This is a genomic window from Brevibacillus sp. MER 51 (genome assembly GCF_023714195.1).
In the GTDB taxonomy this organism is placed as follows: domain Bacteria; phylum Bacillota; class Bacilli; order Brevibacillales; family Brevibacillaceae; genus Brevibacillus.
The window spans coordinates 1-44,805 of sequence record NZ_JAMAUS010000027.1 but is presented as its reverse complement, the minus strand read 5'-3'; the positions used below and the strand labels follow the sequence as shown (position 1 = coordinate 44,805).

Below are 44,805 nucleotides of genomic sequence, written 5' to 3'. Positions count from 1 at the left end.
TCTTCTTGATCAAGTAGGATCGGAGTACCCAGTGGGTGCAACCAAATATGGAGCTGTGGTGAAGTTGGAGTTCACGCCGGTCTGTCACACCGGAGGTCGCGGGTTCGAGTCCCGTCAGCTCCGCCATTTCTAATCAAATGAAATTGGCGCGTAAAGCATGGATATAAGGCTCGGTAGCTCAGTCGGTAGAGCAGAGGACTGAAAATCCTCGTGTCGGCGGTTCGATTCCGTCCCGAGCCACCTTTATAGGGGCATAGTTTAACGGTAGAACGAAGGTCTCCAAAACCTTTGGTGTGGGTTCGATTCCTACTGCCCCTGCCATTTTTCAAGAAAATAGTAGTAATCATGGCGGTCGTGGCGAAGGGGTTAACGCACCGGATTGTGGCTCCGGCACTCGTGGGTTCAAGTCCCATCGATCGCCCCATAAATTCATAGTTGGGGATTACTTATTGGGGTATAGCCAAGCGGTAAGGCAACGGACTTTGACTCCGTCATTCCTAGGTTCAAATCCTAGTACCCCAGCCATTAAAATGCGGACGTAGCTCAATTGGTAGAGCGTCGCCTTGCCAAGGCGAAGGTCGAGGGTTCGAGACCCTTCGTCCGCTCCATTTCTCAAATTGTTTTACCTTATATCATGGAGGCATAGCCAAGTGGTAAGGCACGGGTCTGCAAAACCCTCACCCCCGGTTCAAATCCGGGTGCCTCCTCCAAAATATTTGCCGGTGTGGCGGAATGGCAGACGCGCGCGACTCAAAATCGTGAGGGAAACCGTGGGGGTTCAAGTCCCTTCACCGGCACCATACATTTACAAGCTAACCCTGAATGTCAAGATTTCTTGATGATTGGGGTTTTTTTCTGCTTTGATATGAGCATAGTGTAGAGGGGAAATAGACAACTTGTGTAAGTAACAGGTCGAGGTGGTTGAGGTGTTTTATAAGCTACAAGACAAGCCGCCAATGGGGATTACGACGCTATCCGTATTACAATGGATGATCGTAACTGTTTCCAGCAGTGTGGCGGTACCATTAATGATTGGAGATATGTACGGCTTGCAGGCTGATGAAATTGGAAAGCTGATGCAGCAGACCATGTTTTACATCGGACTCGCGTCACTACTGCAAGTATGGATTGGACACCGCTATCCGATGATTGAAGGTCCGGCTGGACTATGGTGGGGGATCTTTATCATTTTGGCTCAGCTCGGAACGAGCATGGGTCTTCATCCACAAGAAATTGGTCAATCCTTTCAAGTAGGTATGATATTAGCTGGTCTACTCTTTTTCATTTTTGGCTTATTAGGCTGGATTGGCAAATTACAGAAGTGGTTTACGCCGTTGGTTTCAGGTACGTATATGATTTTGCTTGCTGTTTCTTTGTGTAGTAACATTCTCACGGGCATGCTTGGTATTGGTTTTCAGCATTCAAAAGAGGTACAGCCGGGAGTAGCACTTGTGTCCATAGGGATTGTAGCTCTTGTTGTCTTCATTATGCGGACGAAGCGATTCTCCAGTTTTGCCGTTTTGTTTGGCATGGTTGGAGGCTGGATCGTGTACGCGCTTCTTGGATGGACAGAACCAGTTCGACCTACTGAACAATTGCTTTCATGGCCTTCTATTTTCTTTTGGGGACCTCCACGTTGGGATTGGGGCGTTGTATTAACGAGTATGCTGACAGGATTCGTTCTGTTGACAAACCTCATGACGAGTTTGGCGGTCATGGGAAAAGCGACAGATACACTGCCTACTGAAAAGCAGTACAATCGCGGTGGTATTTTTACAGGGGTATCTCATTTCCTGTCAGGCTTGAGCGGTGTGGTAGGTATGATTCCACTTTCCTTGGCCGCAGCGGTTATTCAAACCACAAAAATGGCTTCGCGCCTGCCATTTGTGATAGCAATGCTAGGGATGATGCTGATTGGGCTGATTCCCACTGTTGCCCATTTTTTGGCGGCTTTGCCTACTCCAGTGGCATATGCGGCGATGTTCATTTCCTATACGCAACTGCTGGGCTTCGGGTTGAAGGATTACGTGAATGTGAAGATGGACGAACGTACGATTATTGTTGGGGGTAGCTCGCTATTGGTCGGGATCGGAGTCATGTTCGTACCGGCTGTAGCTTGGCAGAAACTCCCGGCATTAGCAAGCTTCTTGTTCGGCAATGGCTTATTGCTCGGAGTTATTGTGTGTCTGGTCCTCGAACATATCGTTTTTAGAAAAAAGGAAGAAGATAGCGTAAAAAAAGACGGCCAGGCTGCATGACGGGCCGTCTTTTTTCTTAGGCAGTAACAATAGAGGAGTGAGTCAGCTCGCCGCCGTTGATTTCCGTAAACATGCGACCAACTGAACCTACAATTTCTTCTTTTTTAGATTGTTCCATTTTTTCATGGAAAAAGATGACTTGGAGGAGCGGGCTGCTTTGTTCCGTTACGCATGAGCGCTTGGAGTCGACAATGGGACTCCCAAATGCGCCGTTACCATCAGCGAGCAGCAATTTCCCTTCCATGTTGACTTCTCGTCCATTTAATCCTTCATAGACATCATCGGCGTGGCCAAGACGACAAGTGATATCACCCGTTAGATGATTAACGTCATAAATCCCAAAAGGAAGTGCGTGCAAAACAGAGAAAAAATTATTAACATCAACAGCGCTATTAATCCAGAAAAAAGGATTTCCCTGCAGCAGTCGACGCAGCAATGCTTCGGAGGAAGGGCGGTACCTAGACGGATCAATGCCAACTTGCTTAAAGCAAGCTCTCCACTCGCGGACGCCTTCGATTTCTGTCAGCTTTGCGGTGTCATGATCGAGCCGCAAGCTCTCCACATAATAATTGATACGTCCCTGCAGCATTTTGGGGGAGTCACTGACGGAAGCGTTGCTGTATTGTAAAATGCCGAGAGAAAATTGCGGCAAACGCTCGGACACGGAAGAATCTAGCTGAACTTTCATCAATAGACACTCCTTATTAATTCTATTTTTGGTAGTATAACAAAAAAATTTTGTGGAAGCGACTAAGCTTCGATACAATAGAAGAGAACAGAGGAGGGAACCCCTGACGATGACATTGCGTGAGGTTGATATTTATACAGACGGAGCATGTTCCGGCAATCCAGGACCAGGTGGTTGGGGAGCTGTACTGATGTATGGCCAACACATCAAGGAAATGTCCGGTGCCGAACCACATACAACGAATAACAGAATGGAGCTGTTGGCGGCCATCAAGGCGCTCTCTACATTGAAGGAGCCTTGTAAGGTGACGCTGTACAGTGATAGTGCATACTTAGTCAACTGTTTCAAGCAAGGCTGGTATAAAGGCTGGCTGAAAAACGGCTGGAAAAACAGCAAAGGCCAGCAGGTGGAAAATCAGGACTTATGGAAAGAACTGTTGCAATTGATGGACACCCACAAGGTAGAGTATGTAAAAGTCAAAGGACACGCCGACAACAAATGGAACAACCGCTGCGACGAATTGGCGACAGGAGCGATTAAACAACTGTGAACGACTTGCTGTACTGGGAGCAGACAAAGCAGTCCATCATTGACTATGCCAAGGAAATCGGAATCGATAAGATCGGGTTTGCCAGTGCCGATCCATTTACGACCTTAAAAGAACGACTTCTTGTACATCGGGAAAAGGGTTATGAATCTGGATTTGAAGAGTCTGATTTAGAAAAGAGGACGAATCCGGAACTGTTGTTGGACGGGGCACGTTCGCTGATTTCGATAGCACTGGCCTATCCATCCAAGCTCAAAAATCCACCAAAGTCAGAGCCTGGTGCGTATCGGGGAATCTTATGCCGTGCAGCATGGGGAACCGATTATCATCACGTTCTGCGCGACAAGCTGGACAAGCTGACGCGATTCATTATGGAGCTCGAGCCAGGGGCTCGGATCGAATCCATGGTAGACACGGGAGCATTGTCCGATCGTGCGGTAGCCGAGCGGGCCGGGATTGGGTTTGTAGGTAAAAACTGCGCCATCATTACGCCGGAGTTCGGATCATGGGTGTACTTGGGGGAGCTGGTAACGAATCTTCCGTTGCCAAGCGACCAACCAATCGAAGAAGGCTGTGGCGACTGCAATATATGTGTAGACGCTTGTCCGACCGGAGCCTTGATTCAGGGGGGGCAGCTTGACGCACAGCGATGTGTAGCTTATTTGACACAGGTGAAAGACTTTATTCCAGATGAATTCCGCGGAAAAATCGGGAATCGGCTGTACGGTTGCGACACTTGTCAGACGGTATGTCCTAAGAATCGGCGCATTGACAACGACCATCATGCTGAATTTCAGCCTGACCCGGAGATTGCCAAGCCTTTGTTGATTCCTCTGCTTCAGATGAGCAATAAGGAGTTCAAGGAGAAGTTTGGACTATCCTCTTCATCTTGGAGAGGCAAAAAACCTATTCAACGTAATGCAATACTAGCGCTTGCACATTTCAAGGATCGGACAGCTATTCCTCATTTGGAGCGTCTATTGTTCGAAGACCCTCGTCCAGTCATCCGGGGAACTGCTGCATGGGCGCTTGGAAAAATCGGGGGAGAGCAGGCACAAGAAGCACTCATTACCGCAAAAGCAAAAGAGGCGTCACCAGAAGTGGTGGAAGAGATAGAAAAAGGCATGAGCATGATTCGTGCACAGGGTTAGTTTGAACAAGAGAGGGAGGACGTTAAATGGCAAAGGAATTAGGCTATACCATGATGGATTCACCGATTGGACCATTGCTCTTGGCTTCAACAGAAGAAGGGCTGTGCTACATTCAGTTTGCCAATGAACAAGACGGATTGGCGCCGCTTGTGCGCTGGTGCAAAAAAACGTTCTTAGGGATTACCCCAACGCGTAACGATGCGATCAATGAGTCTGCAAAAATACAGCTAGAAGAGTATTTTGCAGGCAAGCGTAAGTCGTTTGATGTTCGAACCGTATTGTACGGAACTCCCTTTCAAAAGGCTGTATGGAATGAGCTATCGAACATTCCCTATGGAGAAACTCGTTCTTACAAAGATATTGCCTTGGCGATTGGAGCGGCGAAAGCTGTTCGGGCCATTGGCGGTGCGAACAATCGCAATCCGATTCCTGTCATTATACCGTGCCATCGCGTCATTGGCTCGAATGGTGCCTTGGTCGGGTACGGCGGTGGCTTATCCATTAAAGAATATTTGCTGTCACTAGAAGAAGGACCACTTTTTGCTCACGCTTCTTCCTAATAAGCTGTCTGCTTGCTCGGACAGCTTTTCTTTTTCTTCTGAATGCTCCACGAGCGACATATTCTTCATTGAGATGAACAGTTCATGGGCTTTGTCGCAGTCTGGAGGCGGAAAGGAGGAGGGGAAAGTGGAGTGGCGTGAATTTGTTCAGCAATACTTTCAAGCAGTTCACCAGTCATCTATGGACGGAAAGTATGAGCGGCTGCTGCCTTTTTATTGCGCAGGAGAGGCAGGTGTGCAGGAAGAATGGGATCGACTGAAACGGGAGAAGCGGAGAGCTGAGGAGCGGGGAGCTAAATTATTGGCTGTCCAGGGACAAGTAACGCCTATGTACTGGGTAGACACTGATGCCACCATGGAAATAACGGTTCAATGGCAAGAAAATAAAACGCTGGGGATCAAGCAAACCAAGTATACAGAGGTAAACAAAAGGCTGTTCCAGCTCCAGTTGCTCAAAACGAATGAAAAGTGGTCGATCATCGGGGCAAGGGAGTCGAATGGTGATCAAAAATTGGTGGACGAGGAAGAGGAGGAGCCTGTCATCGTTGTGTCAGGCGTCGAGGATGCCATTGACCAACCTATGCTGGTTGTGCATGGAGCGGGAGGCTACAACGCTGCAAATGCAGTCGCGTATGCGGAACGTTACTGGAATACGACCAATCCGATATATCCTCGTTTTACGGATGACTGCACGAATTTTATCTCGCAATGTTTACATGCTGGTGGAATCCCTATGCTGATGTCGAAAGAGATGGGCAAGGGCTGGTGGATTCGTACGGGAAAAGGCGCCTCTTGGAGCTATAGCTGGACGGTGGCCCATAGCTTGTATTTACTCTTGAAATCGGGCGGACCACCTATGCGGGCGGTTACGAAAAGCTCCGCGGCGGAATTGGTACCAGGTGATATCATTTGTTATGATTTTAACGGGGATGGGCGTTTTCAGCACAATACGATTGTGGTCGCAAAAGACGCGAATCAAATGCCGCTAGTGAATGCCCATACGACAGATAGCAGCATGCGTTATTGGGCATATGAGGATTCCACAGCCTATACGCCCAAAATGCGCTATGCCTTCTTTCATATAAGAGGAGTCTAATTACCGCTTGCGATAAAGAGCTCTTCGCATAAAAGAGATGCTGCGAATCACCCAAATCATTGCTGCGAAAACGAGCATGTCTGAAAAGGTATGCGGTTCTCCTTTGATGGATTGGGTGTAAATCAAGCCATGGAACAAGACGATGACAAAAAGCCATGGATTGGCGAGATGAAGCCTTTTCCAACTGGAGCCACCCAGCCATTTTTCTGCGCGTGCAGAAGATGTCAGCAACAGGGCTAGTAGAATGAAAAAGGCAAGCAACCCAAGGTAGTTCGCAACGCCTGTAAGGGTCCAGTTGGGAGATGGCCACATGGTTGGATCAGAGGAAGCGAAAAAGAACAGACCCAGCCAGCCATCAGCCTTTTCGGAACGGTTTTCTTGAATGATCATTAGGCGAGGCTCATTTTCAAAAAGGACGAGCACAAGAATGACGTGCAGAAGTCCAGTTAGCCCAGCCCATATCCCGATATCTCGACGGATGGACGAGCTGATAGTCAACCAGCCAGCAGGGAGCAAGGACTGGAGTGGGCCAATCAATAAGGTGCAGCCAATCAAAATAAATGAGAGATAGCCGAGAAGCATGCTCCATGTTTCTAGGACGGGAAACGAAGAAAAATCAACCCACATCCAACTGGCACCTAACAGGATCAAACTCAGGATGCTCACATGTGCGATAAGGCGTCGCCAAAATGAAATGGGTGTCCCCATCTAATCATCACTCCTTTGATAGCCAAAGTTTTCTGATTAGATGCAGCAGGCACTCCATTTGTTACAGAAGCTGGGCACGGTGGTATAATAGGTCGTGTACAGGTACCAAGTTCGCAAATTACAAGGAGATTTTCAGATATGCCGTTACATATTGTTTTGCATGAGCCGCTCATCCCTGCTAATACGGGAAATATCGCCCGATCATGTGCAGCGACAGGAGCGCATCTGCATTTGATTCACCCACTCGGATTTTCAACGGACGATCGTTACCTGAAGCGGGCTGGTCTCGATTATTGGCATGCGGTTAACGTTCACCATCATGAGAGCTTTGAGCACTTTGCTGCGGCACAAGGAGAAGGTGTAGGTACTTTTTACTTTGTGGAGACCTGGGGGGAAAAGCTGTATACGGACGTTTCTTTTCGGGATGGCGACTACATTATCTTGGGCAAGGAGACGACGGGTTTGCCGGAAGAGCTGACAGAAAAATATCGGGAGCAGACTATTCGTATCCCGATGAGTGGTGCGACCCGTTCTGTGAACCTGTCCAATTGTGCAGCTATTGTCTTGTTTGAGGGACTTCGCCAGTTAGGTTTTCCAGCGTTATCGTAAGGCATTTGGGAGGGAGAGATCCATTATGACTGTGAATACCATCCTGTTTGATTTGGACGGTACGTTATTAGAGATGCAGACAGAACCCTTTGTCAAAAGTTACTTGGTTGAAGTAGGTCGTCATGTCGGAGATAAGTACGATACCGAAAAGCTGTTGGCGCTGGTTTGGGATGCGACCAAAGCAATGATCATGAACCAAGAGCCTGACAAGACGAATGAGCAAGTTTTTATCGAACATTTTACGGAACATAGTGAGTGGGATCGGGAGGAAATATGGCCACTGTTTGATTCGTTTTATCGGGATGTGTTTCCGACACTTTCTCACCTGACATATCCTTCGCCATGGGCAAAGCAGATTGTTGCTGCCGCCAAAGAGCAAGGGTTTCGGGTTGCAGTAGCGACGAATCCGGTTTTCCCGCGGGATGCGATTCACCATCGCCTCGCTTGGATCGGGATGTCCCCGGATGATTTCGAGCTGGTCACTGTCTACGAGGAATCGCATTTCACGAAGCCGAATCATGGTTATTACAAGGAGATTTGCCAAAAGCTTGGGGTTGAGCCGACAGACTGTATCATGGTCGGGAATCACATGCAGGAGGACATGGTCGCATCCAAGCTGGGAATGAAAACGTTTCTGGTAACCAATTGGATGGAAGACCGTGGTGAGCCTCAGTATCAGGTTGATCAGCGGGGATCATTAGAAGAGCTGTTTACGGCGATTTCTGAAAAAAGCGGTGTGTTTGCAGGTTAAGAAATGACTATGAAAGTATAAGCGAGAAGCAGGTTGTCCGTTTGAAAAAATGGCCAAGCCTGCTTTTTCACATACTTATCCCAAAATCATCAGGTAGGCTAGGTGTGTACGACTACGTTTTACATCATAAAGGAGGAAATCTTGCATGAAAAAACTTGTTTCGTCTCTAGTAATGGCTACCTTGCTGTTTAGTGGTATCTCTGTTGTGGCTGCGGCGGATACAGCAGCGGATTCTACAGTTACGCACTCGAAAGCGGAGAAAAAGGAAGAAAACAGAGCAAAGCTGAACGCGAAGGCTGTCAAGTGGGGCGTCGAAACCACGGATCAAACAAATAAGGAAGTAAAAGCTGCGATTCAAGAAGCAAAAGCAGCAAAGAAGGCAGAAAACGCTGAGAAAAAAGCAGCAAAAAAAGCGGCAAAAGAAGTGAAGAAGCAAGAACGACTCGCCAAGCTAAACGATAAGGCTGTAAAGCTGGGCGTTGACACAGCAGGTAAAACAGCGAAAGAAGTAAAAGCGGCTATAAAAGAAGCAAAAGTAGCAAAAAAAGCAGAAAATGCTGAGAAAAAGGCAGCAAAACAAGTGAAGAAGCAAGAACAGCTCGCAAATCTGAAAGAAAAGGCTGCCAAGTGGGGCGTTGACACAGCAGGCAAGAGCACAAAAGAAATCAAGGCAGAAATCGAAGCGAAGAAAGCAGAAAAGAAAGAGAATAAGAAATAACAAGAAAACAAAAAAAGCAGGTTGCCACAGTAGGCGGCCTGCTTTTTTCCCTGGATGATTCTTACATGTTCCAGGTTTTGTCCTCGTTGTAGCCAGCTGTCAGAATGAAAAACAGAAAAGCTCCGAAGACCAATGCCACGATAAATGTACCCACGTTTGACAGCTCCTTTCGTAAACAAACTACTCCCATTATAGCGTAGCCTGCCCACTTTGCAAACGAATTAAAGCTGTTGCGCCCTTACGTAAGTGACAATTTTCGATGATCATTCACGAGTTTCAAGAAGGCACTAATCGCAATGGGCACACTCAGTATTTCTCCTGTATCAAGTTCCATTCCTGTCACTGCTTGGTAAATAAATACCGAAAGAATCACCAAGGTTGCGATGCCGGTCAAATAAAGTCCTTTTTTCACTTGAATGCGTTCTGTTTGGATGTCCATATTCGTTCCTCCTGATATTTTTAAGCCAATCCGTATTGGCTTTCCGTGTATGTTGCTTATGATTGTATTTTACAGGGGAGTAGGGATTACAAACCATCGAATCAGATTACAGCTACGCTTGTTAAACCTTACAATTCCGTAATCTTCCAAGCCATAAGAAAGCAGTCTGCCTTAATTTTTATGGGAAGATTGCTGAAACTTGTGTTGATGTCGCGCATACACATATGTAAAGGCTGTAAGAGCCTGTTGGCAACCGGAGAAAACGGCTTGCACGTGAATGCGTGACCGCAGGCGGACATATACATGAGAGTACATTGTCGTTGGGAAGAGAGAGGGGCTTAAGAGGGAGGAGTGTCGAACATGGACATTTTAAAACGGATCGCTGAGCACCGGGCCCGCGAAGAAAACTTGATGTGGAGAGGAACATTCGCCGAATATTTGGAATTGGTACGTAAAAATCCGCAAATTGCCCAGACTGCGCACTCACGCGTCTACAACATGATTAAAAGTGCGGGGGTTGAAGAGAACGAGGACGGTTCACGTTCGTATCAATTTTTTAGTCGCGAAATTTTCGGATTGGACCGTTCAGTAGAGCGCCTAGTGGAGGAATATTTCCACTCGGCTGCACGTCGTCTGGATGTCCGTAAGCGCATCTTGCTCTTGATGGGACCTGTCAGTGGCGGTAAGTCTACGCTCGTGACGATGCTCAAGCGAGGACTGGAAGAGTATTCACGGACGGAAGCCGGAGCGATCTATGCACTTGATGGCTGCCCCATGCACGAAGAACCACTTCATCTCATCCCGCACGAGCTGCGTCCAGAGGTAGAAGAAGAGCTGGGAATCAAGATTGAAGGAGAACTGACACCCTATAACCGGATGAGGTTGGAGACCGAATATGGAGGGTGCATTGAGGATTTCCCTGTTCGACGGATTTTGTTTTCCGAAGCCAATCGGGTGGGGATCGGTACATTTAGCCCTTCCGATCCAAAGTCACAGGATATTGCCGATTTGACGGGAAGCATCGACTTCTCGACGATTACGAAGTACGGCTCTGAGTCCGACCCCCGTGCTTATCGATTTGATGGTGAGCTGAACAAAGCCAATCGTGGATTGATGGAGTTTCAGGAAATGTTGAAATGCGACGAGAAATTTTTGTGGCATCTCCTGTCGCTGACACAGGAAGGAAACTTCAAGGCAGGTCGTTTTGCCCTCATTTCTGCAGATGAGCTGATTGTTGCGCATACGAACGAATCGGAGTACAAGGCTTTTATTTCAAATAAGAAAAATGAGGCATTGCAATCTCGGATTATCGTCATGCCGATGCCGTATAATCTGCGTGTCAGTGACGAAGAAAAAATATACGCGAAATTAATCAAGCAATCCGACTTGGGGCATGTGCATATTGCACCGCATGCGCTCCGGTCAGCAGCAGTCTTTTCCATTATGACCCGCCTGAAGGAATCGAAAAAGCAAGGGGCCGATCTGCTGAAAAAGATGCGGTTATATGATGGCGAATCGGTGGAAGGCTTCAAGGGAGCCGATCTGGAAGAGCTGCGTAACGAGCATGCCGATGAAGGAATGTCCGGTATTGATCCGCGGTATGTCATCAACCGTATCTCCAGTGCACTGATCCGCCGCGACACGGAGTGCATCAATGCGCTTGATATTCTTCGGGCGCTAAAAGAAGGCTTTGACCAGCATCCGTCCATCACCAAGGAGCAGCGGGAGAGATATATGAACTTTATCTCTATCGCGCGCAAGGAATACGACGAGCTGGCGAAAAAAGAGGTGCAGAAGGCGTTTGTCTACAGCTACGAAGAATCGGCAAAAACGCTCATGGATAACTATTTGGATAATGTGGAAGCTTATTGCAACATGAACAAGATCCGTGACCCCGTTACAGGTGAGGAGATGGATCCAGATGAGCGCCTGATGCGTTCCATCGAGGAGCAAATCGGCATCTCGGAAAATGCCAAGCGGGCCTTCCGTGAAGAAATTCTCATCCGTATCTCGGCCTACGCGCGTAAAGGGAAGCGTTTTGACTACAGCACGCATGACCGTCTGCGGGAAGCTATCGAGAAGAAGCTGTTTGCTGATCTGAAGGATGTCGTCAAGATTACGACCTCGAATAAAACACCGGATGAGCATCAGCTCAAGAAAATTAATGAGGTTACCAAGCGTCTTATCGAAGAGCATCAATATTGCCCGGTTTGCGCAAATGAACTGCTGCGCTACGTGGGAAGCCTGTTGAACAGATGACAGAACGTTGGCGACATAAGGGGCACGTCATATTCGGCGCAGATTGCGCCAGTTGCTAGGAGGAGACGGCATGAAAGATGAATCATCGTTCATTGTCTCCCGGGAAGACTGGTCGCTGCACCGCAAAGGGTACCAGGACCAAAATCGACACCAGGAAAAAGTGAAAGAAGCGATCAAAAAAAATCTGCCCGATCTCGTCAGCGAAGAAAACATCATCATGTCGAATGGTCGGGAAGTCATTAAGATCCCTATTCGCTCCCTGGATGAATACCGATTGCGTTTTAACTTCCAAAAGGGAAAACATGGCGGTCAAGGTAAAGGAAACAGTAAAGTAGGCGATGTCGTAGCCCGTGACGGCGATCCGGCGCAAGGGCCAGGAAAAGGTCAGGGAGCGGGTGATCAGCCAGGTGTAGACTACTACGAGGCTGAAATCAGCGTAGAAGAATTGCAGGAGATGCTTTTCGCCGAGCTGGAGCTGCCGAACCTTCAACAAAAAGACGAGGAACAAATCGTCGTGGAAGAGACTCGGTTCAATGATGTCAGGAAAAAAGGCCTGATGGGCAACATTGACAAAAAACGCACGCTGATCGCGGCCATCCGCCGAAATGCGCTGGCAGGCTACAGTGATATGGAGCTGGGGATCACCGAAGATGACCTGCGCTTCAAGACGTGGGAAGAGATCATCAAGCCTCATTCCAATGCTGTCATTATTGCGATGATGGATACATCTGGATCGATGGGTGTGTTTGAAAAGTATATCGCCCGCAGCTTTTTCTTCTGGATGGTACGTTTTCTGCGTACCAAGTACGAAAAAGTCGAGATCGTCTTCATTGCCCATCATACGGATGCGAAGGAGGTAACGGAGGATACCTTTTTCTCGAAAGGGGAAAGCGGGGGGACGATCTGCTCCTCTGCTTACAAAAAAGCGTTGGAGATCATCGATAGCCGCTACCCAACTTCGCAGTACAATATTTACCCGTTCCATTTTTCCGATGGCGACAATCTCACATCTGACAATGAGCGTTGCGTAAAGCTGGTGAAAGAGCTCATGGAGAGATGCAATATGTTCGGCTATGGTGAGGTCAATCAGTATAATAGGCACAGCACCCTTATGTCAGCGTATCGCCACATCAAAGAGCCGAAATTCATGCATTGTGTCATTCGGGAAAAGGGCGAGGTATACAAGGCGTTGCGTACTTTCTTTGGCAAGAAAGAGGCTGTGAAGTAATCCATAAAAGCAACCGGGCGAGAAATCGTCCGGTTGACTTATATTTGTCTTTGTTTGCATGAGCCACATGAACATAATGTGAGGGGTGTTACTATGTATCCACAAAAGCATCGGATGCGCAACACGGGAGCCTTCACTTTCTTGGCGTACTTTACATTGGGCGCAGGTGTGCTGCTATTTTCCATCGGCTTATACAATGCATCAGGTCTTCAGCTGCACGAAAAGGGGTATTATATCGCGTGCATGCTTCTGGTAGCAGTTGGATCGATTTTGACGCAAAAAGTGGTGAGAGATAATGCAGAGGATCGAGCGATTATTGAGGAGCAGGAAAGAGAATTTAATTTGAAGGTATCGAAAGCGGAGAAAGACACGCCAAAATAGCCTGGTTACATATGGACGAATGGTAGATAAAGCAAACCCATGATTGATTCTATGTCAAATGAATTCACAACGGTTCATTGAGCAAGGGAGCAATCATGGGTTATTTGTAAGGAAGCGGTAGAACCTCGGGAATTGTAACGGTCAGACTACTACAACATAGGATGGAGTAAATTAATCATCATCGTCGTCACCATCATCGTCTCGATGTTTTTCCGCTTCTTCGCGAATAATCCGGGCCGCATTCAAACCGATCATCTGTGCCGCCGTGGAAGTGTTGCCGTCAGGTAAAATAGGGGAGATGGATAGATCAGCGACTTTGAGATTTTTCGTGCCAAATACATTCAGGTACCTATCCACAACACCTTCGGAAATGCTTTTCCCCATTTTACATTGCCCACCATAGTGAGCGAAAATGCTGCAAGATGCTCTCACATAAGCAGCGAGCAAGCTTCGTTTTTCTGCTTCATCCGGTACTTGGAATAGGGGCTCGGGAGGATATACTACTTTGTAAATGCCCTCTGGATCGAGTTCACGAGCCATCGTAAACACCTTGAACATTTCGATATATTGGTCTACCAAAAAGTTTAGGTCATCAGGATTTTCAAAGACATTGAATCTAATCGATGGATAGGCTTCCGGATCACTATGTGCAACCGTAATCGTACCTTTACTTTTGGGGTTCAAGTCTGCTAGGCCAATACTCATGATATTGCTTTCCTTTGTGGGAACAAATTGCCAACCATTGATAAGGACGTCTTGAACAGGGATAAAGAACGGTACGGGAAGACCTAATATTTGCAGGCGGCGACTCGGTCCGTTTTCTTTTTTAAATGCACCAAGTGCCACAGGCTGATCAGGGTCAGCAGCAAATACTGGAAGGAGTCGGTCTGTTTTTACCTCGATGCCCATGCCAATACTGTATTGCGACTGAAGATTGTGACCGACATTTGGACTCTCTACCAATGTTGCTATCCCTGCTTGAGCTAAATCCGTCGTTCTGCCAATCCCTGATCGTTGCAGGATAACCGAGGAGTAGGTACCGGCAGAGACAATAATTCCTTTTTTCGCATAAGCGATTTGTGTCACGCCGTTTCGAACGAATTCGACCCCAACGGCAGTCTGCACGTTCTTTTTTGATGCAAAGAGAATTTTATTTACGGTTGTTTTTCCGAAAATGACTAACTTTCTGCCTCCAATCCCGAACTCATCTGGCTGGAATTCATTGCCCTGTGTCACGATTTGGTTATTTAAATACCCGGCTCTCGTGGAGGAACGAATAAACTTCCCATCTACTTCTTGTTGAATATACTGTGATTGATAGAAGGTACAGTCTCGGATACCTGTATTGTAATCTTCCACGATGGGGATACCCAAAACCTGAGAGGTTGCTTCAGCCAAAGTTTGGATAAGCCCACTATTCGGAATCAGTTGCTGCCTGACAAAAATAGGGCCTTTTTTACCGCGTTCTTTTGGGCTTTGTGTATCTCCCGTATAGGTTTCGTTTTTTTTGAATAGGGAGCGGAGATGATCGTAGCCCCACTGATCTCCGACGAGTTTTGCCCACTGATCATATAGCTGGCGGCTTCCGCGGACAGCATACATAAAATTATGTTCGGAGCTTCCACCAATTACTCTCCCACTCCATAGCGGAAGCTGGCGTCCAATTGCTTGTTCGATTTTCGAGACAGCAATGAAGGATAGTTTGTTATCATCTGCCATATTCACTGCTGCCTCTAGAGAAGCGCTTGGGTTCGGCATATTTGTACCTGCTTCCAGAACAAGTACAGAAGTCTTCTTGTCATCTGTCAATTCCTTGGCGATTACTCCTCCGGCAGTTCCGGCGCCAATCACGATATAATCGTACTTTTCACTTGCTGGGCTTGAACTTTGTCCCAATTGTTGCACTTCCTTTTTTCATAATTTCCTAGCACTTTCAATCTATTCATGCCGGAATGCGGGGGTTCCAGCAGCAAATCAGGCAAAATCATTATTTGCAATCTTTTGTGTGAATGGCATAGGAAGATAGGAAGTAGAATGGGGTTAGCCGATTTGCATAATATTCACGTTTGCGGCGACAAACTTGATCTCTTTCAAAATTCTCCCTTTCACTCTGCTAAAATTTCGCCCCAGATGCGCCTAAAGGAGGTAAGGCTGGGGGAATCAATGTTTCATAAAATAAAACCGTCACGGTCATGCCCTGACGGTTTTTCGAATGAGCTCGATAAACTCCTCTGCTTTCTCGATGTGTGGAGCGTGCCCCACATTTTCCATGACAATCTCCTGATAAGAACCACCAGCGCGCTGATATTGTTCAAGCACGTCACGAATTTGGGAGACCATCGGCTGCGGGGGATATTCGTCTTCCCCCGGCCATCCGGGGACATAGCCAAGCTTGCCCAGCGTACCGAAATCAGCCAGCGACTGATCCGAGACAATGGCATCATCCGCACCGCGAATCCATAAAATCGGACACTTCGGCTCCATCTGGACAATACCGGACAAATTTACGTATTTGGGAGAAATCGCATTCGTAATCCCTGTCGTTCCGGGAGCAACACTGGGCCAATCGTTTACGTATTCAAAGGCACCGGGGTAAAAGTCCTCTCCTATTCTCGTAGAGAGTATTGCGTTCACATAACGGTCTTCCTGCTCTGGGCCAACTTGGAATGGGGGCTTGAAATAAAGCTGATTCATGACATTGCGAGGACTGGAGGGAGATTCATTGCCTATATCTTTGGCTGCAATCCTTTTGACCAGCTCAGAGTTGGCGGCTCCCCCACCCGAGCCTGAGAAACTGCTGTAGCACGGGGTACCAGCTATATCTTTGGTTCCACCAAAGCCGTAAGGGGACATGGGGGCGATGAGAATCAGAGAGCGGACTTCCTGCGGGTGATCGATGGCAAACTGCATCGCGATCCCGCCACCCAACGACCAGCCGGCAAGATGGATGGGCGTTGGCAAGTCCAATGCCCGAATAAACGAATGAAGGTCATCCGACCAGTCTCGCAAACCGCGTGTCGCATCAATGGGCAATGCTTCACTTGCTCCATAGCCACGCATATCAGGTGCATACAGACGGTACTGGTCACATAGAGCTGCAATGGTATCATCCCAGAACAGGTTGGCTGATGCATTGCCGTGAATGAGGAGAAGCGGTTCTCCTTCCGGTACGCCTGCTGTCAGGTAGGAAACGAGCAATCGATCGGTCTGAATCGTTTTGGTTTCGATTCTTGCATCCATCAATGATGTGCCTCCTTTTAAAGCGTAAATATCAGAATATTTCTATTGTATGCCTGTTCGGTTACAAAATGAGAAAAGAAAACAACCGCCAGTGAAAGGCGGTTGCAGGAAGATTACATATGGAGACCACGCATCTGCTGTTCAATTTTCTCAAAGCCGCCAGAAACCTTAACGACTTCGTCTTTTTGCTCAGAAACGAGCACAAGCACTTCTTCCAGGCTCTCTTTGTTCTTGTCGGTAATATCTGCGTTGACTTCTACTTTTGCGCCGACTTCCTGAATCATGCTGTGAACATGGACGATGAACTCTTGCAGGTTTTTCGTTTTATCTGCGAAGTTTTGCATGTAGTTGTCTACATTGGTGAACATTTCTTGTACTTCGAGAATGCCCTCGCTATTTTTCTCAAAAGAAGTCTGCGACTCGGAAATCATATCCGATACGAGCTTCATTTTTTCGCGGATGGTCATGAGCAGGCTCGAGATCGACTCGGACGATAGCTTGGAGGATTCTGCCAGCTTGCGTACTTCATCTGCGACGACAGCAAATCCTCGGCCGTGTTCGCCTGCGCGAGACGCTTCAATCGTGGCATTGAGTGCCAACAGATTGGTCTGTGCAGAAATCTCGGAAATGGTTTGGATGATTTTTCCAATCGATTCGGTTTCTTTATTGAGCTCTTGGATTAGCTGGTTCGTACCTTGGATGTCCTTGATGAATCGTTCAAAGTCATTACCGATGTTGCCAATGCGTTTTCCACTTTCGCTAGTGGCTTCCTTGGTCGATTCTACGTACTCATGCATCTCTGTGACAGAGCGGGTCATGTCCTCAACTTGCAAATTCGTCGAGCTCATTTCCCGACGCAGCTCGTCTGTATTGCTGGTCTGGACAGTAAAGGACTCCATGATGTCTTGCAGGGAAGCGACGGTTTCGACAGCGCGAACATTGACACCGTCCGTTACCTTGTTCAAATTCTCTTGATAGTCTTGCATAGAGGTGAGTGATTCATTGATCTTATCCAGAACACGTTGCAACGATTCCTTCGAGGCAATCGCTTCTTGCTTCTGTTGCTCACTTTCCTCTTGCAACTTGTTATTGAATACAGCATGCATCATGCTCGTGATAGAGACAAAGCAGAAGGTGAGCAGGAAGTACATCAGATCGAGATTGCTTGTCGAATGGAAAATCGTTTCTCTTTGTGTCAGGAAGTAATAAGAGACAATGCCCAATGTCGATACAATCGTCAAAATATTGATGAGTCGGTCTTGATAAATCCCCATGACTGCTACGAAGAACATAATGGTCATGATATTGATCATATGCGGGTCCAGTCCGACTACGATGAACATGAAGATCCCGATTACGGCGAAGTTAAAGAACTTCATGAAGGGCGCTGCTTTTTCACGGAAGCTCGGGCGATTGGAGATGTAAGCAAAAGGTGCCAGTACGCCATACAAAATACCCAGAATTGTGAAAACGAATGTGTACGAAACGCCTAGAAAGAGGTTTAAGACCTGAACAACCGTAATAATACTTGCGAATACGATTACGACCCAATTGTTTCTTCTTCTCAATAAATCAATTTTATCCATGTTATCCATGTTACCCACCTACCTCGACTTTTACTTGGTTGGATGACGACGTATTGTACCAGGAATATTTCGGATCATGCTTATTGTCATAGACATCTTTTAGATGGAAAAGGGTCGGAATAGCATCGGCCCCTTTGTAAAAGACGATATCTTTGGTCTGAGTTGCTTTTACTTGATACTTCGTGTTAATAAATTTAAAAAAGGTCGGATCTGCTACCCCGATAGCGTGGGTATAACCATGCTTTTCAGCGTAATCTATCATCAGGCAAATTCCTTTTTGCCCCAGTTGTCCTCGGTATTTCGGCAGAACAGCGAGACTGTCTACCTCCATTACTTTCATATCTTCTGTAACAACATCCTGAAAAAGTGATTTCATATAAGCACTTGATTTGGAAAAGGGCGTCATTTCAAATGTTCCACCTGCTTCACCATCTTCGGCGATTAAGAGGAACTGAGCCGAGCCTTCTTTCGCGTACTCCATCTCGAAGCCCATGCTTGTCCATACTGTTTCCTTGATTTCATGAAATTTGGCTAACTCTTGTACGGTTTCTACTAGTTTGTACATAACTTCCCCACTCCATCATTTTCTGATTACCGTGTTGTGTATGTTTGACGTCCCAAAAGTTATGTTTTTCCATCTGTTGCAAAAATGAAAGTGCTTTCATCCTCCTTTCAAAAAACGAAACACAAAAAAAGGCCGTTCCAACGAAATGGAACAACCGAAGCTACCAACATCGAAAAAATGGTCTCAAGATGATGGCAACCCGGCTATCATGGTCAAAGACTGTAGACCCGTGGTTTTGCGTCGCCACCTTTCGATGACTTTGCCTTTTGCATTTTTTAGCAAAAATTGTAAAAGTGTGTCGAAAATTGCTAGACATAATCATGCAAAATATAAGCCATTTGTATTAGCTGTGTCAAGTTTTGGTAGGGAGAAGTAACTAATTGTTCATAATATATGAACGTACGGAAAAACCAGTTGCCGTATCAACTGGTTCTTCATTAAGTAGGGAGTATGGCGTTAGGTTAGGGTGCGCAGAATGTCTATAACTTCAGTAGGCTCCATTCGCTTTTTGTAGTCAGGATCTAAGGATACTGACCGGATTACGCCCTGGTTATCGAGGATATAAGTAGCCGGTATGGGGAGTGTCCAGGAATCGTCGCTATTAAAATGATTGAGATCGATATCCAATGATCGGTAGGTATCATGTAAATACTCAGGCAGTCTGAATATGAGTCTGTATTTTTCTGCTACCTGATTATTGGTATCGCATAACACGGGGAAGCTCAGACGATTGTTCTCTTGCATAGTAAGAGAGTGTGCAGGAGATTGTGGACTAATGGCAAACAATTGAGCACCCAGAGAGGTTATCGTATCGAGCTGTTTTTGGTACGCTAGCATCTCCAAATTGCAGTAGGGGCACCATGATCCACGGAAAAATGTGAGGACGACAGGACCTTTTATGATTTCTTCCGACAAGGTAATGTTCTTGCCAGTGTGATCGTTCAACGTGAAATCAGGCGCAATCGAACCAATCGGCAAGCCCTTTGCCAGTTCAGAGGTCCGCAGCTCCTCGATTGATCTTGTAAATGCATCTGTTACTTCACGGGTGAGGAAGTCTGCTATTTGAATGGTTGTAAAATCTAGCTCTTCGCGCAGGCTCTGAAAATGTGGTTTATCCATATGTCGTTCCCCTCTTTTTCGAAAGAATAGTAGAAGCCATGGCTTTACGATATCTTTCTTTTTGAGCGAAAGATGTAAACTGGATTACATTTTCTTCAAAATCCTGTCCCGCTGAATAGAAATAGATTTAAAGCCTGTTTGAATCAGTTCTTCTCTTGCTAAAGCACGTAATGCTACCGTCACAGCTTCCCTGGATGCCCCAACAAAATTGGCGATTTCTTGATGGGAAAGAGGTAAGTCAATTTGTTGAAACGCCGAACTGTTAGGATTGCCAAATTGATCGGCAAGCTTTACCAACGTGGAAATAATGCGATCTTGTAAAGGGAGAAGGGCAAGATTTTCGGCTGCTTGGCTGATCGAAACCATTCTATCGCTAATGATCTTCATGATCTTCATCATCAGTTGCGGATGTTCAATGATGTAGCTTTCAAATTTTGCTTTGCTCATTCTACAAATGAGGCAGTCTTCGATGGCTTCTATATACATCTCCCTTGTACCTAATGAGAGGAGATCCACTTCTCCAAACACATTGCCTTCCCCGAGGATATCGAATGTGAACTGCCGACCATCCCGATTTACTTTATATAAACGTACCTTTCCCTGTTTGATGAAGTAGAAGCCTTCTGAAAAAGTTTCTGGTGTTTGAATGCACGTATTTTTGGGAAAAGGGGTTAGAGAGGTTAATTGATCAATTAAGCGCAAACTTTCCTCGGATAATGAATTCAACAAATAAAATTGGGATAAATGTGTGATTCGGTTCATCATTTCTGTTCAGTGCGACTTTTCAGGATCGTTCTTTTCGCTTTGGTGATAATTCTTTTTGTTTCCTTTGTATCAGAGGTTTTTAGCCACTCGTCACAAAGCTGTGTCACCCAGTCTGGTTGTGATTTACTCGCATCGTTCAACCAATTCCCTACAGAATCTTGAACATATTTGGCTGGATCCGACTTCACTGGTGTGAGCAAAGGCAGGCAGCGAGCGGGCTCATTCTTCAATGCGTCAATATGCTTACACCAGACACCACGCGGGCGTGTGGCTTCTACCGCAAAACGGCGAATATTTTGGTCGGTATCAAGTACCCATTCACTCAGGAGTTGAATGGAATGGTTCAGATCATGCAAGAGAGAATCTCGAATCGCCATCCATGCGATCTCTCTCACCCCAAAATGATGATCAGCCGCGAATTTTCTTATTTGGGCTAGTTTTTCTTCTAAAGATAAGGTGTTGTCCAGGCCGATAATATAGGCACTCCAGCAACGTACACTGTCTGACTTGTGGTTGGCCAACGATAGGAAAACAGAAGACGTAGCTGTGGGTTCACCCGATTTGTGTAAGATCGCAAGCAGTTCTTGTCCAATCAGACGGATAGCTTTCATTCCGCTCGTTGATCCGGTCTCTTCTAATTGACCAACAAGTTGAGGGACATACGCACCTAACGTAACATGAGGCAGAACGATTCGTAACAAATGCATATGATCAACAGCCTGCCATTCAGTCAAATTGACGCTTTCTAATTCTCCAGCATGAAGGAGTGTTAATACATTGTCAGGGATGAGTGAGGCTTTACTTGCTCCTTTTCTCGTGTGTACCGAATCTGCATTTCAACAAACTCCTTTTCGCAGTAATGGTAAAAGTATACATAAAAATCACCCATAACGAAAATTTTCCAACCATCCGATAACTAGAAGGAATAGGAGGGGATTTTATGAAGGAAGTAAAGGTGATTCAATTTTACTTTTCCGGAGGCGGTGAAACGATTAGCATCGAATCGACGGAACCGGAAGAGATCATTCAAATGGTCGCTAACCAAAACAACGGATGGCTCCAGTATGATGATGTTGTCATCAACGTAAGAAATGTTTCGTATATCAAAGTTCGCAATCAGGCGTAGGATAAGAAAAGAGCGTCAAGCTCCGACACGAAAAAGCTCTCCTTTGAATGAGGAGGGTTTTTTCGTGTTGGGGGTAGGGCTGCTGGTTATCCTATTAATAGAAGAAAAGGGAGGGCGGCAAGATGACGCTGGAAGAAGTCATGCAGAAGCTCGAAGCGATGGGGACAGAACAGACGAAAAAAACGCTTTTGCGGCATGGGGCAAAAGAGCCTTTGTTTGGCGTGCGAGTCGGCGATATGAAAAAGCTGGTCAAGGAGGTAAAGCATGATCAGCAGCTCGTCCAGGCGCTGTACGATACGGGAAACTACGACGCCATGTACTTGGCCGGATTGTCAGTTGACCCAAAGAGCATGACAAAAGAGCGGCTGCAGGCTTGGGTCCAGAAAGCGTCTTGGTACGCGCCCGCCGAATATACGGTTGCGAGTGTAGCCGCTGAGAGCCATTTTGCCATGGAGTTGGCACGAGAATGGATCGAGTCTAAAGAAGAAATGGAAGCCACATGTGGGTGGAACACGTATTCGAACTACTTGTCGATTACTCCTGATGAACAACTAGATAAGGAAGAAATCAAACGGCTCCTCATGAGAGTGAAGGAGACAATTCATCAGGAACAGAATCGCGTACGGTACACCATGAATCAATTCGTTATTTCAGTAGGCGCATATGTACGGGAACTTCATCAGGAAGCGCTGGAAGTGGCAGCAGCGATTGGCAAAGTACATGTGGACGTCGGACAGACAGCGTGCAAGGTTCCGTTGGCTACGGAGTATATCAAAAAGATAGAGGAACGAGGGAGTGTCGGAAAAAAGAAAAAGACGTGCATTTGCTAGTCGGGCATTTTTCTCAATCATTTGGCGTATATTTCTAGGGTGCTTTTGTTTACTAAAGTATCGACTATTCTTTGCTAATGTGCTATCATGATACCTTGTTAACGTATTACCACTTTATCAGAGTAAAACATAGAGTAGGGAAACGAGGGGGATCATCACGATGAAGAAAATAGCATGGATGTCATTGTTGTTGAGTGCGATGGTTTCATTGGTAGTGGGCTGTTCCAGCGCAAACACTGGCGCTGACGCGAACAAGCTGATTATCGGAATTGATGATAAGTTCGCACCAATGGGATTCCGGGATGAGAAAAATGAACTAGTTGGTTTTGATATTGATTATGCGCGTGCAGCCGGCGAAAAAATGGGGAAACAAGTCGAGTTTCAACCAATCGATTGGAGTGCAAAAGAGTCTGAACTAAACAGCGGTCGTATTGATTTAATCTGGAATGGATATACGATTACAGATGAGCGAAAAGGGAAGGTTCTCTTTACCAAGCCTTATCTGAAAAACGCACAAGTAGTGGTCACCATGGCAAATAGCAACTTGACCAAGCTGTCAGACTTGGCCGGTAAAGCAATTGGTTTGCAAAAGCTGTCTTCCGCAGCTGACGCGATTAATGCGAGTGATATCAAAAATCAGGTCACATCGATTACCGAGTTCCCTGATAACGTGCTGGCACTGAGTGATTTGAAAATTGGTCGTGTAGAAGCAGTCGTCATCGACCAGGTTGTGGCCGATTACTATATGACAAAAGAGCCGGGAACATTTAAAGAGTTGGAAGAATCGCTGTCCCCTGAGGAATATGGAATAGGCGTCAAAAAAGGCAACGAGGCATTGCTGAATGAGCTGCAAAAGGCACTGGATGCGTTGAATCAGGATGGTACAGCTGCAAAAATATCGGAAAAATGGTTTGGCGAAAATCGTGTATTGAAATAAGAAGAATAGCGATGGCTTCGCCGCTTGATTGGCGAAGCCACGCTTTTATTTTCAGGATTAGGAGCATACCAAGATGAGCGTAGACTACATTCTCTCCATTACGAAGCCCATGCTAGAAGGGGCACAGATGACGGTGCTGTTGTTTATCATCGCCATTCTGCTTTCCATTCCATTAGGTTTTTTGATCACCTTACTGGCAAAGAGCAGTAATAAGGCGCTGTCCTGGTGCGCGCATACGTATGTGTATGTGATGCGTGGGACGCCTCTTCTATTGCAGTTGTTGTTTATTTGCTTCGGGCTGCCTCTCTTGCCCGTAGTGGGAGAGTATTTGGTGATGGATCGGTTCGTCGCTGCATGTGTCGGCTTCGTGCTGAACTACGCAGCGTATTTCGCGGAGATTTTCCGTGGGGGACTGCTGTCGATCGACAAAGGACAGTACGAGGCGGCGCAGGTCCTCGGCTTTAGCAAATGGCAGACAACCAGCAAGATTATTTTGCCGCAAATGTTTCGCGTGGCTTTGCCTGCCGTCGCAAATGAATCAATCACCCTTGTAAAAGACACAGCGCTGCTCTATGCGGTTGCTGTCCCAGAATTGCTTCACTTTGCACAGACGGCCGTGAATCGCGACTTTACCATCGTTCCGTTTTTTATTGCCGGAATCATTTATTTGTTAATGACGCTATTGTTGACAGTGTTCTTTAAGTGGCTGGAAAAAAGGTTTAAATTCGAATAAAGGGCTGGCGCATTATGGATATCATTCAAGTATCGAATCTAAAGAAATCGTTTGGCAATCAAGAAGTTTTGCGAGATGTCTCGTTTTCGGTGAAAAAGAACGAAGTCGTGGCAGTAATCGGGCCTTCTGGCTCCGGCAAAAGCACGATGCTGCGCAGCTTGGTCAATCTGGAGCAGGTGAATGGTGGCAGCATTCGTGTGCAGGATGATTATTTGGTGAAGGACGGCGTTTATGCCAGCAACCAGGAAATCAAGCAGATCACAGCGAGAATGGGCATGGTCTTTCAGCATTTTAATCTGTTCCCTCATCTAACGGTGAAGGAAAATCTGGAGATCGCCCCACGCGTAGTCAAAGGTGAGGCGGCACAGGACATCCAAAGAAAGAGTGCAGAGCTCTTGGAAAAGGTCGGCCTGTCTGATAAGGCTGACGCGTATCCGGCGAAGCTCTCAGGCGGACAGAAGCAGCGTGTGGCGATCGCCAGAGCACTGATGATGAACCCGCAAATTTTGTTGTTTGACGAGCCTACGTCTGCTCTCGATCCCGAACTGACGGGCGAGGTCCTGCAAGTCATCAAGCAGCTTGCCCAGGAGCATATGACGATGATGGTGGTGACGCATGAGATGGGATTCGCACGCGAGGTGGCAAACCAAATCATGTTTATGGACAAAGGGGAATTCGTAGAGTCGGGGACACCTGAGCAATTGTTTACAAACGCTAAATTTGAGCGGACCAAATCCTTTTTGCATCGCGCTTTAAAATAGTATGATCAACAATAAATGCCCTCAGTGTCGAGAAGACAGACTGAGGGCATTTTGTATAGACAGGCTACATCACCTGGTAGTTCAAGTACCGTTGGCTGATGAACGAATGAAAATGATCGCTGAACGAGTCAGCATTTAAAAACGCATTGTAGGCGTAAGGAGTGACCCGACAGTAAACGAGCTCGCGTCCATCGTGAAAACGGATGTAGAGGTGGCTTGCAGCCAGATCGTACCGAGCAGCTTTGATCAATTTCGAATCCAGTTCCTTGTAGGTAATTTCTTGGGGGTGATTCTGACGTGGCAGAAATTGGCGAAAAAAAGATCTCAATGTATCTGCAAACTCCTTTATCTAAAAATCGGCTTATCTATTTCTACGAGTCTTCATTTTACGCAAAAATTTGGATTCGGAATACAAAAATAGCACACCGATTGCAAAATAGGCTAAGAGAACCGTATTCAGAACGATCATCGAAAAGTCGGCAAGCATGTAAGTGCCTCCTGTTAGAGAGAATGAAGTCACGAATTGAAAGTAACCCGCTCCAAAAAAGTGAAAATCTTCTTTTTGCTTCGTTCTATGGGCCTATCATCTGGATGCGTATAGAAAAAACGATCATCCGAAAGTATGTAATCTCATGAAAAACGTTGTCGAATATAGTCTATATTACCTATTTTATTATTGTCAATAATTACATAGAACCAAAAAGGTATTCCGCGAATTTCTTTTTTAAATTACCTTGTATCACGAGGTATAGTGTGATAATCTCTAGGCATGTCACGGGAAGGAGATGCTTTTATGAACAAGGAGTTGTTGAAAGGAAGCATTGATCTATTGCTTCTTTCGCTAATCGCACAGAAAGATCAGTACGGCTATGAGTTGGCCAAGAAGATTCGCGATAAAAGCGATGAGCTGTATGAAATCGGTGAAGGCACACTATACCCTGCCCTAAAGCGACTGGAGACGCAAAAGGCAGTGGAGTCTTACTGGGGGGAAGCCAATGAAGGCGGACGCCGCAAATATTATCGGATTACCAAGACCGGCCAGGGCCTTCTTCAAGACAAGATGAAGGATTGGCAGAGCTTAAGCCGACTCATTATGCTGTGCAATAAGGGAAGTGAGTAAACGAATGAAGCTCGAAGAATATGCAGAGCAGGTTGTCAGTCGCTTGCCGTGCTCGAAATGGGAAAAGCGGGATGTCAAAGATGAGCTGATGGATCATTTGAACAGCATGAAAAGTGAGCTCGTTGAAGAAGGCTATGAAGAAAAGGAAGCAGTATCTTTGACCCTTCAACGATTCGGGCCTACGGGAGCAATCAGTCGGCAACTGTCTGAATCCATGCCGCTCATTGATAAATATTTCCGCAAATGGGTCATGAGCTTATTCTGTATGTATGTAGCCGTCCTCAGCTATTACTTGTTGTTGTCGCCTGAGCGATGGGAAAGCAGAGCTTTTATGGTTGAATGGAAGGAAAGGATGCTTGCATATGGCGCTCCGCAGTACAGTCAGCCGTTTCTAAACACGAACCTATTTCATACATTGGTGGATTACGTATACCGTTATGACAAATACAACGTTGATATATTGGTGTTCAATCTGGCTGGAAATGTCATCTTGTTCGTGCCGCTTGGGTTGCTGGTACCACTGCTTTTCCTTAGATTTCAAAACATTCATCGCGTATTTTTTCTCACGCTCTTTGTCAGTCTCATCATTGAAACTCTGCAACTATTGTTATCGTTAGGCAGTTTTGATGTCGATGATCTGCTGCTAAACGTACTCGGAGGACTCATTGGCTACGGAATGTTCCGATTAGGAGCGGCTCTCATCTACAGGCGACGGAAAAGCATCCCATACGATGATGATTTGTCTACAACGTCGTAACAACAGAATCAGAGTCGAAAAAGCCTTCTGGTTTAGCGAGGTCGCACAATGTGAGGCGGCCTTGGCAAAGGCTTTGGCTTTTTTTACACAAAAACATCGTGATACGATATATATAGTGATTCGATTTAGGGGGATTTCATGAAACAAACAGGGATTTTACTACTGGTATTTGTACTGATGCTCCAAGTAGTCGTCGGTTGTGAGAACAACCTTGCTATCGAGCAGGTGCAGCCAAAGCAGCATGCAGATTTTACTTTTGATGTGAAGCCGGAGACGTTCGAAGTATTTGTCGAGAGAGACGGTGTGAAGGAAAGTGCTTCGGAGCCGATGCCTGCGCGCAAGGTAATGAATGTACGGAAAGGTGAACAAGAGATTGCCTGGAGCTATCCGGACGATCAGCTGGATGTCTCGATCACAAAGAAAGAGGATCATTTGCAAATCACCCTGACTTCCACAGGAACAGAGAGCTTTTCCTGGCCGACAGTAAAAGGAGCAAGCTACATGGTGCCCTTGGGAGAAGGAAAATGGATTCCTGCGGATGACAGCAAGTGGCAGTCATTTTTAAAAGAAGAGAGTCTTAGCTTTGCGGAGTCTTTTTCCATGCGCTTTTTTGCTGTGAACAAGAGCAAGTATGCGCTGATGTACGTCGTGGACAATTTGTTTAACAACACTGTCGATTTTGCCGTTGATCCAACGATTGCGTTTACGTTTTCGCACGAGTTCCCGACGATTAATCGGGACAAGACCTACGGGTTCCGCTTGTACGTCACAGACAACGATCCGGTTAGCGTAGCAGATGTTTACAAGCAATATGTCAAGGAGCAGGGAGAACTGCTAACCCTGGCTGAAAAAGCCAAAGCCAATCCGAATATCGAAAAGCTTTACGGTGCTCCTCATTTTTACTTGTGGAATAAGAGCTTCTTATCGGTCAACGATGTGAAATGGAATGCGCTGAAAACGAAACTGAACGAGAACTTCATCGGGGCACTTGAGAAAATCTTGGCTTCCAATGGAGTGGACGGAAAAGAGAGCATCCAGCAATTCCGCGAGATTCAGAAGCAGGATTACGTCGCAGATTATCAAAAGAAAGCGATACTCAGCGGGTTGAATGACGCTTTGCGTTCCCGTGAGTTTTACAATCCGCAGCGATTTCCACATGTCGATGAAGAGGTAAAAAAATCGTTTGGAAAAGGGATCGACTCGTTGACGGAATCACAGCTGTACGACTTGAATAAAAGGCTGCTGAAAAGTGTGCTGCAGGATGTTGTTCCACCTGTGGAACAATGGGGGAATGTCGACTCTACTGATCTCTTGAAAGAAATGAAAGCGGCTGGGATTGATCAGGCATGGATCGGTTTGCCGGATTGGACGGCTGCCTACATGAAGCCAGCATTCATTCAAGAGGCGAATGAGACAGGCTATTTGATCGCCAGCTACGATTCCTACCACTCGATTCATCAGGAGGAAAATCCGGATTGGAATACGGCTATTTTCAAGGATAAGAGCTTGTATGAGAACGCGACGATCTCGAAGAAAAATGGAGAGAAAAAAGCTGGTTTTCTCCAGCAGGGGAGATTGCTGAATCCAACGCTCTCACTGCCAAGTGTCAAACAGCGCATGGATGACATTATGAGTAACGATGTCGCTTTTAATTCGTGGTTTATTGACGTGGATGCAGCAGGGGATTTCAACGATGATTATTCGCCGCAGCACACGACGACTGAGGCAGAGGATATGAAGGCGAAGCTTGCGCGTATGGACTACATTCGCGATGAAAAGAAATTGGTCATCGGGTCTGAGACTGGAAATGACTTTGCCAGCCGGAGTATCGCCTTTGCCCATGGCATTGAGACGCCTGTCATCAAGTGGGCAGATTCGGACATGCGAAAAAACAAGCAAAGCCCGTATTATGTAGGAGGCTACTGGTCCCCGGCGGGAGAGATCCCAGAACGATACGCCAAACAGGTTCCGATCAAGGAAGAGTATCGTCATGTATACATTGATCCTGCCTATTCGTTGCCACTGTACAAGCTGGTGTACAATAACGCGGTAATCACGAGCCATCATTGGGAGTGGAGCAGCCTGAAGATCAAGGGGGAAGTCGGCACTCGTATGCTCAAGGAGCTGCTTTACAATGTACCGCCGCTCTATCATTTGGATAAAAACATGTGGGATGCAAATCAATCATTGATCACGAACTATTTGAAGGTATGGTCTCCTTTCCATAAAAAAGCTGTGCAACAGGAAATGACGGATTATCGCGTGTTGTCCGAAGACAGGCTCGTGCAGAAGTCGGTTTACGGGGATGATCTGCAAGTGATCGTCAATTTCTCTGAGCAAGATTTCACGTACGAGGGGCAAGTGGTGAAGGCCAGATCAGCGCTGATTATGAACGGGAACGATAAACAAACCTTCTTTGCTCCAGCGCAGTAAGAACGATTTGAGAAAGGCTGTCCGCGAAAATGAAGCGGCAGCCTTTTTTCTGCTAAGGAGTGAGTGGGTATTTCTTGCTTTTCAAATCGTATTGGAGTCGATTGATGAAATTCATGGAAATACGGGAATAATGCCGTTCCTCCGAGCGAACCCACCCATAATAGACGGGTTGTTGATAAGGAATATCCAAATCAAGCGTACTTGAATCGGAGTCCTGCAAATGAGGTTCATGAACAAAAGAGTAGTCCAGTCCGATGGTTACCGCGAGATTTTGCCGGATTGCATTGCGGAGCGCTTCTGTGTTGTTCGACGTAAACAAAATGTCGACGGGACCATAAGTCGCGGCAAAATCCTCTACGAACCATTTGACGTAGTCGTCGTTGTACAGGACGAAGGATTGCTTGCGAAGCTCTTCAGGTGTGACGGAATCCTGATAGGCAAGTGGCGAGTTTTTGCCTACACCTACAACCATTTTTCCCTCTAGTAACGGTTCGAACACTAATCCGAGGCCTTCGCTCTTTTTGAGCAGGTTCTCATGGATAATGACCAGACCAATGTCCAGCTTGTCCTGAAGAATGTCCTCTAATATTTCCTGTGTGCCTTTTTCTGCAATTTCGGTACGGATGTAAGGATAATCTTTTTTAAAGCTCGCGACGGCATCGACCAGAAGATTCATGGGACCGGGAATGGTCGCCAGTCGCAGCTCTCCACTCAACGTGTTCGTATAGTTTTGTGCTTCCTCCCAAATTTCCTGGATCTTTCCCAAGGCTTCAAACGCTTTTTTGATGATAATGCGCCCTTCAGGGGTCGGTACTGCACCAAGACGCGAACGTGTAAACAGAGTAACGCCCAGCTCTGCTTCCAGACTCGAGAGCGACTGGCTGATAGCGGAGAGTGTGACATGCTTGTTCTGAGCGGCTTTGGTCAAGGAGCCTGCCTTTGCTATTTCTACGATATATTCCAGTTGTTCCAGATGCATTTGGTAACAGCACATCCTTTAGTCATGCTTAAGGAAGGGTAAGTATGTTTACATATTTTTAAATATAAAAGAGTCCTATAATGAAAGCAAGGCAAGAGATCAGGTACAAGAGACATCATCAATGGAGGCGTTTACCGTGGCGAGACTCGAAGGGAAAGTAGCGATCATTTCCGGTGGCGGAACAGGAATCGGGAAAACAACGGCGATTCGTTTCGCCAAGGAAGGTGCCAAGGTAGTCGTTACGGATATCAATCTGGAAAGTGCCTCCCAGACGGTAGCCGAAATCAAGGATGCCGGTGGAGAAGCCATCGCGATTGCGCATGATGTAAGCCGTGAAGAGCAATGGTAGCAAGTAGTGACAACCACCGTAGAACAATACGAGAAAGTAGATATCCTGTTCAACAACGCAGGCATTTATATCATTAAACAGTTGGCGGAGATTACCGTTGAAGAATGGAATCGTCTCATGGCGATTAACGTAACGGGTGTCTTTTTGGGAATGAAGCATGTGATGCCACTCATGGCAAAACAACAAGGTGGTTCTGTTATCAATGCTTCTTCCATCGCCGGGCTTTTTGGTGCGCCGGGTCACGTCTTGTACGGAGCGAGCAAGGGAGCGGTTCGCATCATGACCAAGGATGCAGCTATGGAGTACGCGGCACAAGGTGTGCGTGTGAACTCGATTCACCCTGGCTATATCGATACAAACATGGTGTCCTATGCTTCGGAAACGACAAAGCATTCTAAAGCAGAGTTGGCACAGGCGACTCCAACAGGTCGACTTGGAACTGTCGAGGATGTAGCCAATATGGTGCTGTTCCTTGCTTCTGACGAATCTTCCCATGTCACCGGGGCGGAATTCGTCATCGATGGCGGCGCAACAGCGCGATAAAACGGTACAAATACCATTTTCGAAAACAGGAGGAGTTATCCATGAGATTGGAAAATAAAGTAGCGATCGTAACAGGTGGAGCAAGCGGAATCGGAGAAACGACTGTCCGTCTCTTCGCAAAAGAAGGGGCGAAAATAGTGATTGCAGACTTTTCCCCACATGGAACTGAATTGGCGGAAGAGCTGAAGCAAGCGGGCTTCGACGCGTTGTTCGTGAAAACAGACGTAACGAAAGAAACAGAAGTGAAAAACATGGTGAGCGCCACTGTAGAAAAGTACGGAAAGGTAGACATTTTGTTTGCCAACGCAGGTATCGCGAAAGACGCACCTGGTCATCTGTTGAGCGTGGATGATTGGCAAAGAACGATTGATATCAATCTGACCGGCGTGTTCTTGTGTGATAAATACGTCATCGAGCAAATGCTAGCGCAAGGGACTGGCGGCGCGATTGTCAACTGCGGCTCGATTCATAGCCATGCCGGAAAAGCGGGCGTGACAGCATACTCTTCCGCCAAAGGTGGCGTGAAGCTCCTGACCCAGACACTGGGACTGACGTATGCCAAGCAAGGGATACGTGTCAATGCGGTCTGCCCGGGCTACATCGATACACCCTTGATTGCTGGGCGCAATGAAGCTTTGAATGAGCACCTGATTGGGTTGCATCCAATGGGACGCTTGGGCAAACCAGAAGAAGTCGCCAAGGCTGTTCTGTTCCTTGCCAGCGACGATGCTTCCTTCGTCACAGGGACAAGCTTGCTGGTCGATGGCGGTTATACCGCGCAATAAAATGTCTTTCTCCTCGCGTAGAATTGTCTACACGGGGAGATTTTTTTTGCAAGATCACATCGGACAAATGCCCTACACCATCGTCCAAGCGGGCGCAAAACCGTTCGAATAGGATGGGAATAAGCGACTACGCAACGGGGAGGGAGGAGTTTTGCCGACTTTTGTGGGCAAGGTGACCATTACCAATAATGTCGGGAATATCAACTTTGGCGATACGGCAAACAACTCTCCGAAAAGCGTAACCAAATCGTTCTCCGGTTCGGGTGGAAACAATAGCGGCAACGTAGTGAAGGTCATTAATGAAAATAGCCAAACCAATACATGGGTGGGTTCAGGAGCCGCTGGAATGAAGACGATGAAGACAGTAAAGGCAAAGAAACGGGTCCGTCACGCAGCCCGAAAAGGCAAAAAGAAAAAGTAGCCTTGAAAAAGGCCGTGTGTGAAAGTGGACAAGCTCGATAATAGAGTTGAGATTAAGACTATTGCGAATTTATGTGAATTGAGATAAAAAAGATGAAAGACGATCGCAGAAAGGAAGCAAACCAAATGACGAAAACAAATCAGGAATCACTCTTATTTACTCGTGTGAACAAGGATACGCAGGCACTGCCGATTTCCATTGAAGACTGGGAGAAAAAGGCGCGAGAGGTTTTGCCTGATGGGCCATTTGATTACGTTGCCGGGGGATCAGGGGCAGAGGAAACGCTCGTAGAAAACCGGACAGCTTTTTCCCGTTGGGCAATCATTCCGCGGATGATGCGGGATGTGACGAATCGCACGCTCGGTATTTCGATGTACAATCAAGCGTTGCGCACACCGATTTTCTTGGCTCCTGTAGGCATGCAGACGATTTCACATCCAGATGGAGAGCTGGCGTCTGCCAAGGCGGCAGCAGCAGCCGGAGTGCCTTTCGTAGCCAGTACGGTATCTGCTCATTCACTCGAACAGATTGCCGAAGTGATGGGCGATGCCTATCGCTGGTTCCAGCTCTATTGGTCGAATGATCGAGAGGTTTCTGCGAGCATGGTCAGACGAGCGGAAAAGTCTGGTTATTCTGCCATTGTCCTCACGGTAGATACCGTCATGCTAGGGTGGAAGCGCAGAGACTTCCGCAACGGGTATTCGCCACTGCGCGAAGGAAGAGGACTGGCGAATTACTTGACAGACCCTGTTTTTTGTTCGCGACTCCCTGAGGTAACGCCGGAGAATGCAGTGGAGGAAGTGTTGAAAAACATTTATCATCCAGCGCTGAATTGGAACGACATCGCCTTTTTGCGTGAGCATACTCGTCTGCCGATTTTGGTAAAAGGCATTTTGCATCCGGATGATGCGCGCCTTGCTTTAGAGCATGGTGTAGATGGAATCATCGTCTCCAATCACGGTGGGCGGCAGATGGATGGCGCTATTTCTACGCTGGATGCATTGCCGGCGATTGCCGAGGTAGTAGCTGGCAAAATACCTGTATTGCTCGATAGCGGCGTGCGTACAGGAGCAGATGTCGTTAAAGCGATTGCTTTAGGGGCCAATGCCATTTTGATTGGTCGCCCATTTCTGTATGGACTGGCTGTTGCCGGAGAGCAAGGCGTAGCGAGTGTGTTAGATACACTCATCCATGAATTTGACGTCGCAATGGCACTGTCTGGCAGCAATTCTGTCGCAGACCTCAATCGCAGCATTCTTGCCCGGTTGTAAGCAAAGCAGCCGGTTCATACCCATTGTTGAAAAAAGTGAGCCAGGCTACATGCACTGGTTCATTTTTTTCGCAAAAATGTTGTATCTATCGCAGTTGTTCTCGTTGATCTTTCGGTAAAACATGGTAAAATGGAACGAACTTGTATTCAGAACGTTACGATCCTTCTGTAAGGATCATTTTTTTTGACTGTATTCAAAGCAGGTGATGGAAAATGAAAAACCAAATGATATCTTCACTGACACCCCAAGATTGGGCTGGTCTACTACGCGAAAAAGATGGTGAGCTGAACATGGTTGTGAATGAGCTGGCAGATGTCAAATACGCTTTGGACCAATCCACGATCTTGGCAATTACGGACCATAAGGGGATTATTTTGCGGGCAAATGAACAATTTTGCCGCATATCGAAATACGAACGAAGCGAATTGATTGGAAAGGACCATCGTATTCTTAATTCGGGTTACCATCCGAAAGGCTTTTTTAAAGAAATGTGGTCCTGTATTCGATCTGGCCAGGTTTGGCGGGGGGAAATTCGCAATCGCGCAAAAGATGGCAGCTATTATTGGGTTGATACCACCATTGTGCCATTTAAGAACCAAGCGGGCGAAATCTATCAATACCTTTCCATTCGCAGTGATATCACAGCTCGCAAGCAGATGGAAGACGAGCTAAAGCGGAGTGAAGAAAAGTATCGTATCATCGCGGAAAACACGTCGGATATCATCAGCATCATCAACCTGGATGGGGAATTTCTCTATTTGTCCCCGTCTCACAAGCGTGTATGGGAGCATACCGTTCCGGATGAGGAAATCCATAACCTGTTCGAGTGGATTGTGGAGGATGACCGGGATATTTTTGCTTATGCGATTCAGCATGCCTTCTCTACGCGCAAAGAGTACATGGTAGAATGCCGGATTAATACCCAAAGAAACGATGTGATCTGGACTGAGAGCAAAATCAATCCGATTGTGGATGAAGAAGGAAATGTGACCAAGCTGCTCCTTGTTACCCGTGACGTCACAGACCGGAAACAGTCCGAAGAGACGATTCACCATTTGGCTTATCACGATGCGTTGACAGATCTGCCGAACCGACGGATGTATGTCCAACAGCTCAGCAAGGAAATGATGCAGGCCAAGCGTTTCCAATCGAATCTGGCAGTGCTGTTTTTAGATTTGGATCGTTTCAAGGATGTGAACGATTCGTTCGGTCATGATGTAGGGGATATGTTGCTGATCGAAGCAGCAAAGCGTCTACAGGCATGCCTGAAGCCAGGAGATGTCGTGGCCAGGTTGGGTGGAGACGAATTTACAATTATGCAGAACCAGCTGCAAGATCGCAATGAAGCAACTGCGCTGGCAGAGCAGATCATGTATCAGCTGCAGCGGCCGTTTGAATTGGATGGTCATGTGTTCAACGTGTCGTGCAGCATCGGCATCGCCCTGTATCCACAGGATGGGGACAATCCAGAAGATTTGTTGAAACGGGCCGATACAGCGTTGTATACCGTGAAATCACGCGGGAAGAATGGCTATGACTTTTTCGATCCTACGATGGAGGCGAAGTCGCTGGAGCGTATCTTGATGGAAAATGAGATGCGGAAAGCCATTGAACAAGAGCAGTTCCAAATTTACTACCAGCCCAAAATTGATATCGCGACAAGCGAGATGACAGGCATGGAGGCGCTCGTCAGATGGGTGCATCCAGAACTGGGCATCATTCCGCCGAATCGCTTTATTCCAATCGCAGAAGAGACAGGGATGATCCTGGCGCTTGGGGAATGGATTTTGAAACAGGCGTGCAAACAAAATAAAATCTGGCACGATGAAGGATATACGCTGAAGGTCTCTGTGAATTTGTCAGCGAGACAGATCTATCAAAAAGATCTGGTCGAGATGATCAAGGATATTCTTCAGGAAACAAAGCTATCTCCTAATTGGCTGGAGCTCGAGATTACGGAGAGCATATTTGTCAAAATGGAAGAGGCGACGGCAGTCCTGCAACAGATTCGGGAAATCGGCATCCAAATTTCGATTGATGATTTTGGGACAGGCTATAGCTCGTTTAGTTATATTAAAAGCTTGCCAGTCGATACCATCAAAATTGACGCCTCATTTATTCGCGACATTCACCACAATCAGGAGAGTCAAGCGATTGTAAAAGCGATTGTCACGATCGCACAAAGTCTCAATATGAATGTCATCGCTGAGGGAATTGAACTCCATGATCAAGTGGCGGCATTGAAGGAAAATGGCTGTGACCACGGTCAAGGCTATTTGTTCAGCAAACCGCTTCCGACAGATGATTTCGATCAGTTCCTGCGTCAAGAACAGCAATAAAATGGCAGGAAGCAAAGCCGGGTGAGAACATCCGGCTGTTTCTTTTGTGTGGTACTATAGGAGGCGGACAAAAACATAAGTGCAAGTGTGCAGCTAGAAAGGGAGGCCCCTCGTGGGAAAGTTTTCGGGTAAGACTGTAGTCGCTATTGCAAGTTTGGTGTTGATGTGGGGATTAAGCTGGTCGATTTACAAAATGTCACTCGCTTATACTCCACCGATTTTATTCGCAGGAATGCGTTCGCTGATTGGCGGACTTCTGCTAGCTTTATTCATTTTACCGAAATGGAAAAAGATCAACTGGCGTGAAAACTGGTTGAGCTATTGTATATCTGCCTTTCTGAATACATTGTGCTTTTACGGCATTCAGACGGTTGGACTCGTGTATTTGCCAGGTGGATTATTCTCTGTGTTGGTGTACTTCCAGCCAATCCTGATTGGACTCTTTGCCTGGTTGTGGCTGGGTGAGAGCATGACAGTGCTCAAAATCATTGGGCTGATCATGGGATTCTTCGGGATACTTGCGGTCAGTGCAGATAGTCTGACTGGACAGGTTTCCATCGTGGGCGTCATTTTAGGCTTGTTGACGGCTCTGACGTGGGCGATGGGCGTGATCTATGTGAAAAAAGTCAGTGCCAAGGTAGATTCGCTTTGGATGGTTGCCATGCAATGCATCATTGGTGGCGCGGCCTTAACTCTTTTGGGGACAGGCGTAGAAAGCTGGTCCGACATTGTCTGGAATGTACCTTATTTGATCGGCCTCAGCTACGGTGCTACATTTGGTGTGCCGATTGCCATTGTCATTTACTTTGGGCTTGTGAATGCAGGCGAAGCGAGCAAGGTGGCCGCCTTTACGTTTCTCGTGCCGCTCATCGCAGTCGTCACTGGCACTATTTTCATGGACGAGCCGGTTACGTATTCGCTCATCGCCGGACTGGTATTGATCGTGTGCAGTATTTGCTTGGTGAACTATCAGAAAAAGATACGACAGCCTGCTGCCAATCATCTCAATCGTTGATGGAGACGACAAAGAAAACAGCCGACACTTCACAGTTGCGGCTGTTTTCCTTTTTGGGATTATAGGTAAGGCTCTTTGTAGATTCCATTTTCATAAATGTACTGAAGGCAAGCATCGGGCAACAGGAAGCTGGGATCGCCGCCTTTGCGGATTTCGTCTCGGATGTAGGTAGAGCTGATTCCCATGTTGATGCCCTTGCTCATGATGAGGAAATGCTCGTCATGATTGCGCAGCAGCGCGTCCTCCGCTATCAGGTCAGCGGTCGGATAGCCTTCGCGCGACATCACGATGAAGTTGAAGCCTGCGACCAGCTTTTCAGCGTTGCCCCAGTTCGAGAGTCCCTCTAACAAATCCGATCCCATGATGAAAAAGAGCTCGTCGTTCGGGTACTTCCTTTTCATGTGCATCATCGTATCGTACGTGTAGGTTTCACCTGGCAAGGCATCCATTTCAACTGTTGAAATCTCGAAAAGAGGTTCGCCATCTTTGTTTGTTTTGTGTGTACTGCCAGCCAAAGCCAGTTTGAGCATGTGCAAGCGATGGTCGTCCTCTGTCTGCAATTTTTTGTCATGACGCTTCGAAGAGCATGGTACGAAAATGACTTTGTCCAGTCGTCTCCGGTGAGCGACGGTCGCAGCCGTGAACAAATGGCTGTACGTGATGGGATCAAAGCTGCTGCCATAAATGCCGATTCGCATAAAAATTGCCTCCTATCGTCAAGAGCCTGTTATTTTTTTCGGACAGTCATGCCAAGCTGGTTGTGAAAATGACCGAGAGCCCATTTGTGACCTTCGGGTAGAAAGCTCGCTACAGCATCCTCGTGGATGACGACAGAAAAGCCGTTATAGAAGCCTTCAATTGCTGTGTGCAGCACACAAATGTCTGTGCAGACACCTACCAGATGAATCTCGGTAATACCTCTCGTGCGCAACAATAGGGCAAGGTCGGTGCCTTGGAAAGCACTGTAGCGCGTCTTATCCATCCAGTGAATCGTATCTTCGAATTCCTCGTAAATCTCCTGAATGCTGCCATACAAATTCCGGCCAGCCGTACCGATAATGTTGTGTGGTGGGTAGAGTCCAGTCTCAGGATGGTACGGATCCTGCTCGCGATGAGCGTCGACTGCCATGACGACAAAGTCGCCTTCTGCAAGGAAGTCGCGGATCAGCTCTCCAATGCGTCTCTCAATAGCCTGACCAGGCTCTCCACAAGTCAATGCACCATCTGTCGCGACAAAATCATTCGTGTAGTCGATCACAATCAAAGCTTTCATGGCTAAACCTCCTGAATGTGGATTTTATCAGTAAATCATGGCAGTTGGCGTAAAGCCGGTAAAGCGATAGAGCTTGGCTGGCGAATTCGAAAACTCGGTCGAGTAGACAGGCTGTCCGTCAGCCGATAGAACTGGCTCGAGAAGTCCTTGCCGTCTGGTTGTCGCAAGCAGGCGCCGCTCAAAATTACCGCGGTCTTTTGCTGAAAAGGATGGAACGACGGTCTCGATCACTTGCAGCAGTTCACTCAAAGTAAACTCATCTGGCAAAAATGCTTTGGCGATAGTCGTTTGCAGCATCTGCTCACGAACGCGCTGTAAGGCGTCAGTCAAAATTTCACGATGATCAAAGGCAAGGTTGAGGGCAAAAGCTTCCTCGATCGGAAACAGCTGCGCGTCTGATGCATCGTCATTTGCCTGTGCGTGCTTCAATAAATCTTCATGAACGAGGGAGACATAGGCAACACTCGGGATCCAGCCACGAGGGTCTCTTCCCGGCTTGTAGTAGGTCTTCAGCTGTTCGATGTGTACGTCACGGTCAATATTCGTCTCTTCTTTCAACTCACGATAGGCACATTCATCCAGTGTCTCCGATTCATTGGAAAAACCGCCAGGCAAGGCCCATTGCTCTGCAAATGTATCGCTTTTTCGCTTGATCAGAAGAACGGCCAATTGTTTGAGTGGGAGCGATTTGGTTTTTGTTTGGCGCGGGATGGAAAGGATCGTAAAGAGGCAAATATCTGTAGGAAGTCCATCCGGCGAGCGGTACTTTTTGGTCCGAAAGTGTATGCGTTTAGCTCGAAGGGGAGACGTACTCACAAAATCATCCTTTCCGTTTGCTCGAGTCTGTTCTCATACTTTTATATTATAGTATCGTTTTAACAATGTCAATACTACAATGTAAAAATCTGTGAAAAAAGACGTCGATGAGTATCAGACGTCTCTCGAAGCAGCTCGCGCGAAAAGGATTAAACAGCATCCAGCGCAAGTCGCAATGTAATGGTAATGTTTTCTTCCGTTTTGGCCACGATCGTATGAGGGCTAGTCAAACCGAAGTCACCAAACGTAACGACAGATGTTCCTTCCAATTGCAGCTTGCCTTGGGAATAAATCGCATCAGCATCAATTTTCACGTCTTTGGCAATTCCTCTTACGGTCAGGACGCCATTGATGGTGAACGAAGCTTTTTGTCCTTCTGTCCATGTGGATGGCCAGTTCTCAAAGGATTTCGCTTCAAAGGTAGCAGCTGGATGGACGGCTGTATCAAAGTAATCAGGAGATTTGATATGGGTGTCGCGCTTTGCATTACCGGAGTTTAGCTTATTCAAGTCAGCGGAAGCGGTTGCTTTCATTTGGTCGGGTGCAGAGAGGTTCACATCCCAACTGCCAGTAATACCGTCCATTTCAAAGTTAACCGTTTCTTTTGACGTGGTTACGGAGAAATAGACTTTGGACTGGTCATTGATCCTCCATTTTTTATTCAGTTGATCTGCTGTCAGAGGCGTTGAGGAAGCGGTAGATGAGGCTGTGGTTGCCGCAGCTGCAGGCTGGATCTCCACATGGTTTCCCACAAAATAGTCATAGAGCATGTAACCTCCGATACCAACCACGAGTGTGGCAACTGAGGCAGTCAGGATAACCGAATTTTTTTTCATTTTTGGATAACCTCCATGTTTTTGAAGTGTTCAGACTTGAGTCGTATGTATTGGCTTCGCAGGGATCATTATGAGCGAGGAAGCTGAGTGGGCCTTGAAAGCTGGCTGAAAGTTTGTTGAAAGCGCAATGGTAAGAGAATTATCAACGTTTTATATATTGGATTTACATTTTTTGGTTTATTATTTTGCAAAAAGCTTTCAGCTCGTACTCAGGGCATATTCAGCAAACATTCAGCTACGTTTGGCCTGTTCAGGTAAAATAGAGGTGAGGTGAAAGAAATGAGCCTAAATAAAGGCATTAAAATATTGCTTGTCGATGATGAGCCGACTATCCTGCAGTTTTTGGAGATGGGTCTTGAAAATGAAGGCTTCCAAGTAATGACGGCACAAGATGGGATGACTGCGGTGACCATGGTAAAGGAGCATCAGCCGCATGTCGTCATTCTCGATGTGATGATGCCTGGCATGGATGGCTTCGAGGTATGCCGGATGCTGAAAAAGATTCAGAATGTAGCAACGATCATGCTGACAGCCAGGGAAGACGTGGAGGATCGGGTAAAAGGGCTGACGCTCGGTGCCGATGATTATATGATCAAGCCGTTTAGCTTTGAAGAGCTGCTTGCCCGTATCCAGGCGCGCATTCGTAATCATTACCCACATCTGCTCTCCAAGGTACACCTCGGCCCATTCCAGATCGATGACAGGCGAAAGGAAATTACCTATGAGGACACGCTTCTGGAGCTATCTCCAACGGAATACTCGTTGCTGAAATATTTGGTGACGAATCACGGCTTGGTGCTGAGTAAACCAATGATTTTGGATAACGTGTGGGGCTATGATTTCGGTGGGGAGGAGAACATTGTCGAGGTGTATATTCGCTCCCTGCGTGATAAATTGAATGATCGTCAGCATCGGATTATTCGCACATTGCGCGGTGCGGGCTATCGGGTTGATTTTGTATGAAGATGAATCGAAACAATCAATGGGCTCCTTTCCTAGAACCGAACTCTTTGCGTTATCAACTGTTGTCTCGTTCGTTATTTATCTTATCCGGGTTGCTACTTCTAATCGGCATGATTCAATACTTATTGATGGAGCAGTTCTTGTATCGCAGCAAAGCGGAAAGCTTGTTAAATCTGGCTGTCACTGTTCCTTATCAAGTCTTGGAGGAGACGGAAACACTGCCGAAATACGATCAGTATGTCAGCGCGTTGCTCTCCTTGCGTACACCCGATATCAAGTATGCCTTTATTGACAACGACGCGAACGTGACGGAGCTGTTTGCGAATCCGAGCGAAGGGTATTCCCCGCGCTTTCCGGAGAGTCTATACCGTGAGATCTTGGCTAGTGGCGTATGTACTTTTAAATACAAAATTTTGGAAGGCAGTACTGGTACGGATTATTTGGTCGTACTGGCACCCATTCGTTCTCCTGATCAGCTGCAAGGAATTGTACAGCTGAGCACCCCTGTCGGCCCGATGCGAGAAGTGCTGTTTCCGCAGTTGATCATTTTCTTTTCTGCATCTGCACTCGCCTTGCTTATCGGTTTGTTAACGTATGTGCCTGTGCTCCGCCGTACGCTGAACCCACTTTCGCGTATTGAGGTTACAATTGAGCGGATTAATGCGGGTAACTTGGATGAGCGACTGCCGATGGATCAAGGCCAAATGGAGATTGATCAATTATCGGCGGTCTTTAACGGAATGCTGGAGCGGCTGGAAACCTCCTTTAAAACTGAGCAGGAAGCAGGGGAGCGGATGAGGCGCTTTGTAGCGGACGCTTCGCACGAGTTGCGAACACCGTTGACATCCATCCATGGCTTTTTGGAGGTGTTGTTGCGCGGTGCGGCGACAAATCCCGAACATTTGCAAAAAGCATTGAAAAGCATGCACGGCGAGACAGAGCGACTGAACAAACTCGTCAACGATTTGCTGTACCTGGCTCGGATGGATCGGGAACCGGCTTTCCTTCTGCAAGAGGGGGAGCTGGACGCAGTCGTGCACAGTATGGAATCGCAGCTCATGGTGCTGGCCGGTGACCGAAACGTTCATTTCCGCGTAGAACCGTATGTTACGGTTGCTTTCGACTGTGACGGAATGAAGCAAGTTATTCTCAATCTGTTTCAAAATGCGGTGCAGCATACTGACCCTGTGAACGGTGAAATCGAGCTTACATTGAGCAAGATTGCCAATGGGATTGAACTGACGATCAGAGATAATGGGGCCGGAATCGCACCGGAGCATGTCCTGCATGTATTCGACCGTTTCTACCGGATTGAATCCTCTCGCGCACGCAAAAGCGGAGGAGCTGGACTGGGGCTGTCGATCACCCAATCCATCGTAGAAAATCATCGGGGTAAAATTGACGTCCAAAGCAGCTTGGGAGTAGGGACGGTGTTTCGCGTCTGGTTGCCTAACGGTTTGAAAGAAGTTCAGAAGACAGAAGTTGTTGGTTGACAATGAGAGAAAACGTCATTTATAATCTGAGACATTCAATAAAACAACCAACACAGCCGTGAAAAGGAAAGTAAAAAAGGGATTTTGACGTCCAGAGAGTTGCCTGTTAGCTGAGAGGGCAGCCGCGAACTCTTTTTGAAAGCCACCTTGGAGCTCTGCTTTTGAAAATGCCAAGTAGAAAGCAGCGGATGGCCCACGTTATGGGGCGCATGTCTACGTAGACAGCACGAGTTTGCCTTTTGTGAGAGAGGCAAAAAAGCTGAGTGGTACCGCGATACCTTCGCCTCAGCAACCGGATTCATGGAAATCATGAGTCTGGTTGCTGGGGCTTTTTGCTTTATGACGTTGTTCAAAAAGTCGACTACTTGAACACGCACTTATGTACAAAAATAAAGAGAAAACTGGAGTGGTGGGGCATGGATCGCTTGAAGCAAAGAGAGCTGTTGCACCTGTTGGAAGAAGACAGTCGCATGAGCGCTGAGCAAATCGGAAAAATGATCGGTGAGCCAACCGAGGTCGTTGAGCAGACGATTGCAGCATTGGAAGCCGAAAAGGTCATTGTCAAATATCCAGCGCTGGTGAACTGGGAGCGTGTGGACGATCATCCGTACGTAAACGCCATGATTGATGTAAAAGTGACGCCGAAGCGCGACGTCGGCTTTGATGAAGTGGCGGAGCGAATTTGCCGTTTCCCAGAAGTGAAGGCTGTTTACTTGATGTCTGGTGCAAGCTATGACTTGTCGATTATTTTGGAAGGCAAAACGATGAAAGAGGTAGCTACTTTTGTTTCGCAAAAGCTGTCCACTCTTGATTCGGTTGTCTCAACAGCTACACATTTTATTTTGAAACGTTACAAGCACGATGGCATTGAGCTGGAAGATCGTGACGAAGATCACAGGATGGTGGTTACGCCGTGAGTACACAAGTCAAAGTCAAAAACCGTTTATCCAGTACAGTTCAATCGTTGAAGCCATCGGGCATTCGCCGCTTTTTCGATTTGGCAGCATCGATGGAGGGAGTCATTTCTTTAGGGGTTGGGGAGCCTGATTTCGTTACTCCTTGGCGAATGAGAGAAGCTTCGATTTCTTCGCTGGAGCGTGGGCATACAGCTTATACATCCAATGCAGGTATGCTGCCATTGCGTGTGGAAATTCAGAAATACTTGGAAGAACGTTTTTCTGTCAGCTATCATCCAGAGACAGAAATTCTCGTGACGGTCGGTGCCAGCGAAGCGATTGATATCGCACTGCGTGCCATTCTCGATCCGGGTGATGAAGTATTGGTCGTGGAGCCTTGCTATGTCTCCTATGAACCAGTTATTCGCTTGGCTGGTGGTGTGCCGGTTTTCCTGAAAACGACGATGGAAAACCAGTTTAAACTGACACCGCAAGAGCTGGAGACGCACATTACCGCACGTACAAAAGCCATTATTTTCTGCTATCCAAATAACCCGACCGGGGGGACTATGACGGCTGAAGAGTGGAAAACACTTTTGCCGATCATCGAAAAGCACGACCTCATGGTGATCTCCGATGAGATTTATGCCGAGCTTACCTACGGTCGCATGCACGATAGTATCGCAGCTCTGCCAGGGATGAAAGATCGGACGATCCTGATCTCCGGTTTTTCCAAAGCATTCGCGATGACCGGCTGGCGTTTGGGATATGTCTGCGCGTCACCTGATTTGCTCGCAGGCATGCTGAAAATCCATCAGTACACCATGCTGTGTGCTCCGACAATGGCTCAGATGGCTGCATTGGAAGCCCTGCGTCATGGACGGTCGGATATGGAACGAATGATCGAGAGCTACCGTCAGCGCCGCAATTATGTAGTAGATGGATTCCGTCATATCGGATTGACTTGCCATGAACCGGATGGAGCATTCTACGCATTTCCGTCTGTTGTTTCTACAGGTCTCAGCTCTTCTGAGTTTGCGGAGAAGCTGCTGATGGAGGAAAAGGTAGCTGTTGTACCTGGAGATGTGTTCGGCGAAAGCGGAAAGGGACATATCCGTTGCTCTTATGCGACATCGATGGAGCAGTTGAAGAAGGCGCTGGAACGTATGGAGCGCTTGATGGGACGACTGTCCTAACATTTTCCGGGAAATAAAGGGGGGCGGCTTTCAAGCTGCTCCTTTTTTTACGAGTTGTTGTGGTGGGGAAGAAGCGCATTTCCAGTCTACGCTTCGGCCTACGCCCCGCAAGGGGGGATTCACTGGCCGCCTCGGAAAAAATGGCGGGAGCGCTTCAAACGTAGAAGTCTCGGTGAAGTATTCCATAAGTTATTATGAACGAGGACAGCCCCTATTCGTAACTTCGTAGGTTACTCTGGCTACACTAAGGGCAAGTACGCCAATA

Annotated in this window: 44 protein-coding genes, 8 tRNA genes, 1 pseudogene, 1 riboswitch and 1 other annotated feature; of the genes and pseudogenes, 37 read left to right on the top strand and 16 right to left on the bottom strand. The window is 47.0% G+C overall.

Translation table 11 applies throughout. The features are described 5' to 3' along the window. The first annotated feature begins 49 nt into the window (after window positions 1-49). The 9 genes from M3630_RS29530 to M3630_RS29490 all read left to right on the top strand — a co-directional run bounded on the left by M3630_RS29530 (window position 50) and on the right by M3630_RS29490 (window position 2,258). Window positions 50-126 (top strand) — tRNA-Asp (locus tag M3630_RS29530). A gap of 41 nt (window positions 127-167) precedes the next feature. Beyond that, window positions 168-240, top strand: a tRNA-Phe gene (locus M3630_RS29525). 7 nt (window positions 241-247) lie between these two features. Further along, window positions 248-321: transfer RNA gene (locus M3630_RS29520), tRNA-Trp, on the top strand. Between the two features lie 27 nt (window positions 322-348). Beyond that, window positions 349-424, top strand: a tRNA-His gene (locus M3630_RS29515). Between the two features lie 26 nt (window positions 425-450). Continuing rightward, a tRNA-Gln gene (locus M3630_RS29510) sits at window positions 451-525 on the top strand. 7 nt (window positions 526-532) lie between these two features. Next, window positions 533-608: transfer RNA gene (locus tag M3630_RS29505), tRNA-Gly, on the top strand. A 28-nt stretch (window positions 609-636) separates the two neighbouring features. After that, a tRNA-Cys gene (locus tag M3630_RS29500) sits at window positions 637-710 on the top strand. A gap of 8 nt (window positions 711-718) precedes the next feature. Then, window positions 719-800: transfer RNA gene (locus M3630_RS29495), tRNA-Leu, on the top strand. Window positions 801-926: 126 nt separating this feature from the next. Then, window positions 927-2,258: a purine/pyrimidine permease gene (locus M3630_RS29490; RefSeq protein WP_251254547.1), complete on the top strand. Its 1,332-nt coding sequence runs from the start codon at window positions 927-929 to the stop codon at window positions 2,256-2,258. Window positions 2,259-2,274: 16 nt separating this feature from the next. On the opposite strand, the gene M3630_RS29485 is transcribed toward M3630_RS29490, so the two are convergent. Then, the gene (locus M3630_RS29485) at window positions 2,275-2,946 is read right to left on the bottom strand and encodes a B3/B4 domain-containing protein (RefSeq protein WP_251254546.1); all 672 of its coding nucleotides are present in this window, start codon (window positions 2,944-2,946) and stop codon (window positions 2,275-2,277) included. Window positions 2,947-3,055: 109 nt separating this feature from the next. On the opposite strand from M3630_RS29485, the gene rnhA reads away from it, so the two are divergent. The 4 genes from rnhA to M3630_RS29465 all read left to right on the top strand — a co-directional run bounded on the left by rnhA (window position 3,056) and on the right by M3630_RS29465 (window position 6,300). Then, window positions 3,056-3,496, top strand: coding sequence for a ribonuclease HI (gene rnhA, locus M3630_RS29480; protein WP_251254545.1), 441 nt, complete (start codon window positions 3,056-3,058; stop codon window positions 3,494-3,496). Next, window positions 3,493-4,644, top strand: coding sequence for a tRNA epoxyqueuosine(34) reductase QueG (gene queG / locus M3630_RS29475; protein WP_251254544.1), 1,152 nt, complete (start codon window positions 3,493-3,495; stop codon window positions 4,642-4,644). Before rnhA ends, queG begins: the two co-directional genes overlap by 4 nt. A gap of 26 nt (window positions 4,645-4,670) precedes the next feature. Next, the gene (locus M3630_RS29470; RefSeq protein WP_251254543.1) at window positions 4,671-5,204 is read left to right on the top strand and encodes a methylated-DNA--[protein]-cysteine S-methyltransferase; all 534 of its coding nucleotides are present in this window, start codon (window positions 4,671-4,673) and stop codon (window positions 5,202-5,204) included. A gap of 127 nt (window positions 5,205-5,331) precedes the next feature. Next, window positions 5,332-6,300: an amidase domain-containing protein gene (locus M3630_RS29465; protein WP_251254542.1), complete on the top strand. Its 969-nt coding sequence runs from the start codon at window positions 5,332-5,334 to the stop codon at window positions 6,298-6,300. On the opposite strand, the gene M3630_RS29460 is transcribed toward M3630_RS29465, so the two are convergent. After that, window positions 6,301-7,008: a ferric reductase-like transmembrane domain-containing protein gene (locus tag M3630_RS29460; protein ID WP_251254541.1), complete on the bottom strand. Its 708-nt coding sequence runs from the start codon at window positions 7,006-7,008 to the stop codon at window positions 6,301-6,303. A gap of 138 nt (window positions 7,009-7,146) precedes the next feature. On the opposite strand from M3630_RS29460, the gene trmL reads away from it, so the two are divergent. From trmL to M3630_RS29445, 3 genes are all read left to right on the top strand, one after another. After that, a complete protein-coding gene (gene trmL, locus M3630_RS29455; RefSeq protein ID WP_251254540.1) occupies window positions 7,147-7,617 on the top strand; it encodes a tRNA (uridine(34)/cytosine(34)/5-carboxymethylaminomethyluridine(34)-2'-O)-methyltransferase TrmL in 471 nt (156 codons plus the stop codon). A 25-nt stretch (window positions 7,618-7,642) separates the two neighbouring features. Further along, window positions 7,643-8,368, top strand: coding sequence for an HAD family hydrolase (locus tag M3630_RS29450; RefSeq protein ID WP_251254539.1), 726 nt, complete (start codon window positions 7,643-7,645; stop codon window positions 8,366-8,368). Between the two features lie 145 nt (window positions 8,369-8,513). Continuing rightward, window positions 8,514-9,086 (top strand): hypothetical protein, encoded by a 573-nt coding sequence (locus M3630_RS29445; protein WP_251254538.1) that lies wholly within the window; start codon window positions 8,514-8,516, stop codon window positions 9,084-9,086. A 238-nt stretch (window positions 9,087-9,324) separates the two neighbouring features. On the opposite strand, the gene M3630_RS29440 is transcribed toward M3630_RS29445, so the two are convergent. Continuing rightward, on the bottom strand, window positions 9,325-9,525 hold the full coding sequence (locus M3630_RS29440) for a hypothetical protein (protein WP_173609105.1): 201 nt from the start codon (window positions 9,523-9,525) through the stop codon (window positions 9,325-9,327). A gap of 360 nt (window positions 9,526-9,885) precedes the next feature. Between M3630_RS29440 and M3630_RS29435 the strand changes: the two genes are divergently transcribed. The 3 genes from M3630_RS29435 to M3630_RS29425 all read left to right on the top strand — a co-directional run bounded on the left by M3630_RS29435 (window position 9,886) and on the right by M3630_RS29425 (window position 13,393). Next, complete coding sequence (locus M3630_RS29435; protein WP_251254537.1) at window positions 9,886-11,784, top strand: PrkA family serine protein kinase; 1,899 nt, start codon at window positions 9,886-9,888, stop codon at window positions 11,782-11,784. Window positions 11,785-11,854: 70 nt separating this feature from the next. Next, entirely contained in the window at window positions 11,855-13,012 is a 1,158-nt protein-coding gene (yhbH, locus tag M3630_RS29430; protein WP_039961230.1) for a sporulation protein YhbH, read from the top strand. 93 nt (window positions 13,013-13,105) lie between these two features. Continuing rightward, the gene (locus M3630_RS29425; protein ID WP_173609103.1) at window positions 13,106-13,393 is read left to right on the top strand and encodes a YiaA/YiaB family inner membrane protein; all 288 of its coding nucleotides are present in this window, start codon (window positions 13,106-13,108) and stop codon (window positions 13,391-13,393) included. A gap of 171 nt (window positions 13,394-13,564) precedes the next feature. Here the strand turns inward: M3630_RS29425 and M3630_RS29420 are convergent, their stop codons facing one another. The 7 genes from M3630_RS29420 to M3630_RS29390 form a co-directional block, all read right to left on the bottom strand. Next, window positions 13,565-15,289: a GMC family oxidoreductase gene (locus tag M3630_RS29420; protein ID WP_251254536.1), complete on the bottom strand. Its 1,725-nt coding sequence runs from the start codon at window positions 15,287-15,289 to the stop codon at window positions 13,565-13,567. Between the two features lie 294 nt (window positions 15,290-15,583). Next, entirely contained in the window at window positions 15,584-16,633 is a 1,050-nt protein-coding gene (locus tag M3630_RS29415) for an alpha/beta hydrolase (protein ID WP_251254535.1), read from the bottom strand. Window positions 16,634-16,746: 113 nt separating this feature from the next. Then, the gene (locus M3630_RS29410; RefSeq protein ID WP_173609100.1) at window positions 16,747-18,237 is read right to left on the bottom strand and encodes a methyl-accepting chemotaxis protein; all 1,491 of its coding nucleotides are present in this window, start codon (window positions 18,235-18,237) and stop codon (window positions 16,747-16,749) included. Then, the gene (locus tag M3630_RS29405) at window positions 18,230-18,784 is read right to left on the bottom strand and encodes a GNAT family N-acetyltransferase (RefSeq protein ID WP_251254534.1); all 555 of its coding nucleotides are present in this window, start codon (window positions 18,782-18,784) and stop codon (window positions 18,230-18,232) included. The genes M3630_RS29410 and M3630_RS29405 overlap by 8 nt, the downstream gene beginning before the upstream one ends. Window positions 18,785-18,974: 190 nt before the next feature. Further along, a riboswitch (cyclic di-GMP riboswitch) is annotated at window positions 18,975-19,058 on the bottom strand. A gap of 182 nt (window positions 19,059-19,240) precedes the next feature. Continuing rightward, window positions 19,241-19,903, bottom strand: a complete 663-nt coding sequence (locus M3630_RS29400) for a peroxiredoxin-like family protein (RefSeq protein WP_251254533.1) — start codon at window positions 19,901-19,903, stop codon at window positions 19,241-19,243. 84 nt (window positions 19,904-19,987) lie between these two features. Continuing rightward, the gene (locus M3630_RS29395; protein WP_251254548.1) at window positions 19,988-20,665 is read right to left on the bottom strand and encodes a Crp/Fnr family transcriptional regulator; all 678 of its coding nucleotides are present in this window, start codon (window positions 20,663-20,665) and stop codon (window positions 19,988-19,990) included. Next, on the bottom strand, window positions 20,665-21,402 hold the full coding sequence (locus M3630_RS29390; RefSeq protein ID WP_251254532.1) for a DNA alkylation repair protein: 738 nt from the start codon (window positions 21,400-21,402) through the stop codon (window positions 20,665-20,667). The genes M3630_RS29395 and M3630_RS29390 overlap by 1 nt, the downstream gene beginning before the upstream one ends. A 206-nt stretch (window positions 21,403-21,608) precedes the next feature. Here M3630_RS29390 and M3630_RS29385 point away from each other — a divergent pair, with 206 nt between their 5' ends. The 5 genes from M3630_RS29385 (at window position 21,609) to M3630_RS29365 (ending at window position 25,055) form a co-directional block, all read left to right on the top strand. After that, entirely contained in the window at window positions 21,609-21,794 is a 186-nt protein-coding gene (locus M3630_RS29385) for a hypothetical protein (protein WP_173609096.1), read from the top strand. A gap of 122 nt (window positions 21,795-21,916) precedes the next feature. Next, a complete protein-coding gene (locus M3630_RS29380; RefSeq protein WP_251254531.1) occupies window positions 21,917-22,624 on the top strand; it encodes a DNA alkylation repair protein in 708 nt (235 codons plus the stop codon). Between the two features lie 160 nt (window positions 22,625-22,784). Further along, window positions 22,785-23,561 (top strand): amino acid ABC transporter substrate-binding protein, encoded by a 777-nt coding sequence (locus M3630_RS29375; protein ID WP_173609094.1) that lies wholly within the window; start codon window positions 22,785-22,787, stop codon window positions 23,559-23,561. A 73-nt stretch (window positions 23,562-23,634) separates the two neighbouring features. Further along, a complete protein-coding gene (locus tag M3630_RS29370; protein WP_251254530.1) occupies window positions 23,635-24,294 on the top strand; it encodes an amino acid ABC transporter permease in 660 nt (219 codons plus the stop codon). Between the two features lie 14 nt (window positions 24,295-24,308). Beyond that, entirely contained in the window at window positions 24,309-25,055 is a 747-nt protein-coding gene (locus M3630_RS29365; RefSeq protein WP_217366951.1) for an amino acid ABC transporter ATP-binding protein, read from the top strand. 64 nt (window positions 25,056-25,119) lie between these two features. On the opposite strand, the gene M3630_RS29360 is transcribed toward M3630_RS29365, so the two are convergent. Next, window positions 25,120-25,383: a KTSC domain-containing protein gene (locus M3630_RS29360; RefSeq protein ID WP_173609092.1), complete on the bottom strand. Its 264-nt coding sequence runs from the start codon at window positions 25,381-25,383 to the stop codon at window positions 25,120-25,122. A 465-nt stretch (window positions 25,384-25,848) separates the two neighbouring features. On the opposite strand from M3630_RS29360, the gene M3630_RS29355 reads away from it, so the two are divergent. The 3 genes from M3630_RS29355 (at window position 25,849) to M3630_RS29345 (ending at window position 29,365) form a co-directional block, all read left to right on the top strand. Next, window positions 25,849-26,175: a PadR family transcriptional regulator gene (locus M3630_RS29355; protein WP_088906130.1), complete on the top strand. Its 327-nt coding sequence runs from the start codon at window positions 25,849-25,851 to the stop codon at window positions 26,173-26,175. A gap of 4 nt (window positions 26,176-26,179) precedes the next feature. Continuing rightward, window positions 26,180-26,932, top strand: a complete 753-nt coding sequence (locus tag M3630_RS29350) for a VanZ family protein (protein WP_251254529.1) — start codon at window positions 26,180-26,182, stop codon at window positions 26,930-26,932. A 138-nt stretch (window positions 26,933-27,070) separates the two neighbouring features. Next, a complete protein-coding gene (locus tag M3630_RS29345) occupies window positions 27,071-29,365 on the top strand; it encodes a glycoside hydrolase (protein ID WP_251254528.1) in 2,295 nt (764 codons plus the stop codon). Between the two features lie 52 nt (window positions 29,366-29,417). Here the strand turns inward: M3630_RS29345 and M3630_RS29340 are convergent, their stop codons facing one another. Continuing rightward, window positions 29,418-30,344: a LysR family transcriptional regulator gene (locus tag M3630_RS29340; RefSeq protein WP_251254527.1), complete on the bottom strand. Its 927-nt coding sequence runs from the start codon at window positions 30,342-30,344 to the stop codon at window positions 29,418-29,420. 121 nt (window positions 30,345-30,465) lie between these two features. Between M3630_RS29340 and M3630_RS29335 the strand changes: the two are divergent. The 6 genes and pseudogenes from M3630_RS29335 (at window position 30,466) to M3630_RS29310 (ending at window position 37,067) form a co-directional block, all read left to right on the top strand. Further along, window positions 30,466-31,236 (top strand): annotated as a pseudogene (locus M3630_RS29335) (SDR family NAD(P)-dependent oxidoreductase). A gap of 41 nt (window positions 31,237-31,277) precedes the next feature. Beyond that, entirely contained in the window at window positions 31,278-32,021 is a 744-nt protein-coding gene (locus M3630_RS29330; RefSeq protein WP_251254526.1) for an SDR family NAD(P)-dependent oxidoreductase, read from the top strand. Between the two features lie 151 nt (window positions 32,022-32,172). Then, window positions 32,173-32,442, top strand: a complete 270-nt coding sequence (locus M3630_RS29325) for a spore germination protein (RefSeq protein ID WP_251254525.1) — start codon at window positions 32,173-32,175, stop codon at window positions 32,440-32,442. A gap of 125 nt (window positions 32,443-32,567) precedes the next feature. After that, on the top strand, window positions 32,568-33,713 hold the full coding sequence (locus M3630_RS29320) for an alpha-hydroxy-acid oxidizing protein (protein ID WP_173609085.1): 1,146 nt from the start codon (window positions 32,568-32,570) through the stop codon (window positions 33,711-33,713). Between the two features lie 212 nt (window positions 33,714-33,925). Next, a complete protein-coding gene (locus M3630_RS29315; protein WP_173609084.1) occupies window positions 33,926-36,052 on the top strand; it encodes a bifunctional diguanylate cyclase/phosphodiesterase in 2,127 nt (708 codons plus the stop codon). A gap of 112 nt (window positions 36,053-36,164) precedes the next feature. Next, window positions 36,165-37,067 carry a DMT family transporter gene (locus M3630_RS29310; protein ID WP_251254524.1) on the top strand — a complete coding sequence of 301 codons (903 nt, stop codon included), beginning with the start codon at window positions 36,165-36,167 and terminating at the stop codon, window positions 37,065-37,067. A 59-nt stretch (window positions 37,068-37,126) separates the two neighbouring features. On the opposite strand, the gene nadD is transcribed toward M3630_RS29310, so the two are convergent. From nadD to M3630_RS29290, 4 genes are all read right to left on the bottom strand, one after another. Next, window positions 37,127-37,765 carry a nicotinate-nucleotide adenylyltransferase gene (nadD, locus tag M3630_RS29305; protein ID WP_251254523.1) on the bottom strand — a complete coding sequence of 213 codons (639 nt, stop codon included), beginning with the start codon at window positions 37,763-37,765 and terminating at the stop codon, window positions 37,127-37,129. A 29-nt stretch (window positions 37,766-37,794) separates the two neighbouring features. After that, window positions 37,795-38,340 carry a cysteine hydrolase family protein gene (locus tag M3630_RS29300; RefSeq protein WP_251254522.1) on the bottom strand — a complete coding sequence of 182 codons (546 nt, stop codon included), beginning with the start codon at window positions 38,338-38,340 and terminating at the stop codon, window positions 37,795-37,797. A gap of 27 nt (window positions 38,341-38,367) precedes the next feature. Continuing rightward, window positions 38,368-39,156 (bottom strand): NUDIX hydrolase, encoded by a 789-nt coding sequence (locus M3630_RS29295; RefSeq protein ID WP_251254521.1) that lies wholly within the window; start codon window positions 39,154-39,156, stop codon window positions 38,368-38,370. Window positions 39,157-39,305: 149 nt separating this feature from the next. Beyond that, window positions 39,306-39,992, bottom strand: a complete 687-nt coding sequence (locus M3630_RS29290; protein ID WP_251254520.1) for a YceI family protein — start codon at window positions 39,990-39,992, stop codon at window positions 39,306-39,308. A gap of 279 nt (window positions 39,993-40,271) precedes the next feature. Here M3630_RS29290 and M3630_RS29285 point away from each other — a divergent pair, with 279 nt between their 5' ends. From M3630_RS29285 to M3630_RS29270, 4 genes are all read left to right on the top strand, one after another. Then, window positions 40,272-40,955 carry a response regulator transcription factor gene (locus M3630_RS29285; RefSeq protein ID WP_221867450.1) on the top strand — a complete coding sequence of 228 codons (684 nt, stop codon included), beginning with the start codon at window positions 40,272-40,274 and terminating at the stop codon, window positions 40,953-40,955. Beyond that, window positions 40,952-42,448: a sensor histidine kinase gene (locus M3630_RS29280; protein WP_251254519.1), complete on the top strand. Its 1,497-nt coding sequence runs from the start codon at window positions 40,952-40,954 to the stop codon at window positions 42,446-42,448. Before M3630_RS29285 ends, M3630_RS29280 begins: the two co-directional genes overlap by 4 nt. 49 nt (window positions 42,449-42,497) lie before the next feature. Then, window positions 42,498-42,739, top strand: a binding site (T-box leader). Between the two features lie 125 nt (window positions 42,740-42,864). Further along, window positions 42,865-43,365, top strand: a complete 501-nt coding sequence (locus M3630_RS29275; RefSeq protein ID WP_007722565.1) for an Lrp/AsnC family transcriptional regulator — start codon at window positions 42,865-42,867, stop codon at window positions 43,363-43,365. Beyond that, window positions 43,362-44,540 (top strand): aminotransferase, encoded by a 1,179-nt coding sequence (locus tag M3630_RS29270; protein ID WP_173609075.1) that lies wholly within the window; start codon window positions 43,362-43,364, stop codon window positions 44,538-44,540. The genes M3630_RS29275 and M3630_RS29270 overlap by 4 nt, the downstream gene beginning before the upstream one ends. Window positions 44,541-44,805 lie beyond the last annotated feature (265 nt).

Excerpts from the sequence above, each read along its gene's own strand:
- M3630_RS29370 (WP_251254530.1), top strand. The coding sequence starts at position 23,635 with ATGAGCGTAGACTACATTCTCTCCATTACGAAGCCCATGCTAGAAGGG.
- M3630_RS29345 (WP_251254528.1), top strand. The coding sequence starts at position 27,071 with ATGAAACAAACAGGGATTTTACTACTGGTATTTGTACTGATGCTCCAA.
- M3630_RS29365 (WP_217366951.1), top strand. The coding sequence starts at position 24,309 with ATGGATATCATTCAAGTATCGAATCTAAAGAAATCGTTTGGCAATCAA.
- M3630_RS29440 (WP_173609105.1), bottom strand. The coding sequence starts at position 9,525 with ATGGACATCCAAACAGAACGCATTCAAGTGAAAAAAGGACTTTATTTG.
- M3630_RS29280 (WP_251254519.1), top strand. The coding sequence starts at position 40,952 with ATGAAGATGAATCGAAACAATCAATGGGCTCCTTTCCTAGAACCGAAC.
- M3630_RS29375 (WP_173609094.1), top strand. The coding sequence starts at position 22,785 with ATGAAGAAAATAGCATGGATGTCATTGTTGTTGAGTGCGATGGTTTCA.
- M3630_RS29330 (WP_251254526.1), top strand. The coding sequence starts at position 31,278 with ATGAGATTGGAAAATAAAGTAGCGATCGTAACAGGTGGAGCAAGCGGA.
- M3630_RS29355 (WP_088906130.1), top strand. The coding sequence starts at position 25,849 with ATGAACAAGGAGTTGTTGAAAGGAAGCATTGATCTATTGCTTCTTTCG.
- M3630_RS29340 (WP_251254527.1), bottom strand. The coding sequence starts at position 30,344 with ATGCATCTGGAACAACTGGAATATATCGTAGAAATAGCAAAGGCAGGC.
- M3630_RS29385 (WP_173609096.1), top strand. The coding sequence starts at position 21,609 with ATGAAGGAAGTAAAGGTGATTCAATTTTACTTTTCCGGAGGCGGTGAA.
- M3630_RS29445 (WP_251254538.1), top strand. The coding sequence starts at position 8,514 with ATGAAAAAACTTGTTTCGTCTCTAGTAATGGCTACCTTGCTGTTTAGT.
- nadD (WP_251254523.1), bottom strand. The coding sequence starts at position 37,765 with ATGCGAATCGGCATTTATGGCAGCAGCTTTGATCCCATCACGTACAGC.
- M3630_RS29300 (WP_251254522.1), bottom strand. The coding sequence starts at position 38,340 with ATGAAAGCTTTGATTGTGATCGACTACACGAATGATTTTGTCGCGACA.
- M3630_RS29395 (WP_251254548.1), bottom strand. The coding sequence starts at position 20,665 with ATGAACCGAATCACACATTTATCCCAATTTTATTTGTTGAATTCATTA.
- M3630_RS29415 (WP_251254535.1), bottom strand. The coding sequence starts at position 16,633 with ATGGATGCAAGAATCGAAACCAAAACGATTCAGACCGATCGATTGCTC.
- M3630_RS29450 (WP_251254539.1), top strand. The coding sequence starts at position 7,643 with ATGACTGTGAATACCATCCTGTTTGATTTGGACGGTACGTTATTAGAG.
- M3630_RS29425 (WP_173609103.1), top strand. The coding sequence starts at position 13,106 with ATGTATCCACAAAAGCATCGGATGCGCAACACGGGAGCCTTCACTTTC.
- M3630_RS29275 (WP_007722565.1), top strand. The coding sequence starts at position 42,865 with ATGGATCGCTTGAAGCAAAGAGAGCTGTTGCACCTGTTGGAAGAAGAC.
- M3630_RS29290 (WP_251254520.1), bottom strand. The coding sequence starts at position 39,992 with ATGAAAAAAAATTCGGTTATCCTGACTGCCTCAGTTGCCACACTCGTG.
- M3630_RS29485 (WP_251254546.1), bottom strand. The coding sequence starts at position 2,946 with ATGAAAGTTCAGCTAGATTCTTCCGTGTCCGAGCGTTTGCCGCAATTT.
- rnhA (WP_251254545.1), top strand. The coding sequence starts at position 3,056 with ATGACATTGCGTGAGGTTGATATTTATACAGACGGAGCATGTTCCGGC.
- M3630_RS29315 (WP_173609084.1), top strand. The coding sequence starts at position 33,926 with ATGAAAAACCAAATGATATCTTCACTGACACCCCAAGATTGGGCTGGT.
- M3630_RS29350 (WP_251254529.1), top strand. The coding sequence starts at position 26,180 with ATGAAGCTCGAAGAATATGCAGAGCAGGTTGTCAGTCGCTTGCCGTGC.
- M3630_RS29380 (WP_251254531.1), top strand. The coding sequence starts at position 21,917 with ATGACGCTGGAAGAAGTCATGCAGAAGCTCGAAGCGATGGGGACAGAA.
- M3630_RS29320 (WP_173609085.1), top strand. The coding sequence starts at position 32,568 with ATGACGAAAACAAATCAGGAATCACTCTTATTTACTCGTGTGAACAAG.
- M3630_RS29285 (WP_221867450.1), top strand. The coding sequence starts at position 40,272 with ATGAGCCTAAATAAAGGCATTAAAATATTGCTTGTCGATGATGAGCCG.
- trmL (WP_251254540.1), top strand. The coding sequence starts at position 7,147 with ATGCCGTTACATATTGTTTTGCATGAGCCGCTCATCCCTGCTAATACG.
- M3630_RS29435 (WP_251254537.1), top strand. The coding sequence starts at position 9,886 with ATGGACATTTTAAAACGGATCGCTGAGCACCGGGCCCGCGAAGAAAAC.
- M3630_RS29405 (WP_251254534.1), bottom strand. The coding sequence starts at position 18,784 with ATGTACAAACTAGTAGAAACCGTACAAGAGTTAGCCAAATTTCATGAA.
- M3630_RS29400 (WP_251254533.1), bottom strand. The coding sequence starts at position 19,903 with ATGGATAAACCACATTTTCAGAGCCTGCGCGAAGAGCTAGATTTTACA.
- yhbH (WP_039961230.1), top strand. The coding sequence starts at position 11,855 with ATGAAAGATGAATCATCGTTCATTGTCTCCCGGGAAGACTGGTCGCTG.
- M3630_RS29460 (WP_251254541.1), bottom strand. The coding sequence starts at position 7,008 with ATGGGGACACCCATTTCATTTTGGCGACGCCTTATCGCACATGTGAGC.
- M3630_RS29470 (WP_251254543.1), top strand. The coding sequence starts at position 4,671 with ATGGCAAAGGAATTAGGCTATACCATGATGGATTCACCGATTGGACCA.